Below are 56,425 nucleotides of genomic sequence, written 5' to 3'. Positions count from 1 at the left end.
TCGACCGGGACGCCGCGCTCGTCGAGCTGCTGCGCCGCTACCTCGCGAGCCGCGCGTACGCGACGGTCAAGGACGTCGCGCAGTGGTCGGGCTTCACGCTCACCGACGTGCGGCGCGCGCTCGACCTCCTCGACGGCGAGGTCGTGGCGGTGCCCGGGGCGGGGGCTCTCGAAGGGCTGACGCTCTGGCGGCTCGCCGACCCCGGGGAGCGCGTGCTCGACCCCGCGCCGTTCGTCGGTGCGCTCGCGCCCGACGGCGACCCGTCCCGACCGGTCGTCGACCTGCTGCAGAGCTACGACGAGCTGTTCGTGTCCTCCGGCGAGACGCGCGGGGTCGTCGTGGCCGACGGCGTCGACCTCGGCGACCGGCTCGGGTCCTTCATCCACGCCGTCGCGGTCGACGGCGTCGTCGTCGGGCGGTGGCGCTGGGTCGTCGGGACGCGCGACGTCGTCGTCGAGCCGCAGTGGCGCCGCGCGCCGTCGTCCGCGGAGGAGGCGGCGCTCGCCTTCCAGGCGGACGCGGTCCGCGTGCACTGGGGGCGAGGTGCTGCGGCGCCCAGGATCAGTGCCGGGGCACGCCCGGGCGCGTGACGAGGTGCACGAGCACGGCCGTCAGCACGATCACCCCGACGTAGACCGCCATCGCGACCGGTGACGTGACGGCGAGGAAGGTCAGGGCGGTGTTGCCGACGAGGTGCAGCACGACGGCCGCCGGGACCCCGCCGCGCAAGCGCTCGCTGACCAGCCAGTACGCGCTCGAGAGCGGGATCATCGCGAGCAGGAACAGCGCTGCCTCGACGCTCGCGAGCCCGAGCGACGACTGCCAGGTGCCCGTGAGCGCGAAGAGCGGCAGGTGCCACACCGCCCACACGGCGCCGAGCACGGCGGAGGTCGCGAGCGGCGAGAGCTGACGGCGCAGGCGCGGTTGCGCGTAGCCGCGCCACCCGAGCTCCTCCGACAGCGGCCCCGCGCACAGCGAGACGAGGCTGAACAGGAGCGGGCCGCCGGCCGCGACGACGGCCGCCGCACCGGCCGACAGGTCCGCCGTCGGGCCGCCGAGGGACGGGACGACGAGCGCGGCGACGACCGCGGGCGCGGCACCGAGCCCGACGGCGGCCGGGAACCAGCGCCCGGCGGCGCCCCAGCGTGCGGCGCGCGGGCTGCGGCGACCGGTCCCGGCGAGGACGATCGCCGCGAGCGTCGGCCCGAAGCCACCGAACGCGTAGAGCGCGAAGACGAGCGTTTCGGTCACGTCGCCACCGAGCAGCCACGCGGCGCCCCACGGGGCCCAGGACAGCCCGAACGTGAGCGCCCAGAACGCCGTGAGCCCGCCGCGCACGGGCTGCGCCGCGTCGTCGGGGGCGTCCCGGACCAGGACGGGGGACAGGTGCCGGGACCGCGCCGTCGCGGGCCGAGGTCGTGCGCTCGTCGTCATGCCTCGATCCCACCGTTCCGCCGGGCTCCGCGGACCCCGGCCCACCCCCGTCCCCGAAGGGGGACACCCCCCGGGTCACCCCCGGTCCTGGCCCTGCCGGGCACGGGATCGGCGACCGGACCGGCAGGGCCACCCCGTGCTCGACGGGGTGGGTGGGGGTGGAGCCGGGGTGGTCGGGCGAAGGGGTGGCAGGGTGGGGGCGTGACGAACACCGACGCTCCGCGTCTCGCCAACTGGGCCGGGAACCTCACCTACGCGTCCGCCGGGGTCGCGCACCCCGCGCACCCGGAGGAGCTCGCCGACGTCGTGCGGCGGTCGGCGCGGGTCAAGGCCCTGGGGTCGCGGCACTCGTTCGGGGACGTCGCGGACACGACGGGCACGCACGTCGTCCTCGACCGGTACGACGACGGCCGCGCCCCCGTGGAGATCGACCCGGCATCGGGCGTGGTGTCGGTCGCGGCGGGACTGCGGTACGGCGACGTGACGCGGCACGTCCAGGCGGCGGGCCGGGCGCTCGCGAACCTCGCGTCGCTCCCGCACATCTCGGTCGCGGGGTCGGTCGCGACGGCGACCCACGGCTCGGGCGACGCGGTCGGCTCGCTGGCGAGCGCCGTCGTCGGGCTGGAGCTCGTCACGGGCGACGGCGAGCGCCGGACGCTGCGGCGCGGTGACGCGGACCTTCCCGGCGCGGTCGTCGCGCTGGGGGCGCTGGGCGTCGTGACGCGCGTCGAGCTGGAGACGGTCCCGACGTTCGACGTCCGTCAGGACGTGCACGTCGGGCTGCCGTGGGACGCGGTGACGGCGCACTACGACGAGATCACCGCGTCGGCGTACTCGGTGAGCCTCTTCACGGACTGGGGGCCCGACGGCGTCCAGCAGGTCTGGCGCAAGTCCCGCCTCGCGCCGGGGGAGCGAGGCGTGACGCGGACGGACTTCTTCGGGGCGACGCCCGCGACGACGATGCTGCACCCCCTGCCCGGCATCGACCCCGTGCACTGCACGCCCCAGCTCGGGGAGCCCGGCCCCTGGAACGAGCGGCTGCCGCACTTCCGGCTCGACTTCACGCCGAGCAACGGCGCCGAGCTGCAGTCGGAGTACCTCGTGCCGCGCGGCCGGGCCCAGGAGGCGTTCGCCGCGATGCGCGACCTCGGCCCGCGCGTCACCCCGCTGCTCCAGGTGGGGGAGATCCGCACGGTCGCGCCCGACCCCGAGCCGCTGTGGCTCAGCCCGTTCGACGGCCCGGCCGTCGGCGTGCACCTCACGTGGAAGCCCCTGCCCGACGACGTCGCGCGCGTCCTGCCCGACGTCGAGGCCGCGCTCCTCCCGCTCGGCGCGCGCCCGCACTGGGGCAAGCTCTCGCACGCGCTCGTCCACGACCCGGGCTCGGTCGCGGTGCTCTACCCGCGCGCCGACGACTTCGGCGCGCTCGCGCAGCGGTACGACCCGGAGGGCCGCTTCCTCGGCGGGTACGTCGAGCGTCTGCTCGCGGGCTGAGCGCCGCGCCCCGGCTCGCACGGTGCCCGACCGCTCGTTACGGTCGTCCGAGCACCGAGAGGCTCGCCGCCGCGCCGACCCGCGCGGCGCCCGCGCGGGCACGGCACGACAGAGGTACCGAGGAGAACTGTGGCAGCGACCGGCACGGCGGGCGGGGAGCCCGCGACGCAGAAGCCGCGCGAGGAGTGGACCGGGCAGGTCGGCTTCATCATCGCGGCCATCGGCTCGGCGGTCGGGCTGGGGAACATCTGGCGGTTCCCCGGCGTGGCGTACGAGAACGGGGGCGGGGCGTTCCTCGTGCCGTACCTCGTCGCCCTGCTCACCGCGGGCATCCCCATCCTGTTCCTCGACTACGCGGTCGGGCACCGCTTCCGCGGCTCCGCCCCGACGGCGTTCCGGCGGATCGCGCGGTGGCTCGAGGGCCTGGGCTGGTTCCAGGTGATGATCTGCTTCGTCATCGCGCTCTACTACACCGCGGTCATCGCGTGGGCCGTGAGCTTCTTCGTGTTCTCGTTCGACCTGCGGTGGGGCGACGACCCGGCCGCGTTCTTCACGGGCGACTACCTGCGGCTCGCCGACCCGGGGGCCAGCCTCGAGTTCGTGCCGGCGGTGCTCGTGCCGCTGGTCGCGGTCTGGGTCGTGACGATCGTCGTCCTCGCGCTCGGCGTCGCGAAGGGCGTGCAGCGCGCGAACACGGTGTTCCTGCCGCTGCTCGTCGTGGCGTTCGCGGTGCTCGTGGTGCGCTCGCTGTTCCTCGAGGGCGCGGCGGACGGGCTGAACGCGCTGTTCACCCCGGACTGGGCGGCGCTCGGCGACCCCAACGTGTGGATCGCCGCGTACAGCCAGATCTTCTTCTCGCTGTCGATCGCGTTCGGGATCATGGTCACGTACGCGTCCTACCGTCGACGCCGGTCCAACCTCACGACCCCGGGGCTCGTCGTCGCGTTCTCCAACTCCTCGTTCGAGATCCTCGCCGGCATCGGCGTCTTCGCGACGCTCGGGTTCCTCGCGCACGAGCAGGGGGTCGGCGTGGGGGAGCTCGAGGGCATCAGCGGGCCGATCCTCTCGTTCGTCACGTTCCCCGCGATCGTGTCGCAGATGCCGGGCGGGCCGATCTTCGGCGCGCTGTTCTTCGGGTCCCTCGCCATGGCGGGGTTCACGTCGCTCCTGTCGATCCTCCAGGTCGTGTCCGCGGCGTTCCAGGAGAAGTTCGGCTGGACGCCGCGCCAGGCGTCCGTGCGCCTCGGCGTCGTGAGCGCGATCATCTCCGTGCTGCTCTTCTCGACCACGACCGGGCTCGTCGCCCTCGACACCGCCGACCAGTGGGCCAACAACGTCGGCATCGTGGGGTCGGCCGTGCTCATGTCCGTGCTCCTGCTGTGGGTGCTGCGGCGCGGGCCCGAGCTGCGCTACCACCTCAACGCCGTCTCGACGTTCCGCCTCGGTCCCTGGTGGCAGGTGCTCGTCGCGGTCCTGGCCCCGCTCGTACTGGGCTACATGCTCGTGTCGCGGATCGTCACGCTCGTCGTCGACGGCTACGAGGGGTACCCCGCCTGGTACCTCGCGCTCGTCGGGTGGGGCGCGATCGCGTTCATGGTGCTCGCCGCGCTGGTGCTCACCGCGCTGCGCTGGCGCCGCAGCCCCGACGACTTCGTCCCCTGGCCGCCGTACCCGCCGGGTGACGCCGTGGCGGGCCCGGGACGTGCGCCGTCGGGCCGCGGGACGACGGGCCGTGCGACGGCAGGCAGCAACCGCGCCGGCCGTACGACGACCACGACCGGTCCCGACGGGGAGGAGACCCGATGACCACCTCGGCCGTGATCCTGCTCGTGCTCGCCATCGTCGTCGTGTGGGGCGGGCTGCTCGTCGCGATCCTGCGGCTGCGCGCCCAGCCCGAGCGTGCGGACTACCCGCCGGGGGACGAGGACGACCACCGCGAGGACGAGGCGCCCGTCGAGCGCGACACGTAGCCGACGCCGGCCCGCGCCGTCGCGCGACCGCGCGCCGGGCGACGCGGCGGGCGGGTGCGGTTCGTCACGGTTCGGCGTCGATGTCCCCGCCGGTTTGGTGAGCGGGGCCGAACGGCCCCACACTCGTGCGCAGGTGCCGCGCACCGCCGGGTCCTCTGTTCCCCGTACGTTCCTCTGCCCTCACGGGCCGGGTGCTGACGTAACACGACGGAGACGATCGGTGTCTACGCTGCCCCTGCCCGGCCCCACACCGATCGGAGACACCATGCGTACGACCTCGCGGAAGCTCCCCCTCACCGGTCTCGTCGCGCTCGCCGCGACGAGCACCCTCCTGCTCGCCGCGTGCACCGACGCGTCCCAGACCGGGACGGACGGCAGCGCCTCGGGTTCCGGTGACGAGACGTCGGCGGCGCCGTCGTTCGACCCGTCGACGATCGAGGTCGACGACGCGGCCGCCGCGCTCCTGCCCGAGGACGTCGCCTCCGCGGGGACGCTCGTCGTCGGCTCGAACACCGAGTACGCGCCCGCCGAGTTCATCGACGCCGACGGCAAGACCCCGATCGGGTTCGACATCGACGTCATCAAGGCGGTCGGCGCGACGCTCGGGCTCGACGTCGAGGTCCAGTCGGCCGACTTCCCCGCGATCATCCCCGCGCTCGGCACCAAGTACGACGCGGGCATCTCCTCGTTCACCATCACCGAGGAGCGCATGCAGGAGGCGAACATGATCGCCTTCCTCAACGCGGGCTCCGCCTACGCGGTCGCGTCGGGCAACCCGGACGACATCGACCCCGAGAGCCTGTGCGGGGTGACCGTCGCCGTGCAGACGGGCACGGTCCAGGACGAGGACATCGCCGTCCAGAGCCAGGCTTGCACCGACGCCGGCGAGGAGAAGATCGACATCCTCCAGTACGACTCGCAGTCCGACGCCACGACGAACGTCGCGGGCGGCAAGGCGCAGGTCCTGTACGCCGACTCGCCGGTCATCGGCTACGCCGTCGAGCAGACGGGCGGCCAGCTCGAGCAGCTCGGCGACGTGTTCGACAGCGCGCCGCAGGGCGTCGTCGTCGCGAAGGACGACACCGAGCTCGCCGCCGCGATCCAGGCGGCGCTGCAGTCCCTCATGGACAGCGGCCAGCTCGAGGAGATCCTCGGGGCGTGGGGCAGCGGCGACGCGGCCCTGGAGACCGCCGAGCTCAACCCGTCCGTCGGCTGACGACCCTCTCGCCAGCCCCGTCCGTCCCGCCGTCCCGCGGGCGCCCACCCGGCGCCCGCGGCCGGCGGGCGGGAACGACCGCGCGGACGACGACGACCGTGCGGCCCGGCTCGCCCCCCGAGCCCCGACCCCCCGAGGTGCACCATGACGACCGGTAGCTCCCCCCGCGGCGCCGCCGCCGGACCGGGCGACGACCCGGTCCCCGACCGCATCCACGCCGTCCCCGTCCCCCGGCCCGGCCGATGGGTCTCCGCCGCCCTGCTGCTCGTGCTCGCCGCGATGGCGGCCAACGCCCTGCTGACGAACGAGAAGTTCCGGTGGGACGTCGTCTGGCTGTACTTCCGCGACGTGACGGTCGTGCGCGGCGTCGGCTGGACGCTCGTGCTGACCTTCGGCTCGATGCTCATCGCGATCGTCCTCGCCGTGCTCCTCGCGATCATGCGGCGCTCGGACAACCCCGTCATGCGGTCGGTGAGCTGGGGCTACATCTGGTTCTTCCGCGGCACCCCGATCTACACGCAGCTCGTGTTCTGGGGCCTCATCTCGGTGCTCTACCCGCGCCTGAGCCTCGGCATCCCGTTCGGGCCGGAGTTCTTCGAGTTCCGCACGGCGGACCTGTTCACCGCGTTCGTGTGCGCGCTCATCGGGCTCTCGCTCAACGAGGCGGCGTACCTCGCGGAGATCGTGCGCGCTGGCCTGGGGTCGGTCGACCCGGGCCAGACCGAGGCCGCGAAGGCGCTCGGCATGAAGGACGGCAAGATCCTCACGCGCATCGTGCTGCCGCAGGCCATGCGCGTCATCGTGCCGCCCACGGGGAACGAGACGATCTCCATGCTCAAGACGACGTCGCTCGTCCTCGCGGTGCCGTTCACGCTCGACCTGCAGTACTCGACGAACGCGATCGGCAACCGCCTGTTCCTGCCGATCCCGCTGCTCATGGTCGCCGCCATCTGGTACCTGCTCATCACGAGCGTCCTCATGGTCGGCCAGCACTACGTCGAGCGGTACTACGGCCGCGGGTTCGGCACCCAGACCCCGACCCGGCGCCGCGGGCGCGGCCCGGGCGGCCGCGGGCGGAAGCCGAGCCGGCAGGACCTCATCGCCGCGTCCGGCACGACCAAGGACGACCCCTTCCTGGAGGTGACCCCGTGAGCGGGACGCACGGCACGCCGTCGGGCACGACGACCACGGACGCCACGCCGATGGTGCAGGTCGAGGGCCTGCACAAGATGTTCGGCGACCTGCACGTCCTCAAGGGCGTGGACCTCGAGGTCCCGCGGGGCTCGGTGTGCGTCGTGCTCGGGCCGTCGGGATCGGGCAAGTCGACGCTGCTGCGCTGCGTCAACGAGCTCGAGGAGATCACGGGCGGCCGCGTCCGGGTCGACGGCGAGCTCATGGGCTACCGCGAGGTCACCAAGGACGGCCGCACGCGCCTGCACCGCCTGCACCCGAAGGTCGTGGCGCGGCAGCGTTCGCGCATCGGCATGGTGTTCCAGCGGTTCAACCTGTTCCCGCACATGACGGCGCTCGAGAACGTCGCGGAGGCGCCCGTCCAGGTGCGCGGGCTGAGCAAGGCGCAGGCGCGGGCGCGCGCGTCGGAGCTCCTGGACCGCGTGGGGCTCGCGGACCGCGCCGACCACTACCCGGCGCAGCTCTCCGGCGGCCAGCAGCAGCGCGTGGCCATCGCGCGGGCGCTCGCCATGGATCCCGAGCTCATGCTGTTCGACGAGCCGACGTCGGCCCTCGACCCCGAGCTCGTCGGCGAGGTGCTGGCCGTCATGCGCGACCTCGCGCGGTCCGGCATGACGATGATGGTCGTGACGCACGAGATCGGGTTCGCGCGCGAGGTCGCCGACACCGTCGTCTTCATGGACGAGGGCGTCATCGTCGAGCAGGGGACCCCGGAGCAGGTGCTCGGGGACCCGCAGCACGAGCGCACGCGGTCGTTCCTCGCCCACGTGCTGTAGGCGGCATCGTCCCGGCGCGGGACGCGAGATCGGCCCGGGCGTCCGAGGTCGGCCCTCCGTGGGTCGACCGGGGGCGGTCGGGTCGATCCGGCGCTCAGCCGGCGCGGCGGCGGCGCGGGAGCGCGGGAGCGCCGTGCGCCGGCGCGAGACGGGGCGAGAGCCCCGTGGGCCGGGCGACCGTGACCATCTCCCCGCTGAGCGCCCGGCCGAGGTGCACGAGCGGCAGCATGTTCTCGTGCTCGACCACGAGGGCGTCGTAGATCGGGGTCTCGCTGTCGGGGGTGGGGGAGGAAGATCGCGTCAGCACGCCTCCCACTGTCGGTGAGGGACGTGTGTTCCGCGACCGGAAGCGGTGACGTGTCCGTGAGGCGTTCGTGGAGACCGCCGGGTCACCAGCCCCAGCCGCCCCAGTCCCAGCCGCCCCCGCCGCCGTCCCCGTCGCCGCCGTCGTTCCCGTTCCCGCCGCCGTTCCCGGGACCGTTCCCGGGACCGTTTCCCGGACGGTCCTCCTGCTCGCGCTCGTCCTGCTCCTTCTGACGGTCGTCGAGCTCCTGCGAGCGCTTCGACGCGTCCTCCTCGGCCTTCGCCACGGCCTCCTCGCGCTCCGTGAGCTGGGCCGTCGCGGCGTCGAGCTCGGCGCGCTGCGACTCGAGGTCGGCCCGCTCGGACTCGAGCTGCTCGCGCTCCGCCGCGACCTCGCTCTGCACGCGCTGCGCCTCGGCCTGCTCGCGCTGCGCCTCGCCCTGCGCCGAGAGCGTGAGGCCGATGCCCACGAGCAGCCCGACCGCGACGCCCGCGAGACCGACCGCCGTCGGGACGACCCACCGCCGCCCCCGGTCCGGCGCGTGGTCGCCGTCGTCGTCGGCCGCGGGCAGGGCGAGCGGCCCCACGGGGACGACGCCGGAGCGCCCGGCCCGGGCGGCGACCGCCGGAGCCGCGGCTGCCGTGGCGACGGGCGTCGCGCGGCCGACCGGGACAGGCGTCGGGCGCGCGGCCGGGACAGGGCCGGACGACGTCGGACGCGCGGCCGGGCCGTCGAGCATCCCGCCGAGCGCGGGGAGGATCATCGTCGAGCTCGCCACGGGGTGGTCGTCCACGGCGCCCGGGACCGGCGGGCGTGCCGGGACGGCGGCCGCGACGCGCGTCGCGCCGGCGTCGGGGCCGACCACCGGGGTGGCGCCCGACGAGCGGGCGCGCAGCGACCGGCGGGTCGGCGTGCCGGCCCCGGCGGGCAGCGGCTCGGTGGTGCGCAGGACGGGCGCCTCCGGGGGCGGCACGGGCCCGGGGGCCGGGGCGGCGTCGTCCGCCCAGAACACCCACCCGGGCGGGGGCGGCGGCCAGGACGGGTCCGGGTGCCACTCGGTCGTCGGGGTGAAGCCCTCGGGCACGGGCCACCCCGGCGGCGGCACGAAGCGTACGGCCATGGGTCCTCCTTCGGTGGCGCCCGCCGCGCGGGGGCGGGACGCCGGGAGCCGCGGGGCTCCCGGTCCGGCGTGGACGTGCCGCGGCGACGTCCGACGACGACGTCCGGGCGGGACGTCCGACGGGAACAGTAGGGGAGCCCTGCCCGTCGGCACGAATCGCCCCATCCCGGGCACGGGCAGGCCCAGGGGCGGCGCGGACGCGTGGGTGGCCGCTGGTAGAACGGACGCAGACCGACGGACGGTCGGCGGCGACGGCCGTCGGCGGCCGTCCGAACCGGAGGTGTGCGTGTTCCTCGTCGACGAGCCGGTGCTGCGGGCCGCGACCGTGGCCGACCGGCCCGGTGCCCGCGTGGCCCCACCCCGCGAGCAGGCGCTCGTGCTGTCGGCGAGCGACCTCGTCGTGGCCGCCGACTGCGAGTACCGGCTCCTGGTCCGGCTCGACGAGCAGCTCGGGCGCGCACCCCGCCGCGACGCGGGCGAGGACGTGATGCTCGCCCGCACCGCCGAGCTCGGCGCCCGGCACGAGCGCGAGGTGCTCGCGGGCTACGAGGCCGAGCACGGCCCGTTCGACCCGACGACGGGCCGCGGCGTCGTGCACGTCGAGCCGCCGCGCGGCACGTCGTGGGACGAGCTCGTCGCCGCCCAGGCGCGCACGCTCGCCGCGGTCGAGGCGGGGGCGGACGTCGTGCACCAGGCCGCCTTCTTCGACGGCGCGTTCCACGGGCGGGCCGACTTCCTCGTGCGCACGGGCACGGACGACGCGGGCGCTGCGCGCTACGCCGTCGTGGACGCCAAGCTCGCGCGCCGCGCGAAGGTCCCCGCGCTGCTCCAGCTCGCCGCGTACGCCGACCAGCTCGTCGGCGCGGGCGTCCCGGTGGACCCGGAGGTCTCGCTCGTGCTCGGCACGCGCGAGCGCACGTCGCACCGCCTGGCCGACCTGCTGCCCGTCTACCGGGACCGGCGCGAGCGGCTCGTGCGGCTCACGGCCGAGCACGTCGCGCGCGAGGGCCGCGCCCCGTGGGACGACCCGGCGGTCCGCGCGTGCGGGCGCTGCGCCGACTGCCGTGCCCAGGTGGAGGCGCGCCGGGACGTGCTCCTCGTGGGCGGCGTGTACGAGTCGCAGCGCGCGGCCCTGCACGCGGCGGGGATCCTCACGATCGACGAGCTCGCCGCCGCGACCGACGAGACGCCGGTCCCGGCGGGGATGAGCCGGTCGAGCTTCGCGCGCGTGCGGCGGCAGGCCGCGCTCCAGCTCGGCACCGGCCCGTCCGACGGCACGGTCGTGTGGGCCGACGCGTCCGGGCCGCACGAGCTGTCGTGGCGCATCGACGACCCGGCGCCGGTGCTCGCCCTGCCGGAGCCGAGCCCCGGCGACCTCTTCTTCGACTTCGAGGGGGACCCGCTGTGGACGGACGCGGGCGGCACGAGCTGGGGGATCGACTACCTGTTCGGGTGGGTCGAGCGCCCGGCGACGCCCGAGGACCGGCCGCCGTTCCACGCCCTGTGGGCGCACGACCTCGCGGCGGAGCGTGACGCGCTCGTCGCGTTCGTCGACCACGTCAACGCGCGCCGCCGCGTCCACCCCGACCTGCACGTCTACCACTACGCCGACTACGAGCGCGCGCACCTGCTCGCGATCGCCGCGCGGCACGGCGTCTACGAGGAGGAGGTCGACGACCTCCTGCGCGACGGCGTCCTCGTCGACCTGTACGCCGTCGTGCGGCAGGCGCTGCACGTGTCCGACCGCTCGCGGTCCATCAAGAAGCTCGAGCCGCTCTACATGGGCGACGAGCTGCGCACCGGCGACGTGACCACGGGCGCCGCGTCCGTCGTCGCGTACGCCGAGTACACCGCCCTGCGCGACGCAGGCCGCAGCGAGGAGGCGGCCGAGCTCCTCCAGGGGATCGCGGACTACAACCGGTACGACTGCGTGTCGACGCTGCGCCTCGCCGCGTGGCTGCGCGAGGCGGCCGCGGCGGTGGCCGGGGCAGCGGAGCGAGACACCGGCTCCGCGGCCGCGACGACCGATACGGCGGCCGCGAGCGTCGCGGCTGCCACCACCGGCGCGGCTGCCGCGCCCGGCGCGGGCGAGCGGGAGCGGTCGTCCGCGGTGCTGCTGGAGGAGGAGATCCGGCAGGCCGTCGGCGAGGACCGCGCGCGGCGCACGGCGGACGAGCAGGCGCTCGCGATGTACGGGGCGGCGGCCGGCTACCACCGGCGCGAGGCCAAGCCGTTCTGGCACGAGCACTACTCTCGGCTCGCGCTCCCGCCGGACGAGTGGCTGGGGCGGCGGAACGCGTTCCTCGTCGAGCAGGCGGAGGTCGTCTCGGGGTGGGAGGTCGAGCCGGGCCGGCGCACGTGGTCCCGGCGCCTCGAGCTCGTCGGGCGGCTGCCCGAGGGCAGCGACCTGCGCGTGGGCGTCGCCCCGTTCGTGCTCTACGACCCTCCCTTGCCGCCGTGCGCCCGGACGACGGTCGACGGCGTGCGGGGCTGGCTCGGCGGCGGCGCGATCCTCGACGTCGGGCGCCGCGCGACGCCGGCGGGCGAGCGCGACGTGCTCGTCGTGCGCGAGCAGCTCCCGACGAGCGCGGAGCCGTTCGACGCGACCCCGGTCGCGCTCACCCCGTCGCCCGGGCCCGGCACGAAGCCGCTCGAGGCCGCGACCGAGGAGGCCGCGCGCCGCGCCCTCGCCACGTGGCGGGCCACGGGCTCGCTCCCGCAGGACGCCGCGACCGACGTGCTCCTGCGGCGCCCGCCCCGCCTCGTGCCGCCCGCCGCGGCCCACGCAGCCGACGGCGCCGCAGCCCGCGCAGCCGACGGCGTCGACGCCGACAGAGCGGCGGTCGGTGCGCTGCCTCCGGCCGAGGAGGACGTCGTCGACGCGGTGACGGCCGCCGTCGAGCGCCTCGACGGCTCGTACCTCGCGGTGCAGGGACCGCCCGGGACGGGCAAGACGTACGTCGGGGCGCGGGTCGTGGCACGGCTCGTCGCGCAGGGGTGGCGCGTCGGGGTCGTGGCGCAGTCCCACGCCGTGGTCGAGAACCTGCTGCGCGCGGTCGTGCTCGGCGCAGGCGTGCCGCGCGAGCTCGTCGCGAAGAAGCTCGCGGCGGACGGTCCGTCGTCGCGCGCCGTGTACGCCGAGCTCGACGGCGCCCACCTCGCCGCGTTCGCGACCGAGCCGGGTCCGCGCGTCGTCGGGGGCACCGCGTGGGACTTCTCCGCCGAACGGCTGCCCGCGGGCACGCTCGACCTGCTCGTCGTCGACGAGGCGGGCCAGTTCTCGCTCGCGAGCACGGTCGCGGTCGCGCGGTCGGCCCGCCGGCTGCTGCTGCTCGGCGACCCGCAGCAGCTCCCGCAGGTCAGCCAGGGCCGCCACCCCGAGCCGGTCGACCGCTCGGCCCTCGCCTGGCTCGCCGACGGCCACGGGGTCCTGCCGCCCGAGCGCGGCTACTTCCTCGCCACCACGTGGCGCATGCACCCGGACCTCGCCGCCGCGGTCTCGACGCTCTCCTACGAGGACCGGCTGCGGGCGCACCCGAGCGCCGCGGCCCGCCGCCTCGACGGCGTCGCCCCCGGCGTGCGGCAGGTGCTCGTGGAGCACGCGGGCAGCACCGTGCGCTCCACGGAAGAGGCCGCCGAGGTCGTGCGCCAGGTCGCGGACGTCCTCGGCCGGTCCTGGACCACGACGGTCGACGGCGTCGCGCACGAGCGTCCGCTGGGGCAGGGCGACGTGCTCGTCGTCGCCCCGTACAACGCGCAGGTGTGGGCGGTGCGCGACGCCCTCCGCGACGCGGGCTACCCGGACGTCGAGGTCGGGACGGTCGACCGGTTCCAGGGCAAGGAGGCGCCGGTCGTCATCCTCACGCTCGCGGCGTCGTCCGGGCACGAGGCGTCGCGCGGGCTCGGGTTCCTGCTCTCGCGGAACCGCCTCAACGTCGCGGTGTCGCGTGCGCAGTGGAGCGCGGTCGTCGTGCGCTCGCCCGGTCTCACCGAGGCGCTGCCCCGGTCGGCGCGCGGTCTGGAGGAGCTCGGCGCGTTCCTGGCCCTCACGTCCTGACAGGCGACGCCCCGGTGTCGGGGCCGCCGGGACCGCCCACCGGAACGACCGCCGGGACGACCGCCGGAACCGCGGGCCGGTGCGCGTCGTTGGTCGGGGAGTGAGCCGTACCCGGCCACGACCCCGGCGCGAGCGCACGGCGCAGCGCCCCCACTCCCGGAGGACGACCCATGGGATTCCTGGACCGGCTCCTCGGCCGCGAGCCGCGAGACCACGGCGGCGCGCCGCAGCACACGGGCCCCTACGGCGCCCAACCCTCGACGCAGCCCGCGAACCCCTACCCGACCCAGTACCCGGCCCAGCAGCCCGCGTACGGCAGCGCCCCGCAGGACGCCCGGCCGGCGGCCGGGCAGCGCACGCCGGACCAGGTCGCGATCGACCGGTACCGCTACCTGCTGCGCACCGCGCCGCCGGACGCCGTCGAGCAGGCGCACGCCGAGGCCTTCGCCCGGCTCACGCCCGAGCAGCGCCGACAGGTGCTCGCCGAGCTCGGCGAGCAGGTCCCGGCGGGGGAGCGGGCGACGTCGGACGCCCCGCAGGACCTCGCGCGCATGGCGACGCGGGCGGAGATGCGGCAGCCCGGGACGCTGGAGCGCACCTTCGCGGGCCGGGGCCAGGCGGGCCCCGGCTTCGGCGCGATGGTCGGCTCCAGCCTGCTCGGCACGATCGCGGGCGTCGTCATCGGGTCCGCGGTCGCGAACGCCCTCTTCGGGCCCGCGTTCGCGGACCCGAGCCAGCCCGTGGCCGAGGACACGGCAGCGGGCGCCGGCGAGGACCCGGGCGCCGCCGAGGGCGGCGCGGACGGCGGTGCCGTCGAGGCGTCGGGCGGGGACCCCGCGGGCGGTGCCGACGGCGGCGGGTTCGACGGCGGGGGCTTCGACGGCGGCGGGTTCGACGACTTCGGCGGCTTCGGCGAGTTCTGAGAGCGGCTCCGCGCCCGGTGGCGTCTGGCGCAGCGACCGACGCCGCCGCGGCTCCCCGAAACGCACGAGTGCCCCCGACCGGACGGTCGGGGGCACTCGGTGAACGATCGATCGGTGCGGCGAGCCGCTACCGAGGAGATCGGGTCAGACCGGGCGGATGTTCTCCGCCTGCGGGCCCTTCGGGCCCTGCGTCACGTCGAACTCGACGCGCTGGTTCTCCTCCAGCGTGCGGAAGCCCTGCGACTGGATCGCGGAGTAGTGCGCGAACACGTCGGCGGAGCCGTCCTCGGGGGCGATGAAGCCGTAGCCCTTCTCGCTGTTGAACCACTTCACGGTTCCGGTAGCCATTGTTACTCCTTCAAGAGTGTGGAAACACCCCCCGCGGGCGCAGGGGAGTACATCACGGTGTTCGTCGTCAACTCTTGGGTAACAAGGTCCGCCGGGCACCCGCCGGGTGGCGGTCACGTCGACGCGAGGACAAGCGAGGCACTGCAATCTCGGAGACAACCGTACATGGTAGGCCCCCTCTTGGCCATGGGTTGCCGAGAGCTGTCGTGCAGACGCTCGCGGCGGCCACGACGGCGGGCGCAGGGAGCGCGCCCGGAGGCGCCCGGACGTTCCCCGGGAGGCCCCCGCGAGGTGCGAGGAGAGCGCCGCCGAGGAGGGCGTCGAGGGCTCGGAACGGGACGTTCGTACCGTTCACGGAACGAAACGAGACCCTTGCGTTACGAGTCGGTAACAACTCCCTGCGTCTCACGAAACCCGATCCGCCTACGTTCACGTCACCCAGGAACGCGGAGGCGCCCCCTCCCGCGGATCCGTGGGTCCGGAGCCCTCCGAGATGCCGCGGAGGGCTCCGGACGGCGCGGCCGCGGGGAGGTTTCGTCCCCGGGTGACCTGTGTCACTATTCAGCACGCAATTCAGTGTTGAATTCAGCGATCGACCGCGGAGAGAGGCGGCTTGGCTGCCTCCGCGGGGATCAGGACCACGGAGGTTGGCATGCATCGCACAGCACGACGGGCGAGCGGGGGTGCCGCCCTGCTCCTCGCGGCCACCCTCGTCCTCACCGCCTGCGGTCCCCAGTCCCAGGGCGGCGGCGACGAGACGACCGGGACGTCGACCGAGACTGACGACGGCGGCGGCTCGGCCGACCTGAGCATCGTCCCGTCGGTCCAGATCGACATCGACGGTGCCGAGGTCGAGGCGACCGCGGCCGGCAACCCGGTGGACCCCGCCGGTGACGGCAGCGCCGAGTGCGCCGACGGCACCTCGATCGCGGTGGCCGGAGCCCTCACGGGCCCGAACGCCGCGCTCGGCCTCAACATCCAGTACGGCGCCCAGGTCGCGGTGGACGCGTTCAACGAGGCGAACCCGGGCTGCCAGGTCACGCTGAAGCCGTTCGACACCGAGGGCGACCCGCAGAAGGCGACCCAGGTCGCCCCGCAGATCGTCGGCGACGCGAGCGTGCTCGGCCTGCTCGGCCCGGCGTTCTCGGGCGAGACGGCCGCCACGGGCGACGTGTTCAACCAGGCCGGCCTGCTGTCGCTCACGGCGTCGGCGACCAACCCCGACCTCACGAAGAACGGCTGGACGAACTTCTTCCGCGGTCTCGCCAACGACGCCGTCCAGGGCCCGTCGGTCGCGAAGTACCTCGTCAACACGAAGGACTTCGGCAGCGTCTGCGTCGTCTCCGACAACTCGGACTACGGCATCGGCCTCGCCCAGCAGATCACCGAGGGCCTGGGCGACGCGGCGAACGAGGACTGCGCCGCCGAGGTCAAGACCGGCGACAAGGACTTCTCGGCCGCCGTGCAGATCATCTCCGGCGCCGACGCGGACGCCGTCTTCTACGCCGGCTACTACGCGGAGGCCGCGCCGTTCGTGCAGGGCCTGCGCGACGGCGGCGTCGACATCCCGTTCGTCTCGGCGGACGGCACGAACGACCCGCAGTTCGTCTCGCAGGCGGGCGCCGCGTCGAAGGGCGCGATCCTCTCCTGCCCGTGCGGCCCGGCCCCGGACGACTTCGCGGCCACCTACGAGGAGACGAACGGCCAGGCGCCGGGCGTGTACTCGGTCGAGGGCTACGACCTCGCGACGATCATGCTCACGGGCATCGCCTCCGGCGTGACCGACCGTGCGGGCCTGATCGACTACGTGGCGAACTACTCCGGTGAGGGCCTGGCCCGCGCCTACGAGTGGGACGACACGGGCGAGCTCGCCTCGGCGCTCATCTGGATCTACGAGGTCCAGTAGTCCGACGACGACGGGCGCCCCGCCCCGACGTCCCCGCCCCGCGCGGGGACCGGTCGGCGGGGCGCCCGTCGTGGACCACGACCTCGTACCCCAGAGAACGAACCAGGGAGCGTCATGCCCGCTCTTGCTGACGCGCTGATGCACAGCGCGACCGCCGGCCCCCTCGTCCACCAGTCCCTCATCGACTTCAACATCGCGGGCCTCGCCCGGAACTTCTGGGGCCTCACCATCGAGGGCCTCACCTACGGCGCGATCTACGCGCTCGTCGCCGTCGGCTACACGCTCGTCTACGGCGTGCTGCGGCTCATCAACTTCGCCCACTCCGAGGTCTTCATGCTCGGCATGTTCGGGCAGTACGCGACGCTCATGCTCCTCGGCTTCTACCCGAGCGGGAACGCGTACGACAAGGGCATCGCCCTGACGGTGCTCTACCTCGGCATCGCGATGCTCGGCGGGATGCTCGTCGCGGGCGGTGCCGCCGTCGGGCTGGAACGCGTGGCGTACCGGCCGCTGCGACGGCGCGGCGCACCGGCGCTCGTCTTCCTCATCACCGCGATCGGGATGTCGTTCATCATCCAGGAGTTCGTGCACTTCGTGCTGCCGAAGCTCACGGGCGGCACGCTCGGCGGCGTCAACGCGCAGCAGCCGATCCGGCTCGTCCAGCCCGAGGTGCAGTTCACGATCGGCGGCGCGCCGGTCACGAACATCACGCTCGTCATCATCCTGTCCGCGCTCGTCCTCGCGCTCGCGACCGACATGTTCATCAACCGGACCAAGTTCGGCCGCGGCATCCGCGCCGTCGCGCAGGACCCGGTGACCGCGACCCTCATGGGCGTCTCGCGCGAGCGCGTCATCATGCTGACGTTCCTCATCGGCGGCATCCTCGCCGGCGCGGCCGCGCTGCTCTACACGCTGCGCGTGCCGAACGGGATCATCTACTCCGGCGGCTTCATCCTTGGCATCAAGGCGTTCTGCGCCGCGGTGCTGGGTGGCATCGGCAACCTGCGCGGCGCGCTGCTCGGAGGTCTGCTGCTCGGCGTCATGGAGAACTACGGCCAGGTCGTGTTCGGCACGGAGTGGCGCGACGTGGTCGCGTTCGCGCTCCTCATCATCGTCCTGATGTTCCGCCCGACGGGCATCCTCGGGGAGTCGCTGGGGAGGGCCCGCGCATGAGCACCTCGACACCCGCACCTTCACCCGGCCCCGCGCCCGACGGCGGTCGCCCCACCGCGATGCCGCCCGCCGGCCGCGTCGCGACGAAGGACCGGCCGCACAGCGGCGTCGGCGACCGGCTGCGCCTGTGGTGGGACGCCCAGGCCCGGCCCACCCAGTGGGCGATCGGCGTGCCGTTCCTGCTCTTCCTCGCGCTCGTGCCGATCCTCAACATCCCGGTGCTCACCACGGTGGGCACCAACTTCGGCGGCGTCATGGCGCAGTTCGGCATGATCGCGCTCATCGCCATCGGCCTCAACGTGGTCGTCGGCCAGGCGGGCCTGCTCGACCTGGGCTACGTCGGCTTCTACGCCATCGGCGCGTACACGGTCGCGATACTCACGAGCCCCGACAGCCCGTGGAACCAGACCGACGAGTGGCTGTCGAAGGACTGGGCGTGGCTCGCGGCGCTGCCGATCGCGGTCGCGATCACGTCGTTGTCCGGGCTGATCCTCGGCTCGCCGACGCTGCGCCTGCGCGGCGACTACCTCGCCATCGTCACGCTCGGCTTCGGCGAGATCGTCCGCCTCCTCGCGGACAACCTCGACGAGCTGACGGGCGGCGGCCAGGGTCTGCGCGGCGTCGCCTACCCCCGGGTGGGCGTCACGGAGGAGCTGCCCAACGGCGTCTTCTCCGCGGGCAACGCCGCGGGCACGCTCAACTCGGGCGTGTGGTGGTACTGGCTGAGCCTCGTGTTCATCGTCATCTCGCTGCTGCTCGTGGGGAACCTGGAGCGCTCGCGCGTCGGGCGCGCCTGGGTCGCGATCCGCGAGGACGAGGACGCGGCCGAGATCATGGGCGTCCCGACGTTCCGCTTCAAGCTGTGGGCGTTCGTCATCGGGGCGTCGATCGGCGGCGTCGCGGGCGCGCTCTACGCCGGGCAGGTCCAGTTCGTCATCCCGACGAACTTCAACGTCATCAACTCCGTGCTCTTCCTGTGCGCCGTCGTGCTCGGCGGCCAGGGGAACAAGCTCGGGGTGATCCTCGGCGCGTTCATCATCGTGTACCTGCCGAACTTCTTCCTCGGCCGCACGGAGCTGTTCGGCATCCCGATCAACGGCAACGAGATCGCGAGCTACCGGTACCTGTTCTTCGGGATCGCGCTGGTCGTGCTCATGATCTTCCGCCCGCAGGGGCTCCTCCCCGTCCGGCAGAAGCTCCTCGCCTACGGGCGCGAGCTCTACGTCGCCGCGCGCCGCGCGGCGCAGGCCGTCACGCGCGGCGGGTCCGACGACGGCGCCCGGCCGGGCTCCCCGGCCGTCGCGACGGCGTCGGGCGGCTCCCGCGCGACGGGCACGACGACCGGGACCGGCGCAGACGGCACGACGACCGGGGAGGAGACCCGATGAGCACCCACGACCCCGGCGGCATCGGCGCGGGCGGCGAGCACGGCGACGAGCACCTCGCGTCGTCGGGCCGCGCCGACTCGTCGCGTGCCGACCTGTACATGCCCGGAGCCGTCCTCGAGGAGCCGGCGGTCGTCGACGTCGCGGACGTGCGCCCCGAGCTCGCGAACCCCGAGCTCGTCGACGCGATGGTCGCGCCGGACCGCACGGTCCACGCGCGCGTCGGCGAGCCGCTGCTCCAGATGCAGAACGTCACGGTCCAGTTCGGCGGCCTCGTGGCGCTCGACGACGTGACGTTCGACATCCGGCGCGGCGAGATCCTCGGGCTCATCGGCCCGAACGGCGCGGGCAAGACGACCGCGTTCAACGCGATGACGGGCGTCTACCGGCCCACCCAGGGGCAGGTCGTCTTCGACGGCTCCCCGGTGGGCAAGCTCAAGCGCTACCGGATCACGCAGCGCGGCATCGCCCGCACGTTCCAGAACATCCGCCTGTTCAACGAGATGACCGCGCTGGAGAACGTCGTCGTCGGGTCGGACGCGCGGCACCGCACGTCGGTCCCCGGGGCGCTGCTGCGCACACCGCGGCACCGGCGCGAGGAGCGGGACGCGATCGACCGTGCGCTCGCGCTGCTCGAGTTCGTCGGCGTCGGCGGGCGCGCGACGGAGAAGGCGCGCAACCTCTCGTACGGCGACCAGCGCCGGCTCGAGATCGCGCGGGCGCTGGCGACCGAGCCGAAGCTGCTGTGCCTCGACGAGCCGGCGGCGGGCTTCAACCCGGCGGAGAAGGAGTCCCTCATGGACCTCATCCGCCACATCCGCGACGACGGGTACACCGTCCTGCTCATCGAGCACGACATGCGCCTCGTGCGCGGGGTGACCGACCGGATCGTCGTGCTCGAGTTCGGGCGCGTCATCGCGGACGGCACGCCGGACGAGGTCACGAACGACCCCAAGGTCGTCGCGGCGTACCTCGGCGTCCCGGACGAGGAGCTGGCCGGCCCGGACGGCGTCGGGCCCGCGGCCCCCACCACCGAAGGAGGCAGCGGCCATGCCCCTGCTTGAGCTGCAGGACATGACGGTCGCCTACGGGCGGATCGAGGCCGTGCGCGGCATCTCGATCACCGTCGACGAGGGTGAGCTCGTCACCCTCATCGGGGCCAACGGCGCCGGGAAGACCACGACGATGCGCGCCATCTCGGGCATCCGCCCGGTGGCGCGCGGCAAGGTGCTCTTCGACGGCAAGGACATCACGAAGATGAAGGCGCACCTGCGCGTGCTCGAGGGCATCGTGCAGGCGCCCGAGGGTCGCGGCATCTTCCCGGGCATGACGGTCGTCGAGAACCTGGAGATGGGTGCGTACGCGCGCACGTTCGCGTCGAAGGCCGAGCACGACGAGACGGTCGAGCGCGTCTTCGACCTCTTCCCGCGGCTCGCGGAGCGCAAGGAGCAGGTGGGCGGCACCATGTCGGGCGGCGAGCAGCAGATGCTCGCGATCGGGCGCGCGCTCATGGCCCGGCCGCGCCTCCTGCTCCTCGACGAGCCGTCGATGGGCCTCGCGCCCATGGTCATCCAGCAGATCTTCCGCATCGTGTCGGAGATCAACGCGCAGGGGACGACGGTGCTGCTCGTCGAGCAGAACGCCCAGCAGGCGCTGTCCCGCTCGCACCGCGCGTACGTGCTCGAGACGGGCGAGGTCGTGCGCAGCGGCGGCGGCCGGGAGCTGCTCGCGGACTCGAGCATCAAGGAGGCGTACCTCGGGGTCGCGTGACGGGCGGACCCGCCCGTGCCAGGCGGGTCCGCCGCCCGACGGGCTGCCCTAGGCTGGCCGCGTGCCGCTCCGACGACGTGACGCCCGGGACCGACTGACCTTCGAGCTGGTCGAGTCCGAGGACGTCGACGGGGACGACGAGCTCGGCGCGGACGGCCCGGGCGCGGACCCGTCGGGCGCGTCGGGCGGTGCTCGGTCGATGCCGTCCGGTGCGCCGCGGGGCCCGATGTCGGGCACGACGCCGGTCGTCCGAGCGTCGTTCGAGGCCCCGGACGACCCGGCAGGGCCAGGCGGACCGTACGGGAGCGAGCCGGCCGGGAGCAGCCCGGCCGAGGAAGGCTCGCCCGAGGACGGATCGCCCGAGGACCGGCCCACCGAGGGCGGGCCGACCGAGCGTGGGGCGGCCCGCCGCGGCCGACGCACGATCGTCGTCGCCGCGGCCGGTGTCGCCCTCGTGCTCGGCGGGATGCTCGCGGTCGACGCGTGGCAGGGGCGGGCCGACGTGGAGCGGCTGCGGGCCGCGCCCGGCGGCCTGGAGCCGCTGCCGGACGCGCCCGTCGAGCGCTGGTCCGCCGACGTCGAGGTCACCGGCGGGCTCGCGTTCCTGCCCGGGGTGGTCGTCACGGTCGAGGACGGGACCGCCGTGGGGCGGTCGCTCGACGAGGGGGTGGAGCGCTGGCGCGCCGACGTCGGCGCCCACGCGTCGTGCGGCGGCCAGCTGCTGTGGTCGCTGCCCTTCGGTGAGCCCGCCTCGACGCTCGTGTGCGTGGCGCCGGTGCCGGACGCCGTCGGCCCCGGCGGCGTGACCGACCTGCCGCTCGACCCCGCGACCGGCCGCGTCCTCGCGTCGGGCTGGGCGGTCACGGTGCTCGCCGCCGACGGCGAGGTGCTCGGGCGTCGCGACACGACGTCCGCCGGCGGCGCGCCGATCCCCGGGACGGGCGGCGTGCTCCTCCGGGCCCAGCGCGTCGGCGAGGTCCCCGCGGGCGACGGCGCCGTCGTCGAGCAGGACGTGGCCACCGGGGAGGTCGCCGACCTCCCCCTGGGGCGCCCCGCCGTCGTCCGCGTCGAGGACGCGCTCACGGGGGACGCGCGGTGGGAGGCCGACGTGCCGTTCGTCGCGGGGGCCGGGCAGTGCATCGGCTGGACCGAGGTGGACGGGACGGAGACGATCCGGGCGGAGCTCGAGAACCTGTGGACCGCGATCGAGCCGCGCCTCGTGCGCGTCGAGGGCTGCGGCGTCACGGGATGGTTCACGCCGGACGGCGAGCGCCTCGACGACCCCGACAACCCCCTGGACTCGGTGGTGGCGCTCCCGGACGGGACGTACTACCGCGACCCGACGGGCTACGGCTCCACCTGGGGCACGTCGTCGGCCGCTCCGAGCGACGCGGCGCCCGCCGTCCTCGGGGCCGACGGCAGCGTGCGCTGGGAGCCGCCCGGCCCGGTCCTCGTGCCCCGCTCGACCGACGGCTCGGACGCGCCGCTCCTCGCCCGGTACGAGGGGGAGCTCGTCGCGCTCGACGGGGACGGCCGCGAGCGGTGGCGCTCGTCCGAGGTGGTGGCGCCCGAGACGGTGCTCGTCGCCACGCACGACACGGTGGTCGTGTCCGGGGGGTCCAGCACGGGCTGGATGACCGGGCTCGACGCGACGACGGGGCGGGTGCGCTGGTCCCTCGACCGCGAGACGGTCGAGGCCGCGGCCGGCGGGAGCGTCGGCTGGACGGAGACCGCCTACACGGACGGGCGGCGAGCGATCCTGCTCGCCTACCAGGACGACGGCAGGACGGACCTTCTCGCTCTCGACCTCGCCGACGGGCACGTCGCGTGGTCTGCCGAGGGCGGGTCGGACGACGGTTCCTGGCCCGTCCCTCTCCAGGGCCGGCTCCTGCGGGTCGGGCCGTCGGAGGTCGTCCGGCTCGGTTGACGACCGGCCTACGCTGAGGGAGTGCCGCTCCGACGGGGAGACGGCGGTGACGACCGCCGGACGTTCGAGCTCGTCGACACGGTCGGGGCCGACGACGACCTCGACCTCCTCGACGCGCCGCACCCGGTGCTGCTCGCCGGCCCGCACGCCGTGCCGCGCGGCACGACCCTCCCACCGCCCCCCGGAGCGCCGCCGCCCGAGGCGTCGGGTCCGGGGGCGCTCCCGGCCGGGGCTCCGCCCGGACGCTCAGGGGCGCCGCCGCGCGCGCCCGGCCGCCGCCGTCGGGTCGTGGCCGCCGCGGTCGCGACGGGCGTGGTCGTGCTCGTCGTCGGCGGGATGCTCGTCGTCGACGCCGTGGCCGGCCGGGACGCGCAGGAGCGGCTGGAGACGGCGCGCGGCGCGGTCCGCGCGCTCGACGTCGCCCCGACCGAGCGCTGGCGCGCTCCCGCCGCCGCGGACCGCGGGACGGCCTTCCTCCCCGGCCTCCTCGTCACGGTGGACGGCGACGAGGCGGTCGCGCTCGACCTCGACAGCGGCGCCGAGGCGTGGCGCGTGCCGGTCGGCGGCGACGAGGCCGTGTGCGGGTCGTGGAGCCCGTGGGAGCGGTCGGGGGTGCCGTCACGCACGGTGGTGTGCGTCGCCGGGTCGGGGGTCACGCCGTCCTGGGACGACGTCAGCCCCCCGCCCCGGCCGGGTGCGGGCACCGCGACCGTCACGGTGATCGACGGCCGCGGGCGGGTCGTGGGGCAGCGGCAGACGGAGATCGCGGGGGCGCTGCTCGTCCCCGGCCCGGACGGCGGCCTCGTGCGCGCCGAGCGCGTGGGCGAGCCGGGCGAGCCGCGCGGCGCGCCGGTCGCCGTCGACCCCGGCGCGGGCGAGTCCGTCGACGGCGTCGCCGGACGGGACGTCGTCGTGACGGTCGAGGACGCCGCGACGGGGACGGTGCGCTGGCGGCACGAGCTGCCGTTCCAGGACGTCCCGTGGTCGTGCACGTCGTGGGACGCCGAGACCGGGGGCGAGGAGGTCGACCCGGAGCGGCTGCTGCTCGTCGCGACGGAGACCCTGGTCGACGTGGGCGGCTGCGGCGTCGCGGCCTCGTTCCTGCCGGACGGCGAGCGCCTCGACGACCCGGACGTCCCGACCGACGGCGTCGTCCCGCTCGCGGGCGGGCGGTTCCTCCTGGACGCGGACCGGCAGGGGTCGGACGGCGCCCTGCGCGCCGACCGCGTGCTCGACCCGGACGGGACGCCGCTCCTCGACGTGCCCGGCGAGGTGCTCGACCCCCAGGCGACCGACGACCCCGCTCCGGGCGTGCTCCTCGTGCGCGACGGCATCGCCCTGCGCGCCTACGACGAGCACGGCGCGCGCCTGTGGACGTTCGACGGCGCGCGCGTGCCGGAGGCCGTGTACGTCGTCGCGGAGGGCACGGCCGTCGTCGGGACGGCCAGCACGGTCCTGGGGCTGGACGCGCTGTCGGGCGAGCAGACGTGGTCGCGGTTCGTGGACGATCTCGCGGGCGAGCGCGGCCACGGCGTCGTGGTGACGCAGGCGTTCACCGACGGGCGGTGCGCCTTCCTCGTGCTGGTCGACCCCGCGACGGGGGCGAGCTCGCGCGTCGTGGCGCTCGAGCTGTCGTCGGGCGCGGTCCTGTGGTCCGAGAACCTCGACGGCGGCTGGGGCGGGCTCCTCCCGGCGCAGGGCCGGCTCCTGCGCTGGGACGGGCGGTCGGTCGCCCTCCTCGGCTGACGCTCCCGGACGCCGGTGCGCTGGTGCCGCCGGGCCGCGGCACTACCCTGGCGAGATGCCCGACGACCGCACGCAGCCCGCCATGCCGTCCGCTCCCGAGCCCGAGGCGGCCGAGGCGCCGCAGGCGCCCGTCGCGCCCCGCCGCCCGTCGCCGCGGACGCACCACGGCGAGACGGTCGACGACGACTACGAGTGGCTGCGGGACAAGGAGTCGCCCGAGGTCGTCGCGCACCTCGAGGCCGAGAACGCGTACACCGAGGCGCGCCTCGCGCACCTCGAGCCGCTGCGCGAGCGCATCTTCGAGGAGATCCGGGCGCGCACGCTCGAGACGGACCTGTCCGTCCCGGTGCGCCAGGGCGCGTACTGGTACTACGCGCGCACGGTCGAGGGGTCGCAGTACCCGATCCGGGCCCGCGCGCCGATCGACGCGAGCCTCGGCAGCGACGCGCCGTCGGCCTGGGTGCCGCCCGTGCTGGAGCCGGGCGTGCCGGTGCCGGGCGAGCAGGTGCTCCTCGACGACAACGTCGAGGCCGAGGGCCACGAGTTCTTCTCGCTCGGTTCGTTCGACGTCTCGGTCGACGGGACGCGGCTCGCGTACGCGGTCGACGTCGTCGGCGACGAGCGGTTCACGCTGCGGATCCGCGACCTGGAGTCCGGCACCGACCTCGTGGACGAGGTCCCGGGCACGTTCCCGGGCGCCGTCTTCTCCCCGGACGGCCGGTACGTGTTCTACCCGACGGTCGACGACGCGTGGCGGCCCTGGCGCGTGTGGCGCCACGAGGTGGGCACGCCCGCGACGCAGGACGTCGTCGTCTTCGAGGAGCCGGACGAGCGGTTCTGGGTCGGGGTCGGCGTCTCGCGCTCGCAGCGGTTCGTGCAGATCGACGTGGGCTCGAAGATCACGTCCGAGACGTGGCTGATCGACGCCGACGACCCGACGGGCGAGGCGCGCGTGGTCTGGCCGCGCCGCGAGGGCGTCGAGTACACGGTCGAGCACGCCGTCCTCCCGAGCACGTGGTTCCCGACCGCCGACCCCGTGCTCGGCGGGGCGGGGGAGGGGCGGGACGTCCTGCTCGTCCTGCACAACGACGGTGCGGAGAACTTCGAGCTCGTCGTCACCGGCCTCCCCGGCGTCGCCGGCGTCGGTGTCTCGGCCGGGCCGGGCGACGCGACCGTCGTCGTGCCGCACGACCCTGCGACACGGCTCGAGGGCGTGGACGCGTTCGCCGGGCACCTCGTCGTCTCCTACCGGCGCGACGCGCTGTCGCGGGTCGGCGTGATCGACCTCGCGAGCCCCGAGCCGCCGCGGCCCGCGGGCCTGCCCACCCCGATCCGCACGGGCGACACCCCGGCGCCCACCGCCGACCTCTGGCACGTGCACGAGGTCGAGTTCGACGAGCCGCTGTACACCGCGGCGCTGGGCGCCAACCCGGAGTGGGACCAGCCGAACGTCCGGCTGGGGTACACGAGCTTCGTCACGCCGTCGACCGTGTACGACCTGCGGGTCGAGACCGACGAGCTCACGCTGCTCAAGCAGCAGCCCGTGCTCGGCGGGTACGACGCCGCGGACTACGTGCAGCGCCGCGAGTGGGCCACGGCCGAGGACGGCACCCAGGTGCCGGTGTCGCTCGTGTGGCGGCGGGACGCCGTCGGGCTCGACGCGACGGGCACGGGCGCCGAGCCGGCGCCGCTCCTGCTGTACGGCTACGGGTCGTACGAGATCAGCATCGACCCGGGGTTCTCGATCTCCCGCCTGTCGCTGCTCGACCGGGGGGTCGTGTTCGCCGTCGCGCACGTCCGCGGCGGCGGCGAGATGGGGCGCCGCTGGTACGACGAGGGCAAGACGCTCGCCAAGCGCACCACGTTCACGGACTTCGTCGCGGTCGCGCGGCACCTCGTCGACGCGGGCTGGACGAGCCCGGAGCGGCTCGTCGCGCAGGGCGGCTCGGCGGGCGGCCTGCTCATGGGCGCGGTGACGAACCTCGCGCCCGAGCTCTTCGCGGGCGTGCTCGCGCAGGTGCCGTTCGTCGACGCGCTCACCTCGATCCTCGACCCGTCGCTCCCGCTCACGGTCGTCGAGTGGGACGAGTGGGGCGACCCGCTGCACGACCCCGACGTCTACCGGTACATGCGCACGTACACGCCGTACGAGAACGTGCCCGACGACGCGTCGCACTACCCGCGGATCCTCGCCGTGACGTCGTTCCACGACACGCGCGTGCTCTACGTCGAGCCCGCGAAGTGGGTCGCGCGGCTGCGCGCCGCGGGGGCGCCCGCGCTGCTGAAGATCGAGATGCACGCCGGGCACGGCGGGGTCTCGGGCCGCTACGAGGGCTGGCGCGAGGTCGCGTACGAGGACGCGTGGGTGCTCGACGTGCTCGGGCTGGCCGACCGGTGACGTGCGCGCAGGCGTGAGGCCGCGGGCGGAGGGGGAGCGATGACCGACGAGACCGTGCCGCCCGACCCGCGGACGGCGCGCGACGCGACGCCGCCCGGGAGGGCCGCGCTGCTGCTGCGCCCGGTCGGGTACCTCGCCGTCGGGCTCGCGGGGACGGCGGTCTCGCTCGCCCTCCTGGGCCTGTACCTCGCGCCCGCGGCGTACGGCCTGCTCGCGCCGCCGCAGGACCAGGAGCCCTGGGCCGAGCTCGTCGCGTCGCCGGGTGCCGTGCTCGGGCGGCTCGCGGTCCTCGCGCCGGTCGCCGTGGCGCTCGCCGGCCCGGTCGCGTGGTACCTGTCGTGCGCCGTCTGGCCGCTCGCCGCGCTGTCGTTCGTGCACGCCGGGCGGGCGCTGCGACCGTCGTCCCGGGGCGACCGGCTGTCGTTCACGAGCCGGGTCGCGCCGGGCACGACCCTCGGGCCGCCCGTGCCCGGGCCGCTCCCCGTGCCCCTCCAGCCGCAGCGGCGCTCGCGGCTCACGGACCCGCTCGTGCGCCTCGCCGTCTGCGGCTGGCACCCCGACCGCCGCGAGGCCGGGGCCGCGGTCCCGGCCGGTGTCGCGTGGGTGCTCGCGAGCGCGGGGGCGTCGACGGCGCTGCCGCCCGGCTGGCGGGTCGCGCTGCTGGTGGCCGCGGTGCCGTTCGCCGCGTGGTCCGTGGTGGCCCTGCGGCGCCGGTGGGACTGGCGGTTCCACCGCGAGCGCGTGCGCGCGGCGCGGCGCGAGCGGTGGCTCGAGCGGCACGCCGACGGGTACGTGATGCGCGACGGCCCGCGCGTCGTCCGGTCGCGCCCGCAGTCGGCCGAGCACCGGGCGCGCGTCGAGGCGGAGCGCGCCGAGGCGCGCGCCGCGCAGGACCGCCTCACGAGCCTGACGAGCGACGCGATCGGCGAGCGCCGCGAGGCGGTGCTCCGCGCCCGCCGCCGGCGCGAGCAAGACCAGAACGACCCCCGACACGGAGACTGACCCCGTACCAGGCCGCGAGCATGGGGTGACTGCCCGTCCGAGGTCCCGGACGGGCGGTGGCCGCATGCTCGGCGGCTGGGGGTCAGACGGTCTGGGGGCTGCCGCACTCCGCGCAGAAGCGCGCGCCCGCGGCGTTCGAGGTGCCGCACTCGCGGCACGCGGTGACCTGCGCCAGGCGCTCGCCGCACTCGGGGCAGAACTTGCCGCCGTCGACCTTCGCGGCGCACGACGGGCACCGCGTCACGGCGGCCGTCCGGAGGTCCGCGCCGCCGACGAGGTCGGTCGTGCGGAGCTGCTCCTGGACCTGGTACCGGCGGGCCTCGGCCTGGAGCTGGGCGAGCTCCTCCACCTGCTTGGGCGAGCAGCGCACGCACTGCCCGACGACGTCGTTCCAGCAGACCTCGTGGCACATCCAGTCGCCGCACCCGTGGCACTGGCGGAACGCGTCGCGCACCTCGCCGACGGCGGCGTCGAGCGCCTTGTCCTTCGCCGGCGAGTTGGTCTGGCGGTCCGCGGCCCACGACCCCGCCGCGTAGGAGAGGTCGGCGACCTTGCCCCCGAAGAACCGGCCCGCCGCCTGGACGAGGCTGCTGCCCTTCGCGACGACGTCCGTCCGGTAGGCGGAGCGGTAGCCGTTGCCGCAGCGCTCGCACCGGAACTCGAACTGGTAGCCCCCGGCGTTCGACAGGTCGCGGACGTTGTCGGTGAAGGCGATGGGCGTGCTCATGGCGGGGACCTCGGTGGGCTCGTGGGGTCGGCGTCCCCGCAGGCCAGGCCCGCGGGAGGGGGGAGTCATGGGGATCCCGTGACCGCTGCGATGCTACCCATCGACCCTCGTGGTCCCGACGGATCACCCGGGTGAAATCGGTCAGGGGCGCACGAGGCGGAGCGGGGCGTCGGCGGTGCGGACGGTGACCGTCTGGCCCCACGAGGCGACGAGGCGGTCGTCCTCCACGCCGTCGCCGAACACGACGAGCCGGTCCGAGGCGACGGTGAGCGCGACGTCGGCCCCCTCCTCGACGACGCCCTCGGTGAGCGAGACACCCGTCGCGGGTGACGGCCACGCCTCGCGGACGAACCAGCCGAGCCGGTGCTCGGTGCGCCCCGGGGCACGCCGCCCGCCGCGGTCGTGCGCGAGCGACGCCCACCAGCCCGTCGCGCCCGTGCCCGTCGCGACGAGCACGCCCGACGACGACTGGCGCTCCTCGCCCGCCCCGCAGCGCAGCGTGTAGCGCGCGCTCTGGTGGCTGGGGTGCCCGACGAACACCTCGTTGAGCGCGGTGAGGTGCTGGCCGTCGTCGAGGTCGGCGCGGACCATGGTCAGGGCGTCGACGGGCAGCACCGCCACCCGGTCGGGCGCGCCGCCCGGCGCCTCGGCGTCGCTCCCGAGCCCGCGCAGGAGGGTCGTCGCCGCCGCGACCTGGTGCCGCACGAGCACGCCCACGTTCACGCCGGGCTCCGGGTCGACGCCGAGGACCGGCTGGCCGTGCAGGTACTTCGCGACGTTCGCGACGAGGCCGTCCTGCCCCACGACCACCACCACGTCCTCGGGCGCGACGAGGAACCGCGACAGGTCCGCGCGCTCGACGTCGGCGCGCGCCCAGCCCGCGGGCAGCGCGGCCACGACGGCGTCGCGCGCGGCGGTGAGGGCGTCGTGCCGCGCCTGCACCTCGGCCAGCGACCGGCCGCGCGACCGGAGGAAGAACTCCGCCTGGCCGCGCGTCCCGTGCCGGTCCAGCAGGTCGTCGAGCTCGGTGCGCCGGTGCACGACGACGGCACGTCGCCGGAGCATCGTCAGGCCGCCTTCCCGGGCGCCGCGGCGGGCGACCCGCCGTCGGGGCCGAGCCCGCGGGCCAGGGTCGACAGCACCCCGGTGAGCAGGTCGGGCGTGATGGTGAGGTTCTGCACGTCGGGCAACGACCCGGCCGCCTCGCGCAGCGCGAGCGCGAGGAGCGTGCCCTGCCCGGCGCTCGCGTACACGTCCATGCGAGCCTGCTCGGCGGCGGCCTCGGCCGCGCCGACGACGCGCACCTGCTCCGCCTTGGCGTCGGTCGCGAGCTGGGCGCGCTCGGCGGTCGCCCGGGCGTCGACGAGGGCCGCAGCCGCCTTCTCCTCGGCCTCGCGCCGCGCGTTCGCGCCCTCCTGGGCGACGAGGCGCTCGCGCCGGGTCGCGAGCTCGATCTTGCTCGCGAGCTCGTTCTCCGCGATCGCCCGCTCGCGCTCGACGGCGAGGGCCCGGCGCTCGTAGGTCGCGCGGTCGGCCTCGGCCTGCACGTGCTCGCGCGCGGGCGTCTGGAGCGCGCGCTCGACGTCCTTCTCCGGCCGCACGGCGAGCACCTGGACGCCGATGACGACGATGCCCGTCGTGGTGAGGCGCGGGTCGGTGGTCAGCGCCTCGGCGAGGACGTCGCGCACGCGCGGCACGCCGCTCGTCAGGGCGTCGGCGAGGGGCATCGCGGCGAGCGCGTCGGTGGCCCGGCTCTGCGCGAGGCGCCCGACGATGCTCGTCACCTGGTCGCGCCCGGCGGTGCTCGTCTCGCCGCTGCCCGGGTCGACCGCGAAGTCGAGGCGCTGCGAGACGGTCACCGGGTCGGCGAACCGGTACGTCACGCCGGCCTGCACCGTGACGTCCTGGTGGTCGGCGGTCACGGCGTGGAAGAAGACGGGGAGCTCCTGGTCGTCGACGGGGACCTCGGAGAGGACCGACGTCGTGGGCCGGAACCAGAACGCCTGGCCGACGCCCTCGTGGGCGACGCGCCCACGGCGCAGGTGTACGACGTGCCCGGTGGGGCTCCCGAGGAAGTGCCGCGTCCACGGGTAGGTGCGGATGGTGGCCATGGTCGTCTCCGATCTGTTTTCGTCAACCTGACGATAACGAGCGTAGGTCCGCGGACGGGTTCTCGTCAACCTGACGCGAATGTGCGACGATGGGCCCATGAGCGCACCCGCCGCACCGGCCCCCGACGTCCCGCCCGGCGCGGCCCTGCTGCCCGTCACGGTCGACGTCGTCGCGCTCACGGTGCGCGATGACGCGCTGCGCGTGCTCCTCGTCGAGCGCGGTGTCGAGCCCTTCCGCGGCGCGCTCGCACTCCCGGGCGGGTTCGTGCTGCCGGGCGAGCGGCTCTCCCGGGCGGCGCGCCGCGAGCTCGCGGAGGAGACGGGCGTCCGTCCGCCCGGGCACCTGGAGCAGCTCCGCACGTACGGCCCGCTCGACCGCGACCCGCGCGGCCCGGTCCTCTCGGTCGCGTACCTCCTGCTCGCGCCCGAGTTCGGCGTCGTGCACGCCGGGTCCGACGCCGGGGGAGCCGCCTGGCACCCCGTCGAGCCCCTGCTCGAGGACGGGCCGGGGCCCGGCCTCGCGTTCGACCACGCGCGGATCCTCGCCGACGGCGTCGAGCGGGCTCGCGCCAAGCTCGAGTACTCCGCGCTCGCGACGGCGTTCTGCCCGCCCGAGTTCACCGTCGCCGACCTGCGGCGCGTCTACGAGGCCGTCTGGGGCGTGCGGCTCGACCCCCGGAACTTCTCCCGCAAGGCCACGACGACCGCGGGGTTCCTCGAGGACACGGGCCGCACGACGTCGGGCGGGACCGGGCGACCCGCGGCGCTCTACCGGGCGGCGCGCCCGGCGCCGGGCCCGCTCCCGGGCACCGCGCCCGACCTGGGCGCGCCCGACCCGGACGACGCCCCCGCGAGCGTGCCCGCGGTGCTCGACCCGCCCCTCATGCGCCCGCGTCGCTGACGGCGCGGCTGCGCCCCGCGCCATCGGCCCACCCCGGTGCCCCGCACCGACGGGCCCACGCCGGGGGAGTTCTCCCCCTCGACAGCGCCGACCCGCTGAGTACGCTCGCGCGCATGTCGACGTACAGCTCCTGGCGCAGCGACCAGGGCAACATGCGAGCCCTGTCCGACGAGCTTGCCGCCCAGGCCGCGATGGCGCGGTCCCGCGAGGCGTCGCTCCACCGGCGCCTGCGGTCGCTCGAGGGCGACCTGTCGAGCCGCGTCGAGGTGCTGACGCGCCTCGTCAACGCGCTCATCGAGCTCGGCGAGGTCCGCGAGGAGCTCGCGCTCTTCACGCCCGCGCGCCGCGCCCGCGACGCGGCGCGCGCCCTGACGAGCGCCGTCGTCACGGGGGAGGGCGACGTGTCGCACCTGCGGCGCTCCCCGGACCTCGTCGACGTGCCCGGCTACTGGCTCGTGCCCGCCGCGCTCGCGGTCGCCGAGCTCCCCGCCGGGCGGCTCGACCGCGAGGCGGCCGAGGAGGCCCTGCTGCGCGACCGCCGTCGTGCCGCGACGTACCTCGTCGCGGTGTGCGCGCTCGCCGGGCAGCCGGGGCTCGCGCGCGAGTGGACGGCGTGGGTGCTCGACGCGCCCGCCCTGCCGGCCGCGGGCTGGGGCAGCGCCGACGGCGCCCCCGAGCCGTCGCCCGGCGCGGGCGAGGCGCCGGACGAGGTGGGCGTCACCGGGGCCGAGCGTGCGCTGTGGGTCGCGGCCGCGGGCGGCCACCTCGGCGGCGACGGGGTGGAGGTCGTGCGCCGCGCCCTCGCGGAGCGGGTCGCGCTGCTCGACGACGACGCGCGCGGCCGCTGGCGCGCCCGGCTCCTGGAGGAGGCGCCGTCCCTGCCCGCGCGGCCCTCCGAGGGCGAGGCCTGGGGCAGTCCCGAGGCCGCGGGCGGGACGGCCGGCACACGCCGTCGGGCCGCCGCTCCTGACGCGCTCCCGCTCCTGCGGTCGTGGACGGCGTGGTCGCGCGCGCTCGTGGCGGGGGAGGTCGCGGTGCCCGCGCCGACCCCCAGGCCCCTCCCGCCCGGGACCCCCGAGGCGCCCGGCGCGGCGCTGCTCCGCGTCGTCGCGTCGCTCGTGGACGAGGGAGCGCCCGTGGAGCGCGGGCTCCTGGACCGGGCGGCGCTGCTCGACGAGCGCGTCGGCCGCGCGCCCCGCGAGGACGGGCCGGGGTGGGACGCCCCGGCGGGGACGCTCGTCGACCTGCTCGTCGACGACGCCCGCGGGACCGACCCCGGGCGCGCGGCGCTCGCGGGCCCTCTCGTCGCCGAGGAGCTGCGGGCCGCGACCCACGCGCGGGCCGCGGAGCTCGCGGCGGCTCCCGTGCCGTCGCGCGACCTGCGCCTCGGGGGCCGCACCGTGACGGTCACGCCGACCGAGGACGGCGCGGCACCCGCCGCGACGGCCCGTGCGGAGCTCCTCGCGCGACCCGTGGACGGGGTCTCCTGGGGCGTCGTCGGCGGGACGGGCGCGGTCGCCCTGCTCGGGGTCGTGCTCGGGATCGCCGCCTCGCCGGCGTGGTTCACGGTGGCCGTCGTCGCGGCCGGTCTTGCCGCCTGGCAGTGGTTCGCCGGGGAGCGCCGCGCGCGCGACCAGCGTGCCGACGCGCAGTCCCGCGCGCAGCGGTTCGACGCCGACCTCGCCGAGGCGCGCACCGCCGTGGCCGCGTCCGCGGAGCGCGCGCGGACGCAGCGCGAGGCCGTCGCGACCGTCGTCGAGGACCTCGACGACACCCTCGCCGAGCTCGCCGCCCGCACCCCCGTCTGACGCGGTCGGACGGCCGCGCCGCACCCGTCCGCCGTGACCGCGCCAGGGTCCGTCCGCCCCTCGCTCCCGGGCCGTCCGCCCCGGGCGCCGGCGGGCCTCTCCGGCGTTCGAACGAGGGCTTCGAACGCCGGATGAACTGTCGGTGAACAGTGGCGGAAGAATCCACAGGATGGTCGAGCGCGCGGCGGTCGTGACCGCACCATGGACGACGTGACCGAGACGCTCCTGCTGGTGCTCGTCGTCGTGACCGCACTGGCCTTCGACTTCACCAACGGCTTCCACGACACGGGCAACGCGATGGCCACGTCCATCGCCACCAAGGCCCTCAAGCCCAAGACCGCCGTCGCCCTCTCCGCCGTCCTCAACATGGTCGGGGCGTTCCTCTCCCTGGCCGTCGCGGCGACCATCGCGAAGGGTCTGGTCGACGCGAACGTCATCACCCTCGAGGTCGTCCTCGCGGGGCTGGTGGGCGGCATCACCTGGAACCTCCTGACCTGGTTGCTCGGCATCCCGTCGAGCTCGTCGCACGCGCTCATCGGCGGCGTCGTGGGCTCCGTGCTCGCGGCCGTCGGCACGCAGGGCGTCATCTGGAGCGGCGTCGCCGCGAAGGTGCTCATCCCCGCGCTGCTCGCCCCGCTCATCGCGGTCGGCGTCGCGAGCGTCGGCACGTGGGCCGTGGCCCGCCTCACGCGCGACGTCCCCGAGGACGTCTCCACGCGGGCGTTCCGCTGGGGCCAGGTCGGCTCCGCGTCGCTCGTCTCGCTCGCGCACGGCACCAACGACGCGCAGAAGTCGATGGGCATCATCCTGCTCGCGCTCATCGCGGCGGGCGCCGTCCCGGCCGACTCGAGCGTGCCGTTCTGGGTCATCCTGTCGTGCGCGTTCTTCATGGCCCTCGGCACCTACCTGGGCGGCTGGCGGATCATCCGCACGCTCGGCAAGGGCCTCGTCGAGATCGACACCCGCCAGGGCATGGCGGCCGAGACGTCGTCCGCCGCGGTCATCCTCATGTCGGGCCTCTTCGGCTACTCGCTCTCGACGACGCACGTCGCCACCGGCTCGATCCTCGGCTCGGGCGTCGGGATGCCCGGCGCGAAGGTCCGCTGGGGCGTCGCGGGCCGCATGCTCGCCGCCTGGGGCCTCACGCTCCCGGCCGCCGGTCTCGTCGGCGCGGCGTGCTACGGCATCCAGCACGGCATCGGGGGCGCGGCCGGGACGGTCGTCGTGTTCGCGATCCTCGTCGGCTCGTCGCTGGCCATCTGGATCGCCTCGCGCCGCAAGCCCGTCGACCACACGAACGTCAACGACGCCTGGGAGGAGGGCGCGGTGGACGCCGGCCTCGAGTCCGAGGTCGTCGAGGCGCGCGAGGCCGCGCTCGAGCGTCGCCTCGACGTCGCCGACCCGTTCACCGACGCCGCGCCCGCCCCGGCGCCCGTCACCCCGACCACGCCCGCCTCGCGCCAGCGCGCGGGCGTCTGACCGGCAGCCCGGAGGAGAGAACCGTGTTCGTCGAGATCGACTCGCTGCTCAAGGTCGTCGTCGCCGGCCTCGTCGTCGGCGCGGGCCTGCCCGCCCTGTTCGCCCTGGGGGTCCGGCTCGCCGCCGGGCGCGCCGTGCCCGTCGAGGTCGGCACCCCGGACGGCCGCTTCACGTCCGACGGCCGGACCGTGCGCGTCGAGCGCGCGACCCGTCCCCGCCAGGTCGGCGCGATCGTGTGCTTCGCCGTCGTGGTCGCCGCGATCGCCGTCGGGATCGCGTTCGTCGCGGGCGGGGGCCACTGACCCGGGACGCCGCCCCCAGCTGAGTGCGTGAGAGAGTCGCGGTCGGGACGTCCGGCCGCGACTCTTTCCTGCACTCAGCGGGAGGGGGTCAGGCGGAGTCGCGGACCACGAGGTGCGGCTCGAACAGGACCGAGCGCGCCTCGGCCTCCGGGTCGTCGATCGCGGCGAGCAGGAGACGCGCCATCTCCGCCGCCATCTCCTCGACCGGCTGCCGGACCGTCGTGAGCGGCGGGTGCGCCTGGCGCGCGACCGTCGAGTCGTCGAACCCGACCACGGCCACGTCCTGCGGGACGCGGCGGCCCGCCTCCTGCAGGACGAGCGACGCGCCGTCGGCCATGAGGTCGCTCGCGCCGAACACGCCGTCGACGTCCGGGCGCGCAGCGAGCAGCGCGCGCGCCGCGGCCTCCCCGCCCGCGCGGGTGAAGTCGCCCTCCACGACGACGGGCTCCGCGAGCCCGGCGGCCCGCACGGCCGCGAGGAACCCGTCGCGGCGTCCTCGCGCGAACGGCACGTCCGACGGCCCGGCGACGGTCGCGAGGCGCGTGCGGCCGTCCGCGATCAGACGCTCGGCGGCGATCCGGCCGCCGGCGGCCTGGTCGAGGTCGACCCAGCTCACGCCGGCCGCCTCGTCGACCCCGTCGAGGTGCGTCGACAGCACGACCGGGACCGTGAGCGCCGCGAACCGGGCCGGCAGAGGGTCGCTCGCGCTCGACGTGATGAGCAGGACGCCGTCCACGTGCCCCTGCCGCACGTAGCGCACGACCTGGTCGTGCGCGGGCGGGTCCGCGGGCAGGATCGCGAGGTGGATGTCGCGCGGGCGCAGCACCTGCTGCGCCCCCGCCGTCACGCGCCCGATGTACGGGTCGGTGAAGAGCCGCTCGAGGAACGGGCTGGGGGAGCGCTGCTCCGACGGCTCGGACACGACGAGCGCGACCGACCCCGTGCGGCGCGTGACGAGCGTCCGGGCGGCGAGGTTGGGGACGTAGCCCGTCTCGTCGATCGCCTTCTCGACGACCGCCACGATCGCCGGGTCCACCGTCGGCACGCCGTTGATCACGCGCGACACCGTGGCGCGGGAGACGCCCGCGACGGCCGCGACGGCCTCGAGCGTCGGGCGGGGAGCGGGGCGACGGGCAGCCATGCGGTCAGTTATACCGCTCAGCGCAGCGGCTCCTTCGCCGCGAGCACGCGCAGCACGGCCGCGTCGACCTGGGCGGCGAACGCGTCGTCGCTCGACGCCCGCTCGACGACGGCCGCCACCATCGGCTCGACGACGCTCGGGTCCGCGGACGCGAGCACCATGTCGCCGCCCGCGGCGATCGTCAGGACGGCACGGTCGGCGGGGGACCAGGCCTGCACCTGCTGTGCCGCGGACACGTCGTCGGTGACGACGACGCCCTCGAACCCGAGGTCGCCCCGCAGCATCCCGTCCACGACGACGGGCGAGAAGGCCGCGGGGAGCGTCCCGTCGATCTGCGGGTAGACGGCCGTCGAGGTCATGACGAACGCCGCGCCCGCCTCGATGCCCGACGCGAAGACGGCGACCGACGCGTCGTCGCGCGTCGTCACGTCGTCGGTGACCCCGGCGTCGGTGTCGGTGTTCTCGGTGACGCGGCCGAGCCCGGGGAAGTGCTTGATCGCCACGTCCACGCCGGACGCCTCCATCCCGGCGCTGAACGCGTTCGCGTGGGAGGTCACCGTCTCGGGCGTCGAGCCGTAGTTGCGCTGGAACGACCCGATCGGCGGGTTCTGCGCGGCCGTCCCCTCGGGCACGAGGTCCATCACGGGCGCCAGGTTGAGGTTCACACCCGCCGCGGCGAGCTCGGCGCCCCACGTGGTCGCGTCCGCCTGGAGCGTCGCCGGGTCGAGGCGGGCCTGGTCGGTCGCCGCCGGGACCTGCGAGAACCCGGGCCCGCGCAGCACCTGGACCTTCCCGCCCTCCTGGTCGGTCGCGACGAACAGCGGGGTGCCGTTCGTCGTCTCCGGGGAGACGAGCGCCGTGAAGCCCGCGACGAGGTCCGCCGTCGGGCCGGTGCCCGCCTGCGAGCGGCCCGCGAGGAACACGTTGCCCACGTGCAGGCGCGAGACCGCGTCGTAGCTCACCTGCTGCGGGTCCCTCACGTCGACCCCGACCATGAAGAGCTGCCCCACCTTCTGCTCGAGCGTCCACCCGGCGAGGGGGTCCGCGGGCGGGGTGGACGGCGTCGGCGACGTGCCCGACGGCGACGGGTCGGCCGGGGTGGACGGCGAGCCCGTCGGCGAGGTCTGCGGCGCAGGGGCAGGCCGCGTGAGGTACCACGCGACGGCCGCCACGGCGGCGAGCGCGGTCACGACGGCCACGACGATCCAGGTGGTCCGGGCACGAGCGGTCACAGGCGACACCTCCGACGCCACGGTAGCCCGGCGGCGGTGAAGGGGGCGTCGTCCGGGGCGCCCCGGCGGCCCCCGGAGGGGTATGACCGGCTGACGAACACCGCGTCGTCGGCCGGCGGCCTCGCGATCACGGGCGGGGACGTCGTCGCCGTCGCACCGCCTGACGCGCGGGGCGTCGTCGGGCCGGTGCCGGACGGCCCACGGGCCGGTCACCTCCTCGCGGGGGGTGACCGGCCCGTCGTCGTGCGGGGCGGGACGCGTCAGTCGTGGCCCGCGAGCGTCGCGAGCGCCTTCGTCCACAGGGCGTGCGCGCGCTCCGCGCGCTCGGCCGTCTCGATGTTGCGCTCGACGACGCGCACGAGCGTCCCGGAGTCGTCGGGCTCGAGCGTGATCGCGATGTCGTGGTAGCTCTCCGGCACGTCGGGCAGGCCCATGGTGGGCGAGAAGTGCGTGAAGTGCAGCAGGCGCGGGCGCTCGACGGCCACGACGGTGCCCCAGTCGGCGAACTCGCGGCCCATGTAGTGGCCCTCGAACGTCACGGGGCTCCCGGGCCGGAAGTCGGTCTCGATGTTCATGCCGAGCATCCAGCGGGCGCTCGGGTGCATGAGCTCGGCCCAGACGACCTGCGGGGGGCGGGCGACGTGGGTCTCGACGGTCGTGCTGTGCTCGGTCAGGGTGTGGTCGTTCACGGGGGTCTCCGGGGGCTGGGGGCTGGCTCCTGGGCCCGACGGTAGACCCTCCGGGGGGCACCGGCAGCCGGTAGGTTCGGCGCGTGACCCGACTCGTGCTCGTCCACGGCCGCGACAACCAGGGGCTCGACGCCGAGCAGCTCGACCGCGCGTGGACCGAGGTCCTGGACGCGGGTCTCGCGGCGGCGGGCTCGGGCGTCGTCGTGCGCGACGCGGACACGGCGTTCGTCTACTACGGCGACACGCTCGCCGCGCTCGTCGGCGGTGCCGCGACGCCGCCGCCGGTCACCGTGCACGCGGTCGGTGAGCCGCGCGGCGGGGACGCCCTTCTGTCCGCGGCCGAGGCCGCGGAGGAGGCCGCGTTCGTGGCGGCCGTCGCCGAGGAGGTGCTGCGCGCCGCGGGCGCGACGGTGCCGGCGCGCCCGGAGGGCGCCGGGCCGGGCGCCGTCGGGGGAGACGTCGGCGCGTGGCTGAACCTGCTGCTGTCCGCGCTCGACCGGTCCGTGCCGGGCCTGAGCGGCGCCGTCGTCGTGCTGCTCGCGCGCGACGTCTGGGCGTACCTGCACGACGACGCCGTCCGCACGACGATCGACGACGCGCTCGCCGCCGCGATCCCCACGGACGGGCCCGCCGTCGTCGTCGCGCACTCGCTCGGGTCGGTCCTCGCCTACGCCGTGCTGCGCGAGCATCCCGACGCCGAGCGCTGGGACGTGCCGCTCCTGCTCACGCTCGGGTCGCCGCTCGCCGTCCGCGCGATCCGGGACGTCCTGGCCGCGCGCGCCCCGCTGCGCGTGCCGGCCCCGGTGCGGCGGTGGGTCGCGGTGCGCGACCCCCGGGACGCGCTCGCGCTGCACGGCCTCGGGCCCGCGGCGTTCCCGCTCGACCCGGTGTCGCCGGGGATCGAGGAGCTCGTCGTCGCGAACGCCGCGCCGGGTCACCACGCGGCGGCCGTCCTGCTCGACGGCGGCCGGCCCGCCGGGTACCTGGCCGTCCCGGAGGTCGCGCGCACCGTCGCGGACGCGCTCGACGCCTGAAGGCGTCGTCCCCGCGGGCGGGGGCCCGGGTGCCCGACGCCGGGCAGGTCCCGTCAGGCGACGCCGGTCAGGAGACGCCGTGCAGGCGCGCGTGCAGCGCGCGGACCTCCACCTCGAGCTCGTACGCGGGACCGCGCACCGCGATCCCCGGCGCCACGTCGCCGATCGCGAGCGGACGCACCGGTCCCGGTGCGACGCCCCACTCCTCCAGCCACCCCACGAGCTGCGTCGTGCTCGCGGCGTAGACGACCGGGCCGAGGCCGACCCACGCGTGCGCCGCGCTGCACATCGCGCAGTGCTCGCCGGACGTGTAGACGACCGCGTCGCGCCGCTCCTCGGGGGTGAGGTGCGCGGCGGCCCAGCGGGCGATCTCGAGCTCGGGGTGCCGGGTCGCGTCGCCGTCCTTGACGCGGTTGCGGTCCTCGAACCGCACGACCCCGTCCCGGTCGACGAGGAGGGAGCCGAACGGCTCGTCGCCGTCGTCCAGCGCCTCGCGGGCCAGCTCGACGCAGCGGCGCAGGTGCACGAGGTCGTCGGCTGTCGGCTGGGGCAGGCTCTGGTCGCTCATGGCGTCATCCTCGCCCGGTCACGACGCGACCGCGAGGGCGGCCCGCACGTCCGCGACGAACCCGTCCACGTCGCCCGGGGTCGTGTCCCACGCGCACATCCACCGCACCTCGACGCGGTCGGGCGTCTCGCCCGGCCCCCAGTCGTAGAACCGGTGCCGCTCGCGCAGGCGCGCGACCGCCGTGCGCGGGAGCGTCGCGAACACCGCGTTGACGAGCGTGGGCTGGGTGAAGGCGAGTCCCGACGCCGGGCCCGGGGCGGCGCCGTCGGGCCCGACGGCGACCGGCACGACGGCGTCCGCGAGCCCCGCGCGCAGCCGCGCGGCCATCGCGTTCGCGTGCCGGGCGTTGCGCAGCCACAGCTCGTCGGCGTCGGCGACCTCGTCGACCTCGGCGACGACGTCGCCGACGGGCTCGAAGAGCGCGAGGAGCTGCGCGGAGACGTAGCGCATCTTCGACGCGAGCTGCATCGTCGACTTGCGCACGAACTCGACGCCGTCGACCGCGGACGGGTCGAGCACGACGACCGCCTCGCCGAGCGCGAGCCCGTTCTTGGTGCCGCCGAACGACAGCACGTCCACGCCCGCGTCGGTCGTCAGGGCGCGCAGCGGGACGCCGAGCGCCGCGGCGGCGTTCGCGAGGCGCGACCCGTCGAGGTGCACCCGCATGCCGCGCGCGTGCGCGGCGTCGGCCACGGCGCGGATCTCGTCCGCCGTGTAGAGCGTGCCGAGCTCGGTGGACTGCGTGAGCGACACGACGAGCGGCTGCGCGCGGTGCGGGTCGCCGAGGTCGCCCGCGAACCGCTCGACGGCGGCGGGCGTGAGCTTCCCGTCGGGCGCCGGCACCGTGAGCACCTTGACCCCGCCCACCCGCTCGGGAGCACCGTTCTCGTCCGTGTTGAGGTGCGCGTGCTCCGACGCCACGACGGCGCCCCAGCGGGGGAGCGTCGCCATGAGCGCGACGACGTTCGCGCCCGTCCCCGTGAGCACGGGGTACGCGGTGGCGTCGGGCCCGAACCGCGCGCGCACCGCGTCCTGGAGGCGCGCGGTCCACGGGTCCTCGCCGTACGAGATCTCGTGCCCGGCGCTCGCGGCGGCGAGCGCGGCGAGGACGTCGGGGTGGGCGGGGGAGTAGTTGTCCGAGGCGAACGAGGTCACGTGCCCAGCGTAGGTCGGCGGGGCGGCCCGGCCGCGCGCGAGCGGGCCGGGGCGCGCCTAGCGTCGAGGAGGGACGCGGTGCGCGTCCTCAGGACCGCGCGCAGCGCGTGAAGCACGGAGGTGCAGCGATGACCACGAACCCCGACCAGCCCGGCACGGGTCCGGGCTCCCCGGCGGAGCCGACGGTGGAGCCGCCCAAGTCGCCCGGGCCGCCCCCGGACCCCTCGGCGCCGCCGCACGACCCGAGCCACGCCGACCCGGTCCCCGGCGGGCCGGCCGACCCGTCGCCCGACGTCCCCGACCGGCCGTCGTCCCCGGGTCGGCCCGTCGGTCCCGACGAGCCGACCCACGGCTGACGACCTGGGCCGACACCCGGCCGGCAGCCGACCGACCGGCCCCGCGCACGCCCCGGCCGCGCCGGCTCAGAGGAGCCGGCGCGACCCGGGCGGCGTGACGCGCAGCCAGCGGAACCCGTAGCCGTCGAGGCGCACCTCGGCGCTGCCGTCGGGTGCGGGCTCGACGTCGTCCGCGTCGAGGACGTCGACGAGCCGCGCCTCGTCGGGAAGGCCCCCCAGCGGCACCCGTACGACGACCGGGTCCGGCGACAGGTTGTGCAGCGTCACCATCGAGGCGTCCTGCCAGGTGGTGCGCAGCGCCAGCACGGACGGCTCGGGCGAGTCGAGCACCTCCGTGTCGCCCCAGCCCAGCTCGGGGCACTCGCGGTAGCGGTGCGCGAGCATCCGCACGAACGTGAGCAGCGACTCCGGGTCCCGGCGCTGGTCGGCGACGTTGACGTGCTCGGGCGCGTAGCCGTCGCCCGGCAGCGGTGCCGCGAGCCGGCGCGCGGGGGCGCGGGAGAACCCGCCGTTCGGCCCGGAGGTCCACTGCATGGGCGTCCGCACGGCGAGGCGCCCCGGCACGTCGAGGTTCTCGCCCATGCCGATCTCCTCGCCGTAGAACAGCACCGGCGTGCCCGGCAGCGAGAAGAGCAGCGAGTACACCATCCGCAGCCGGCGCGGGTCGCCACCCAGCATCGGGGGCAGCCGCCGTCGCAGGCCGCGCCCGTAGAGCTGCATGTCCTCCTCGGGCCCGAACGCCGCGAACACCTCGGCGCGCTCGTCGTCCGTGAGCTTGTCGAGCGTGAGCTCGTCGTGGTTGCGCACGAACGTGGCCCACTGGGTGTCGCGGGGGATGGGCGGGCGCGCGGCGAGCGACCCGGCGAGCGGGGTCGCGTCGTGGCGGGCGAGCGACAGGTACAGCGCCTGCATCGCGTTGAAGTCGAACTGCAGCGTCAGCTCGTTGCTCGTCACCCCGCCGGGGTCGCCGTCGGTCGGGTCGCCGTCCCCGAAGTACCTCGCCTGCTCCTCGTAGGGCAGGTTGACCTCGCCCATGAGGATCGCGTCGCCCGACCGCCGCCCGACGAACGCGCGCAGCACGCGCAGCAGGTCGTGGGGGTCGTCGATCTCGTCGCCCGGGGTCGCGGCCGCGTCGGTCAGCGCGTACGGGACGGCGTCGACGCGGAAGCCCGAGATGCCGAGCTCCAGCCAGAACCCGATCGTCTTGGCGATCGCGTCCCGCACGTGCGGGTTCGCGGTGTTGAGGTCGGGCTGGTGCCGGTAGAAGCGGTGCCGGTACCACTCGCCCGAGGCCTCGTCGAGCGTCCAGATGCCGTCCTCCTGGTCGGGGAACACGACCTGGTCCTTGGTCGACGGCGGCTCGTCGGACCGCCACACGTAGTAGTCCCGGAACGGGGACGACGTCGACCGCCGCGCCGAGCGGAACCACGGGTGGCGGTCGGACGTGTGGTTGACGACGAGGTCCACGATCACGCGGATGCCCCGGTCGCGCGCGGTCCGCACGAGCTCGACGACGTCGCCCAGGTCGCCCAGGCGCGGGTCGACGCCGAGGAAGTCGGTGATGTCGTAGCCGTCGTCGCGGTCGGCCGTCGGGTAGAACGGCATGAGCCACAGGCACGTCACCCCGAGGTCGGCGAGGTGGTCGATCCGCTGGACCAGGCCGGGGAAGTCGCCGATCCCGTCGTCGTCCCAGTCCATGAAGGTCTCGACGTCGAGGCAGTAGACGACCGCGTTCTTCCACCACAGGTCGCCGGTGTCGCGGATCCTCATGCCGCACCGCCGTCCGTCGTGGCGGCGGCGCACGCCTCGCGCAGCCGGGGCAGGAGGGTCTCGCCCGCGGCGTCGAGGAACGCGTCCTGCTGCTGTCCCACGTGGTGCAGGTACACCTCGTCGAACCCGCACGCGACCATCTCGGCGACGCGGTCCGCGAGCCGCTGGGGGTCGTGCTCGACGAGCACCGTGCCGCGCACCTCCTCCGGGCGCACGAGCTCCGCGACCGCGTCGTACTGCTCGGGAGTCTCGAGGTGCCAGCTGACGCTGGGCGGCAGGAGGTTCGAGCGCCACTGGTCGTGCGCGACGGCGAACGCCGCCTCGTCGTCGGTGCCCCACGCGACGTGCACCTGCAGCGCGAGCGGCCCGCGGCCTCCCGCGTCGCGGTACTCGCCGACGACCTGGCGCAGCGACTCGACGGGCTGGTTCACGGTGACGAGGCCGTCGGCCCAGTCGGCGTGGCGGCGCGCCGTGGCGGGGGTGACGGCCGGACCGACGAGCCGCGGCGCGACGTCGGGCAGCGACCACACGCGTGCCCGGTCCACCGTGACGTGCCCGTGGTGCGTGACCTCCTCGCCCGCGAGGAGGGCCCGGATGACGTCGACGCACTCGCGCAGCCGGGCGTCGCGCTCGGCCTTCGTGGGCCAGCGGTCGCCCGTGACGTGCTCGTTCATCGCCTCGCCCGAGCCGAGCGCGGCCCAGAACCGGCCCGGGAACATCGCGCCGAGCGTCGCGATCGCCTGCGCCACGATCGCCGGGTGGTAGCGCTGGCCGGGGGCGGTGACGACGCCGAACGGCAGGGAGGTCGTCGCGAGCGCTGCGCCGAGCCACGACCACGCGAACCCGGACTCGCCCTGGCGCACGCTCCAGGGGGCCAGGTGGTCGGAGCACATGGCGGCGTCGAAGCCGACCTGCTCGGCGCGGCGGGCCGCGGCGAGGAGGGGGCCGGGCGGGATCTGCTCGTGGGAGGCGTGGAAGCCGACGGTGACCATGGCGCCCAGTGAACCGACCCTCGCCGTCCCACGCTCGGCGAGGAGGGGGAACGGTGGAGGCTCCGTGGCCGCGCCGCGGGGCCCGGCGCGTCCGGGACCCGCGCCCGTACGCTGACGGGATGCGCCTGCTGACCTGGACGTTCGCCGCCTATCTCGCCGCCGTCCTGGTCGTGACGCTCTGGCCGTCGCCGCAGTCGACCGACGCGCCCGGCTGGGCGACGTCCACCCTCGGCTTCCTCCAGGGTCTCGGGATCCCGATCACGCTGCCGGTGCTCGAGGCGCTCGCCAACGTCGTGATGTTCGGGCCGTTCGGCGTGCTCGGCGTGCCCCTCCTGCGGGGCGCGGCAGCCCGCCGGGGCCGCGCCGTCCCGGGCGTGTGGCGCGCCGTCGGGCTCGTGACGCTCGCGGGCTGCGCCCTCTCGGTCGCGATCGAGCTCACCCAGAACCTCCTGCCCGGCCGTGTCCCGACGGTCCAGGACGTCGTCCTGAACACGGCCGGCGCGCTCCTGGGTGCCGTGCTCGTGGCCGCGGTGGTGCGCGGGATGGCGCGCCGTCGGCCCGCCCGTGCCCCGAGGTCGGCCCGCTGACGGCACGGAGCCGGGCAACGGGCCCGGGCAAGGGACCGGACGGGCCGCCCCGCCGCGGCCGGGGGACGAGCGCGGCGGAGCGACCCGCCCGGGGTCGCGGGAGCGGGGTCAGCGCGTGAGCGCCGTGTCCCCGCACAGGTGGACGGGCATGCCGAGCGCGGCGAAGAACGCGGCCTTCGCCTCGAGCGCGCGGTCGGCCGTCGCGGCGTCGGGCGCGTACGCGACGTTGAGGTGGTTCGCCTTGTGGCGGGCCATGAACTGGTCACGGCTCACGCCGTGCAGCACGGCGTGCATGATCGGCCACTCGGGGTTCGTCGCCTCCTTGCGGCGGCGGGTCTCCTCCGCGGGCAGGGAGACCGCCGAGGCCCGGCCGAGATCGACCTGCAGCACGCCGTCGGCGATGTAGACGCGCGACCAGACGATCTCGCCCGCCTTGGACACGCCGTTGATCGTCGACCCGCCGGCCGGGAAGAACACCGGGTCCTGGCGCCACCCCTCGGCACCCGCGTACCCGCCCTCCAGGTGCGAGGCGGGCACGGAGCCCGAGATCTCGAAGACCCACACGAAGCGGCCGTCGTGCTCCTCGCCCCAGCGCACGTCGTGCAGGGTCGTCGCCGGGTCCAGACCCATCGCGGTCCACACGCGGTTCGTCACGAGCGCGTCGACGGCGACGCCCTCGTCCGCCTCGTTGAAGTGCGGGAACGCCTGGCCGTCCCACAGCACCCGACGGCCGTCGCGCGAGCGGACCGGCGGGCGCTGGACGTTGTTGAGCAGGCCCTCGGCGAGGTCCGACGCCGGGCAGATGTCCTTGAGCCCCTGCTGGTACTGGATGCCGACGGCGTCGAGCCCGAAGTCGTCGGCGATCCGCAGCGCGGCGATGTACATCTTGTGCTGCCAGCGCAGCTGGCCGGGGGTGAGCTCCGTCGCCTCGTCGGTGCCGAGCCGGAACGTCATGCCCGCGTCCTCGAGCCAACGCTGGACCGCGTCCGCCTCGTCGTCGCCGACCCGCTGCATCTCGGCCCAGAGCGCCGACTGCGACAGCCGCTCCTTGTAGATGCCGAGGCCGTTGAGCAGCTCGTCGTCGAAGATCGCGTTGTACATGCCCATGCAGCCCTCGTCGAAGACGCCGATGATCGCCTTCTCCCGCAGGAGCTGGGCGGCGAGCGCCTCGCCGAGCTGCTTCTCGGCGCTGTCGGGGAGCTCCGGGAGCGCGTGGACGTGCGAGTCGTCGTGCTCGATCGTGCCCGTCGTGACCCACGACCGGATCGCGTCCTGGAACCAGGCGTCGCTCCCGTCGACCGTCCACACGGTCGAGTAGGGGCGGCCCATCTTCGTCAGGCCCGCGTTGAGGCCGAGCAGCCCGACGAGCCCCGGCCAGTCGCCCGCGAAGTTGGCGGCCGTGAGCACGGGGCCGCGGTGCGTGCGCAGCCCGGCCAGCACGTGGTGGCTGTACTGCCACACGGCCTCCGCGACGACGAGCGGCGCGTCGGGCGGGATCGTCGCGAACACCTCGAGCCCCATGCGCTGGGAGCTGATGAACCCGTGCCCGGTCTCGGGGTCCACGTCGTTGGCGCGCACGACCTTCCAGCCGTTCGCGGCGAACGCGTCGGTGAGGACGCGCTCGAGCTCCACCTGCGTGGGCCAGCCCGCGACGTTCGCGGACTCGCGCAGGTCGCCCGACGCGACGAGGTAGACCGTGCGCTCGGGGGCCTGGGGCTCCGGCGCGAGCGTGGGGACGGCGTAGGTGCTGCTGGTCATGCGGGTGCTCCTTCGAGGGCGGTGCGGTCGGGGGCGGTCGGCGCGGTCCGGCGGGCGAGCGCGTGCACGACGTCGCGCGTCGCCGGGTAGAGGTCGCGGTACAGGCCGTAGAGCTCGTCGTAGACGCCGCGCACCGCGGGGTCCGGCCGCACGACCCGCGCGGGCGGGTTCCACGCCGCGACGTCCAGGAGGTGCCCCTGCTCGTGCACCAGCCCGGCGGCGAGCATCGCGGCGCCGTAGCTCGCGCCGATGGTGCTCGTGGGGACGACCTGGGGCAGCCCGGTCACGTCGGAGACGACCTGCGTCCAGAGGTCGCCCTGGGTGCCGCCGCCGACGGCGACCACGCGGGAGACGTCGGCGCCCGCCGCGCGCAGGGTCTCGACGTTGTGCCGCACGCCGAACGCGGTGGCTTCGAGCGCCGCGCGGTAGAGGTCGCCGCGCGTGTGCGAGAGCGTGAGGCCGGCGAGGACGCCGCGCGCGTCGGGGTCCTGGAGGGGGGTGCGCTCGCCGGCGAGGTAGGGGAGCAGGAGGAGCCCGTGGGCGCCGGGCCCGCTGGCCGCGGCCTCGGCGAGCAGCTCGGGGTAGTCCGCGCCGGTCAGGTCCCGCAGCCACGACGTGACGGCGCCCGACGTCGCCATGCCGCCGGCGAGGTTGTGGGTGCCGGGGTAGGCGCCGACGGTGCCCCACATCGTCTCGCTGCGCAGCGGCTCGGCGACCGTGGCGACGAGGAACATCGTCGTGCCGTACATGAGCATGAGGTCGCCGACGTGCGTCGCGTCGACGCTCACGGCCTCCGACCAGGCGTCGATGGTGCCGGTGACGACGGGCGTGCCGGCGGCCACCCCGGCGAGGCGCTCGCGGGTGACCCCCGCCGCCTCGCCGGGCCACCGCAGCGCGGGCAGCTCGAGGCCGGGTGCGACGAGCGCGGCCCACTCGCCGATCCAGTCGTGGTCGCGCGGGTCGTACAGGGGCGTCGACTGCGACGCCGAGTGGTGGTCGAGCACGTACGCGCCGGTGAGGCGGAACGCGAGGTACGACGCCGGCATGAACAGGCGACGGGCGTGCGCCCAGGCCTCGGGCTCGTGCGCGCGCACCCAGGCGATCTTGGGTCCGGCGGCCTGCGACGACAGCGCCGAGCCGCACCGGTCGAGGACGGTCGTGCGCCCGAGGGCGTCGTCGAGCTCGGCGATCTGCTGCGTCGCCCGGGTGTCGACGCCGTAGAGGATCGCCGGGCGGACCGGGGTCCCTCGCTCGTCGGTCAGCAGCACGCACGGGCCCATGCCGGAGAGCCCGACGGCGGCGACCTCGAGGTCGGCCGGGACGTCGGGGCCGCGGACGGCACCGGGGGCGAGGTCGGCCGTGAGCTCGGTGACGACGTCGACGAGCTCGTCCCACCAGACCCGGGCGTCCATCTCGACGTGGCCGGGCCGCGGCCGGTCGACGGCGTGCGTGCGCGTGGTCGAGCGCAGGATCGCGCCGTCCGGACCGACGAGCACGCCCTTGGTGCTCGACGTCCCGACGTCGACGCCGACGAGGCCGGGGGTGGTGGGAGAGGGCATGCCGACCAGCATGACAGAAATCGATTACAGACACAACGGCCGCCACGACCTGCGGCGTTACCGCGGTCCGTCTCAACAGGCGAGACGATTCGGAGCGTCACGGAACTGTGACCTCCGGCCCGACGGGGCGGCGCGGAGCGGCCCGACGGCACGCCCGGGTCCCGGACAGCCGAGCCGGGACGCGTTGTCAGGGCAGGTCGGTCGGCTCGCCCCACGGGCCGCTGCCGCGAGACCGCGCGGCGGGGCCCGGACCGCGTGTCGGACAACGGACATCCCGCTGTCGGCTCGGTGCCGTGGCGCGCTGTCGGCGTCCGCCGGACCGGGTCGCGGCGACGGGACAGGACACGGACGACACGGGGCGCCGTCGACCCCCGCACCCCGGCGCGACCCGTTGACGGTCCCCGCGGGGAGACGTTCGATGAGGCCCTCGCATCCAACGACGGAGAGAGGACGGACGCGATGAAGCTTCCCCGAACTGCGCGGCGCGGCATCCAGGCCGGCGTCGCGCTCACGATCGTCACGTCGCTCGCGGCGTGCGCCGGCAGCGCCGACCCCGAGCAGTCGGGCCAGGGGGGCGAGGGCGGGACGACGGTGACGTTCCGCTCCTGGAGCCCGATCGAGCAGACCACGCGCCAGATGATCGACGCCTTCACCACCGCGAACCCCGACGTCACGATCGACTCGACGATCTTCAACTACCCCGAGTACGTCGTGGACCTGCAGACCCGCGCGAGCTCGGGCACCATGCCCGACATCGTCGGCCTGCAGCCCGGCGCGCTGACCCAGCAGTACCGGGAGAACCTCATGCCGCTCGAGGAGTGCGCGGCCGACACGTGGGGTGACGACTGGGAGTCGAAGTTCTTCCCGATCGGCCTCGAGCAGGCGCGGATGGGCAACCCCGAGGGGGACGACAGCTACTACGCGCTGCCGCTCCTCGTGCAGACCGTGAACCTCTGGGCCAACTCCGAGCTCCTCGACGAGGCGGGCGTCGAGCCCCCGGCCACGTGGGCAGACCTCGAGAGCGCCGTCGACGCGCTCGACGGCGGCTCGGCCGCGCCCTTCCTGCTGCCCGCGAAGGACTCGTGGCTGCGCAACGTCGCCTTCCTCCAGATCGCCAACAACGTCGAGCCGGGTCTCGTCTACCAGGCGGAGTCGGGCGAGGCGTCGTGGACCGACCCGGGGATCGTCGAGGCGTTCACGTACTGGCAGAAGCTGTTCACCGACGGGATCGCCCAGCAGGGCGCCCTCGCGCTCGACGCCTACCCGAACGGCGTCAACCAGTTCGAGGCGGGCAACGCCGCGATGATCCCCCTCGGGGCGTGGTGGATCCAGCAGTCCGACCCCTCGCGCGCCGACATCCCGCCCCTCTCGCAGGGCATGGAGGGCTACGAGCCGTTCCTGTTCCCGACGATCCCCGGCGGGGCGCCCGAGCCGCAGCTCGTCGGCGGCATCGACGTCGCGCTCGGCATCTCGAAGGACGCGAAGAACCCCGATCTCGCGTGCCAGGTCCTCACCGACTGGATCGCCGGGGACGGCGCCCAGGTGCTCATCAACACGTTCAACGACCTGCCCGCCGTGCAGGGCCTCGACCCCGAGGAGTTCACGAGCGACAAGCAGCAGGAGATGTGGACGACGTTCACCGAGGACTGGATGCCCGAGGTGCAGTACTCGCGCTACTTCGAGTCGCCGGACATCGACACGGCCGTCGCGGACGCGCTGTCCGCGGTGGCCGCCGGACAGTCGACCCCCGAGGAGGCCGCGGCGAAGGTCCAGGCGGTCCAGGACGGGCTGGGCTGACGATGGCAGCCCTCGTCTCCGGGCGACCCGCGGCGGCGACGCCGCGGGTCGCCGGGCCGCGCACGACGACGTCGACGGGACGCAGCACGCGTCGCCGCCAGCAGCTCGTCGCGCTCGGCTTCATCGCGCCCGCGCTCCTGCTCTTCGCGGTGTTCGTCGTCTACCCGATCGTGTTCAACGTCCAGGCGAGCACGCTCGACTGGGACGGCGTCAACGCCGGGACGCCGGTCGGCGTCCAGAACTACGCGGCCCTCGCCCAGGACCCGGTCTTCCACATCACGCTGCGCAACTCGCTGCTGTGGATCCTCCTGACGATCGTGCCGCAGGCGGTCATCGGCTTCACGCTCGCCTGGCTGCTCAACACCCGGCTGCGGGGACGCACGGTGTACCGCGCGATCTTCTTCCTGCCCGCCGTCCTGTCGCCCGTCGTCGTGGGCATCGTCTGGCAGCGCCTGCTCGACCCGTTCAACGGCGTGCTCGCCCAGCTCGGCCGGGCGACCGGCCTCGAGGTCCTCACGCGCCCCTACCTGTCCGACCCGTCGACGGCGATCGTCACGGTGATCGTCGTCAACGTGTGGATGTGGTCGGGCTTCTCGATGCTGTTCTACCTCGCCGGCCTCCAGCTCCTCGACCACTCGGTCCTCGAGGCGGCTCGCATCGACGGGGCGAGCGGCTGGGCGCTCGTGCGGCGCATCGTGCTGCCGCTCCTCAAGCCGACCCACCTCTCGCTCGTCCTGCTCGGGATCATCGGCTCGCTCAAGACCTTCGAGCTCGTGTGGGTGCTCACCGAGGGCGGCCCCAACCACGCGTCGGAGCTCATGCCCACGTACATGTTCAAGGAAGCGTTCCAGCTCCAGTCGTTCGGCTACGGCGCGACGATCTCGGTCGTCCTGCTCGTCCTCGCGATCGGCTCGTCCGTCGCGATGCTGCGCACGTTCGGGGCGGGGTTCATCACGGGGGAGAAGTCATGACGGCGCTCAGCTCCGGCACCGACCGCGCGCGGCGTGCGGTCGACGGCACCACGACGCCGCCCGCCGCTCCCGTCCGCCGTCGGCGCGGACACGGCCGCAGCAAGGACGTCGAAGCGCCGCCACGGTGGTCGCACTGGGTGCTCGGCCCCCTCGCGGCGCTGTGGATGGTCCCCGTGGTGATGGTGGTCGGCATCTCGCTGCTGCCCACGTCGAACCCGTCGACGACGGCGCTCGGCCTGCTCCCCGAGGAGCCGACGCTGCGCAACTACGTGACGATCTTCGAGACCAACCCGATCCTCCAGCACCTGCTCAACAGCCTGCTCGTGTCGGTCCCGTCGATCCTCCTCGTCGTCCTCCTCGGCTCGATGACGGCGTTCGCCCTCGCCCGCCTGCGCGTGCCGTTCCGAGGCGTCGTGTTCGTCGGGCTGCTGCTCGCGCTCGTGCTGCCCATGGCGAGCATCGTCGTGGCGGTCTTCAAGATCCTCCAGGCGATCGGCCTCTACGACTCGCTGCTCGGGCTCGTCCTCGCCTACACGGCGCTCGGCCTGCCGTTCGCCGTGATCATGATCCGCACCACCTACCTCGCGATCCCCGACGAGACGTACGAGGCCGCGCTCGTCGACGGCGCGTCCGCGTGGACGATCTTCTGGCGCATCTACTTCCCGCTCGGCAAGGCGGCCGCCGCGGTCGTCGTCATCTGGCAGCTGATGATGACGTGGAACGACTTCCTCCTGCCGCTCGTCGCGATCAGCGACAACGACCTCAAGCCCCTGACGCTCGTCCCCCTCGCGTACCGCGGGATCTACCTGAGCCAGCCCGGCGCGCTGTTCGCCGTGCTCGTGCTCATCTCCGTGCCCATCGTCGTCGTCTACCTGTTCATCCAGCGGTACCTGGTGAACGGTCTCGCGGGGTCGGTCAAGTGAGCTACCTCGGCATCGACCTCGGGACCACGGGGACGCGCGTCGGCGTGTACGACGAGGGAGGCAACGAGCTCGTCGCGCGCTCGCGCCGCACGACGGTGGTGCGCCCCGCGCCGGGCCGCGCGCACGTCGACGCGGAGGCCGTGCTCGACGGCGTCGAGGCGCTCGTGCGCGACGTCGTCGCCGAGCCCGCGGTGGCCGCGGACCCGGTGGAGGCCGTGTCCTTCTCGACGCTCGGGGAGGCCGTCGTGCCCGTGGACCGCGCGGGCCGCGCGCTCGGTCCCGCACCCCTGAGCATGGACGGTCGCGGCGCGGGGTCGGCGGACCGGCTCCGCGAGCTGCTCGGCGGCGAGGCCGTCCAGGAGATCACGGGCCAGCCGCTGCACCCGATGTTCTCCGTCCACAAGGTGCGCGGGCTCCTGCCCGACGGCGGGCTGCCCGCCGCGGTGCGCACCATGGACGACTTCGTCGCGACGCGGCTCGGCGCGGCGCCGGCCGTGGACCTGACGATGGCGTCCCGCACGGGGGCGTTCGACGTCCGGACCCGCACCTGGTCCGACGAGGTGCTCGGCGCGCTCGACGTGCCCGCCGCGCTCCTGTCCCCGGTGGTCGCCGCGGGCGACGTGATCGGCGCGGTCTCCGCGGACGCCGCCGCCCGGACAGGGCTGCGCGCCGGGACGCCCGTCGTCGCGGGCGTGCACGACCAGGCCGCGGCCTTCCTCGGCGGGGGCGGACGGCCCGGCCAGCGGGCCGTGTTCTCGTTCGGGTCGAGCGACTGCCTCACCGTGGGCACGCGCGCCCGGCCGGAGCGGCTCGGCGGGACCGGGCTCGCGACCTACCCCGTGGGGGCGGACCTGTGGGTCACGCTCGCGGGCACGGCGGCGGGCGGCTTCGCGCTCGACTGGTTCTCGTCGATCGTCCACCACGACCGGATCGACCCGTGGGCGTCGCTCTACGAGGTCGGTGCCGTCGACCCGCCCCCGCTCCTGGTCGCGCCCTACCTCGCCGGGTCGGGCACGCTCGACAACGACCCCGCCGCGCGGGGCGCGCTCCTCGGCCTGACCCTCGAGACGACGACGGCACAGATCGCGCGCGCGCTCGTCGAGGCGTCGGGGTTCGAGCTCGCGAAGATCCGGGCGGCGCTCGCGGAGCGCGGGGTGGAGCCGGTGGACGTGCACGCCGTCGGCGGCGGGTCGGCCAACCTCGGTGCCCTCCAGGCCCGGTCCGACGCGGCCGGGGTCCCGCTGCGCGCCGTCGTGCGCGAGGCGGCGGGACGAGGTGCCGCGCTCCTCGCCGCGCTCGGTGCCGGCACCTTCGCGAGCGTGCTCGACCTGCCCGCCCCCGCCGTCGTGCACGAGGCGAGCCCCGACCCGCGGCACGCCGCGTGGTACGCGCGGCAGCGCGCGACGTTCGACTCGCTGCACCAGCTCCTCACCCCCGTCAGCACGTCCCTCGCCGTCGAGACCGTCGACGGCACCGCACTCAAGGAGATCGCATGACCACGCTGGACACGTTCGACCTGCAGGCCGCGCGCGAGGACGTCCTCGCGTACTGCCTGGAGTCCGTGAAGCTCGGGCTCAACTTCAACACGCAGGGCAACATCAGCCTGCGCATCCCGGGCACGTCGACGTTCCTCATCACCCCGACCGACCTCGAGTACGACCGCATGACGCCGGACGACCTCGTGGTCGTGGACGAGGACGCGAACGTCGTCGAGGGGCGGCTCCAGCCGTCGTCGGAGGTGACGGTGCACCTCGCCGTCTACGCCGCGCGCCCCGACGTCCAGGCGATCGTCCACACCGAGCCCACGTACGCGAACGTGTTCGGCGTGCTGGGCGAGCCGATCCGCGGCGCGCTCGTCAACATGGTCATCTACACCAAGGGCGACGTGCCCGTCATGCCGTTCGCGCTGAGCAACTCGACCGAGTTCGGCCGGGACATGGCGCGCTACCTCGAGGACCGCAACGCCGTCGTCTGGGCCAACCACGGCCTGCTCACGGTCGGCCCGAACCTGCGCGACGCGTTCAAGACGAGCGTCGCGGTGGAGAGCGCGGCGAAGGTGCTCTCCGCGGCGCGCGCCGTGACGGACGACCCGATCGTCCTCGACTACGCCTCGCTGGGCATCACGCACACGCTGTGACCGCACCTGGCGCGCAGCGACCCGGTCCGGTCGGGCGCACCGCCCGGCCGGGCCGCCTAGCCGAGGACGTTGCGCGCCGGGTCGATCGGCACGCACCCGCAGGTCGTGCCGTAGGCGATGTCGTAGTCCATGTCGAGCAGGCGCGGCGGCAGCGACGGGTTGTTCATGCGCTCCGTGAGGAGCTGGACCGTCCGGGCGGCGAGCGTCGCCGCGGGGGCGACGGCGTTCGTGGGCACGAGGCCCGTCGTCCCGACGCCGGGCACGTTGTCGAACGTCGTCAGCACGACGTCGGACGGCACCTTGAGGCCGAGGCGCTGCGCCGCGGTGAGCACGCCCCAGAACATGAGGCTGTTGGTCGCCAGCACGCCGAACGGCGGCTCGAGCGTCCGGAAGAGCGAGTACGCGGCGGTCGCCGCCTCCTCCGACGTCGTGAGGCCCGCAAGGACGTGGTTCTCCGTCCCCGTCCGGCTGACGACGCGCTGGAACGCGGTGTGCCGGTTGCGCAGCGTCGAGACCGCGAGGTCGCCCGCGACCAGGCACACGCGCTGCACGCGGTGCTGCTCGATCATGTGCAGCGTGAGCTGCTCGGCCGCGTGCCGCGCGTCCGGCAGCACGTGGTCGACGAGGCCGCGCACGGACGGCACCGTGCGGTCGACGACGACGGTCGGCACCGACTGCGCGAACTCCACGAGGCCCGGGGCGCCGGTCGGGAAGATCACCATGCCGTCGACGTCGAGCCGACGGAACGCGGTGAGGATCGCCTCCTCCGTGTGCAGGTCGTCGTCCGAGTCCGCCGACAGCAGCGTGGGGCTCACGTTGGCGAGCCGCTCCTGGAGCGCGCGGCTGACGGCTGCGAAGTAGTCGTTGCGCACGTCCGGGAAGACCAGCCCCACCACGCCCGTGCGCCGCTTGCGGCCGCGCGGGCGGGACTCGCCCTCCAGCCCGAGCTCGGCGATCGCGTCCTCCACGAGGCGCCGCGTAGCAGCCGCGACGTGCGGCTCGTCGTTGACGACGCGCGACACCGTCTTGATGGACACCCCCGCGCGCGCAGCGATGTCGGCGAGCCGCACGGACCGGCCACCCGCTCCCGCGGTCCGGTCGTCGTCCTGCGTCACGTCGCCTCCGCCCGTCGCTCGCCCGCACCCGCCGCCGTCCGCCCGGGCGGCACGCTCCCGACGACACGACAGGAAGGTCAGCCATGACCCTCGTCACGAACCGTACCCTGCTCGACGCCGCCGCCCGGGGCGGCTACGGCGTCGGCGCCTTCAACGTCGCGGACCTCGCGATGGCGACGGCGGTGCTCGACGCCGCGCGCGCCACGGAGAGCCCCGTCATCGTCGAGACGCTGGCCGGGTCCCACCCGTACGCCTCGGACGCGCTGTGGTGGTCCGCCCTGCGCACGGCGATCTCGGCGTACCCCGACGTCCCGGTCGCGCTGCACCTCGACCACGGACCCGACGAGGCGACGTGCGCGCGCGCCGTGGCGGCGGGGTTCACGAGCGTCATGATCGACGGCTCGCTCGGGCCCGACGGCCGCCCTGCCGCGTTCGAGCACAACGTCGCGGTCACCCGGCGCGTCGTCGAGCACGCGCACGCGCACGGCGTGTCCGTGGAGGGCGAGCTGGGGACGATCGGCGGCTCGAAGGACGGGCGCAGCCACGCGGAGATCGTCCTCGCCGACCCGGAGCAGGCCGAGGAGTTCGTGCGCCGCACCGGGGTGGACGCGCTCGCCGTGGCGATCGGGACCTCGCACGGCGCCTACAAGTTCACGAGCCCGCCCGACGGCTCGGTGCTCCACATGGACCTCGTCGAGCGCATCGCGCGGCGCGTGCCGGGGACGCACCTCGTGATGCACGGCTCGTCGGGGCTCCCGGCCGACCTCCGGGCGACGATCAACGCGCACGGCGGCGACCTGCCGGAGTCGTGGGGCGTCCCCGACGCCGAGAAGGCCCGGGCGGCGAGCCTCGGCGTGCGCAAGATCAACCAGGGCATGGACCACTACATGGCGTTCACGGCGGGCGTCCGCGTCGCGCTCGCCGCGTCGCCCGGCGACGTGGACCCGGCGGGCTACCTCGCGCTCGGTCGGGAGTGGGCGCAGCGGCTCGTCGAGGAGCGCATGGTGCTGTTCGGTCAGGCCGGCCGCGCGTCCGACGTGCTGCCCGCCGCCGCGGGCGCCCCGGCGGCGGGCTGAGACCGGCTCACGGCCCGGCGGGCGTGCCCTGGACGACGTGGCGCGCCGGGTCGTCGGCACCGGACAGCCGGTCGAGCAGGATCCGCGCGGCCGTCGT

Annotated in this window: 49 protein-coding genes (2 of these 49 cut by a window edge); 31 read left to right on the top strand and 18 right to left on the bottom strand. The window is 75.1% G+C overall.

Annotation, left to right across the window (positions count from 1 at the left end; translation table 11 throughout):
• Positions 1 to 590, top strand: partial view of a DNA glycosylase AlkZ-like family protein gene (locus ACZ4MO_RS13195; protein ID WP_175009725.1) — the end only. It extends 598 nt beyond the left edge of the window; 590 of the gene's 1,188 nt are visible here — the last part of the coding sequence; its start codon lies beyond the left edge, outside the window; it ends in the stop codon at positions 588 to 590.
• On the opposite strand, the gene ACZ4MO_RS13190 is transcribed toward ACZ4MO_RS13195, so the two are convergent.
• Positions 562 to 1,434 (bottom strand): CPBP family glutamic-type intramembrane protease, encoded by an 873-nt coding sequence (locus ACZ4MO_RS13190; RefSeq protein WP_175009724.1) that lies wholly within the window; start codon positions 1,432 to 1,434, stop codon positions 562 to 564. The genes ACZ4MO_RS13195 and ACZ4MO_RS13190 overlap by 29 nt on opposite strands.
• A gap of 201 nt (positions 1,435 to 1,635) precedes the next feature.
• On the opposite strand from ACZ4MO_RS13190, the gene ACZ4MO_RS13185 reads away from it, so the two are divergent.
• The 6 genes from ACZ4MO_RS13185 to ACZ4MO_RS13160 all read left to right on the top strand — a co-directional run bounded on the left by ACZ4MO_RS13185 (position 1,636) and on the right by ACZ4MO_RS13160 (position 8,081).
• Positions 1,636 to 2,928, top strand: coding sequence for an FAD-binding protein (locus ACZ4MO_RS13185; protein WP_175009723.1), 1,293 nt, complete (start codon positions 1,636 to 1,638; stop codon positions 2,926 to 2,928).
• 129 nt (positions 2,929 to 3,057) lie between these two features.
• On the top strand, positions 3,058 to 4,734 hold the full coding sequence (locus ACZ4MO_RS13180; protein WP_175009722.1) for a sodium-dependent transporter: 1,677 nt from the start codon (positions 3,058 to 3,060) through the stop codon (positions 4,732 to 4,734).
• A complete protein-coding gene (locus tag ACZ4MO_RS13175) occupies positions 4,731 to 4,898 on the top strand; it encodes a methionine/alanine import family NSS transporter small subunit (RefSeq protein ID WP_081600093.1) in 168 nt (55 codons plus the stop codon). The genes ACZ4MO_RS13180 and ACZ4MO_RS13175 overlap by 4 nt, the downstream gene beginning before the upstream one ends.
• Positions 4,899 to 5,163: 265 nt before the next feature.
• The gene (locus ACZ4MO_RS13170) at positions 5,164 to 6,114 is read left to right on the top strand and encodes a transporter substrate-binding domain-containing protein (protein WP_175009721.1); all 951 of its coding nucleotides are present in this window, start codon (positions 5,164 to 5,166) and stop codon (positions 6,112 to 6,114) included.
• Positions 6,115 to 6,258: 144 nt separating this feature from the next.
• Positions 6,259 to 7,266, top strand: a complete 1,008-nt coding sequence (locus tag ACZ4MO_RS13165; RefSeq protein WP_175009720.1) for an ABC transporter permease subunit — start codon at positions 6,259 to 6,261, stop codon at positions 7,264 to 7,266.
• Between the two features lie 50 nt (positions 7,267 to 7,316).
• Positions 7,317 to 8,081, top strand: coding sequence for an amino acid ABC transporter ATP-binding protein (locus tag ACZ4MO_RS13160; protein WP_074804284.1), 765 nt, complete (start codon positions 7,317 to 7,319; stop codon positions 8,079 to 8,081).
• Between the two features lie 94 nt (positions 8,082 to 8,175).
• Here the strand turns inward: ACZ4MO_RS13160 and ACZ4MO_RS13155 are convergent, their stop codons facing one another.
• Both ACZ4MO_RS13155 and ACZ4MO_RS13150 read right to left on the bottom strand, forming a co-directional pair.
• Positions 8,176 to 8,388, bottom strand: a complete 213-nt coding sequence (locus tag ACZ4MO_RS13155) for a hypothetical protein (protein ID WP_128082896.1) — start codon at positions 8,386 to 8,388, stop codon at positions 8,176 to 8,178.
• 82 nt (positions 8,389 to 8,470) lie between these two features.
• Positions 8,471 to 9,505: a hypothetical protein gene (locus tag ACZ4MO_RS13150; protein WP_499279052.1), complete on the bottom strand. Its 1,035-nt coding sequence runs from the start codon at positions 9,503 to 9,505 to the stop codon at positions 8,471 to 8,473.
• 286 nt (positions 9,506 to 9,791) lie between these two features.
• Here ACZ4MO_RS13150 and ACZ4MO_RS13145 point away from each other — a divergent pair, with 286 nt between their 5' ends.
• Both ACZ4MO_RS13145 and ACZ4MO_RS13140 read left to right on the top strand, forming a co-directional pair.
• Positions 9,792 to 13,562, top strand: coding sequence for a TM0106 family RecB-like putative nuclease (locus ACZ4MO_RS13145; RefSeq protein WP_499279050.1), 3,771 nt, complete (start codon positions 9,792 to 9,794; stop codon positions 13,560 to 13,562).
• A gap of 170 nt (positions 13,563 to 13,732) precedes the next feature.
• The gene (locus ACZ4MO_RS13140; protein ID WP_175009718.1) at positions 13,733 to 14,485 is read left to right on the top strand and encodes a hypothetical protein; all 753 of its coding nucleotides are present in this window, start codon (positions 13,733 to 13,735) and stop codon (positions 14,483 to 14,485) included.
• Positions 14,486 to 14,629: 144 nt separating this feature from the next.
• Here the strand turns inward: ACZ4MO_RS13140 and cspE are convergent, their stop codons facing one another.
• Complete coding sequence (cspE, locus tag ACZ4MO_RS13135) at positions 14,630 to 14,833, bottom strand: transcription antiterminator/RNA stability regulator CspE (protein WP_009861351.1); 204 nt, start codon at positions 14,831 to 14,833, stop codon at positions 14,630 to 14,632.
• A 652-nt stretch (positions 14,834 to 15,485) separates the two neighbouring features.
• Between cspE and ACZ4MO_RS13130 the strand changes: the two genes are divergently transcribed.
• From ACZ4MO_RS13130 to ACZ4MO_RS13090, 9 genes are all read left to right on the top strand, one after another.
• A complete protein-coding gene (locus tag ACZ4MO_RS13130; RefSeq protein WP_108051345.1) occupies positions 15,486 to 16,739 on the top strand; it encodes a branched-chain amino acid ABC transporter substrate-binding protein in 1,254 nt (417 codons plus the stop codon).
• A 114-nt stretch (positions 16,740 to 16,853) separates the two neighbouring features.
• Entirely contained in the window at positions 16,854 to 17,912 is a 1,059-nt protein-coding gene (locus ACZ4MO_RS13125) for a branched-chain amino acid ABC transporter permease (RefSeq protein ID WP_043657230.1), read from the top strand.
• Positions 17,909 to 19,300, top strand: coding sequence for a branched-chain amino acid ABC transporter permease (locus ACZ4MO_RS13120; RefSeq protein ID WP_209829002.1), 1,392 nt, complete (start codon positions 17,909 to 17,911; stop codon positions 19,298 to 19,300). The genes ACZ4MO_RS13125 and ACZ4MO_RS13120 overlap by 4 nt, the downstream gene beginning before the upstream one ends.
• The gene (locus ACZ4MO_RS13115; RefSeq protein WP_021483128.1) at positions 19,297 to 20,361 is read left to right on the top strand and encodes an ABC transporter ATP-binding protein; all 1,065 of its coding nucleotides are present in this window, start codon (positions 19,297 to 19,299) and stop codon (positions 20,359 to 20,361) included. The genes ACZ4MO_RS13120 and ACZ4MO_RS13115 overlap by 4 nt, the downstream gene beginning before the upstream one ends.
• The gene (locus ACZ4MO_RS13110) at positions 20,348 to 21,067 is read left to right on the top strand and encodes an ABC transporter ATP-binding protein (RefSeq protein WP_074803624.1); all 720 of its coding nucleotides are present in this window, start codon (positions 20,348 to 20,350) and stop codon (positions 21,065 to 21,067) included. Before ACZ4MO_RS13115 ends, ACZ4MO_RS13110 begins: the two co-directional genes overlap by 14 nt.
• A 61-nt stretch (positions 21,068 to 21,128) precedes the next feature.
• Entirely contained in the window at positions 21,129 to 22,994 is a 1,866-nt protein-coding gene (locus ACZ4MO_RS13105) for an outer membrane protein assembly factor BamB family protein (protein ID WP_175009717.1), read from the top strand.
• A 21-nt stretch (positions 22,995 to 23,015) separates the two neighbouring features.
• A complete protein-coding gene (locus ACZ4MO_RS13100; RefSeq protein WP_175009716.1) occupies positions 23,016 to 24,740 on the top strand; it encodes an outer membrane protein assembly factor BamB family protein in 1,725 nt (574 codons plus the stop codon).
• A 55-nt stretch (positions 24,741 to 24,795) separates the two neighbouring features.
• Positions 24,796 to 27,138: a S9 family peptidase gene (locus tag ACZ4MO_RS13095; RefSeq protein WP_499279047.1), complete on the top strand. Its 2,343-nt coding sequence runs from the start codon at positions 24,796 to 24,798 to the stop codon at positions 27,136 to 27,138.
• A 39-nt stretch (positions 27,139 to 27,177) separates the two neighbouring features.
• Positions 27,178 to 28,140 (top strand): hypothetical protein, encoded by a 963-nt coding sequence (locus tag ACZ4MO_RS13090; RefSeq protein WP_175009715.1) that lies wholly within the window; start codon positions 27,178 to 27,180, stop codon positions 28,138 to 28,140.
• An 82-nt stretch (positions 28,141 to 28,222) separates the two neighbouring features.
• Here ACZ4MO_RS13090 and ACZ4MO_RS13085 read toward each other — a convergent pair whose 3' ends face one another.
• From ACZ4MO_RS13085 to ACZ4MO_RS13075, 3 genes are all read right to left on the bottom strand, one after another.
• The gene (locus tag ACZ4MO_RS13085; RefSeq protein ID WP_222592419.1) at positions 28,223 to 28,867 is read right to left on the bottom strand and encodes a zinc ribbon domain-containing protein; all 645 of its coding nucleotides are present in this window, start codon (positions 28,865 to 28,867) and stop codon (positions 28,223 to 28,225) included.
• Between the two features lie 141 nt (positions 28,868 to 29,008).
• Positions 29,009 to 29,932 carry a diacylglycerol kinase catalytic domain-containing protein gene (locus ACZ4MO_RS13080; RefSeq protein ID WP_175009714.1) on the bottom strand — a complete coding sequence of 308 codons (924 nt, stop codon included), beginning with the start codon at positions 29,930 to 29,932 and terminating at the stop codon, positions 29,009 to 29,011.
• A gap of 2 nt (positions 29,933 to 29,934) precedes the next feature.
• The gene (locus ACZ4MO_RS13075) at positions 29,935 to 30,978 is read right to left on the bottom strand and encodes an SPFH domain-containing protein (RefSeq protein WP_175009713.1); all 1,044 of its coding nucleotides are present in this window, start codon (positions 30,976 to 30,978) and stop codon (positions 29,935 to 29,937) included.
• 97 nt (positions 30,979 to 31,075) lie between these two features.
• Here ACZ4MO_RS13075 and ACZ4MO_RS13070 point away from each other — a divergent pair, with 97 nt between their 5' ends.
• From ACZ4MO_RS13070 to ACZ4MO_RS13055, 4 genes are all read left to right on the top strand, one after another.
• Entirely contained in the window at positions 31,076 to 31,879 is an 804-nt protein-coding gene (locus tag ACZ4MO_RS13070) for an NUDIX domain-containing protein (protein WP_175009712.1), read from the top strand.
• 113 nt (positions 31,880 to 31,992) lie between these two features.
• The gene (locus ACZ4MO_RS13065) at positions 31,993 to 33,687 is read left to right on the top strand and encodes a hypothetical protein (protein WP_175009711.1); all 1,695 of its coding nucleotides are present in this window, start codon (positions 31,993 to 31,995) and stop codon (positions 33,685 to 33,687) included.
• Positions 33,688 to 33,897: 210 nt separating this feature from the next.
• The gene (locus ACZ4MO_RS13060; RefSeq protein WP_255437346.1) at positions 33,898 to 35,166 is read left to right on the top strand and encodes an inorganic phosphate transporter; all 1,269 of its coding nucleotides are present in this window, start codon (positions 33,898 to 33,900) and stop codon (positions 35,164 to 35,166) included.
• Between the two features lie 23 nt (positions 35,167 to 35,189).
• Entirely contained in the window at positions 35,190 to 35,468 is a 279-nt protein-coding gene (locus ACZ4MO_RS13055) for a hypothetical protein (RefSeq protein WP_209828987.1), read from the top strand.
• Between the two features lie 88 nt (positions 35,469 to 35,556).
• Here the strand turns inward: ACZ4MO_RS13055 and ACZ4MO_RS13050 are convergent, their stop codons facing one another.
• The 3 genes from ACZ4MO_RS13050 to ACZ4MO_RS13040 all read right to left on the bottom strand — a co-directional run bounded on the left by ACZ4MO_RS13050 (position 35,557) and on the right by ACZ4MO_RS13040 (position 38,530).
• Positions 35,557 to 36,609, bottom strand: coding sequence for a substrate-binding domain-containing protein (locus tag ACZ4MO_RS13050; RefSeq protein ID WP_175009709.1), 1,053 nt, complete (start codon positions 36,607 to 36,609; stop codon positions 35,557 to 35,559).
• A gap of 17 nt (positions 36,610 to 36,626) precedes the next feature.
• Positions 36,627 to 37,841 (bottom strand): glycoside hydrolase family 3 N-terminal domain-containing protein, encoded by a 1,215-nt coding sequence (locus ACZ4MO_RS13045; protein ID WP_342779606.1) that lies wholly within the window; start codon positions 37,839 to 37,841, stop codon positions 36,627 to 36,629.
• A gap of 260 nt (positions 37,842 to 38,101) precedes the next feature.
• Entirely contained in the window at positions 38,102 to 38,530 is a 429-nt protein-coding gene (locus tag ACZ4MO_RS13040) for an SRPBCC family protein (RefSeq protein WP_255437345.1), read from the bottom strand.
• Between the two features lie 83 nt (positions 38,531 to 38,613).
• On the opposite strand from ACZ4MO_RS13040, the gene ACZ4MO_RS13035 reads away from it, so the two are divergent.
• A complete protein-coding gene (locus ACZ4MO_RS13035; protein WP_175009707.1) occupies positions 38,614 to 39,564 on the top strand; it encodes a hypothetical protein in 951 nt (316 codons plus the stop codon).
• A 67-nt stretch (positions 39,565 to 39,631) separates the two neighbouring features.
• Here ACZ4MO_RS13035 and ACZ4MO_RS13030 read toward each other — a convergent pair whose 3' ends face one another.
• On the bottom strand, positions 39,632 to 40,132 hold the full coding sequence (locus tag ACZ4MO_RS13030) for a nucleoside deaminase (protein ID WP_108047213.1): 501 nt from the start codon (positions 40,130 to 40,132) through the stop codon (positions 39,632 to 39,634).
• Positions 40,133 to 40,150: 18 nt separating this feature from the next.
• A complete protein-coding gene (locus tag ACZ4MO_RS13025; protein ID WP_074803593.1) occupies positions 40,151 to 41,287 on the bottom strand; it encodes a threonine aldolase family protein in 1,137 nt (378 codons plus the stop codon).
• 128 nt (positions 41,288 to 41,415) lie between these two features.
• Here ACZ4MO_RS13025 and ACZ4MO_RS13020 point away from each other — a divergent pair, with 128 nt between their 5' ends.
• Positions 41,416 to 41,643: a hypothetical protein gene (locus tag ACZ4MO_RS13020; RefSeq protein WP_175009706.1), complete on the top strand. Its 228-nt coding sequence runs from the start codon at positions 41,416 to 41,418 to the stop codon at positions 41,641 to 41,643.
• A gap of 66 nt (positions 41,644 to 41,709) precedes the next feature.
• On the opposite strand, the gene ACZ4MO_RS13015 is transcribed toward ACZ4MO_RS13020, so the two are convergent.
• Both ACZ4MO_RS13015 and ACZ4MO_RS13010 read right to left on the bottom strand, forming a co-directional pair.
• A complete protein-coding gene (locus ACZ4MO_RS13015; RefSeq protein WP_175009705.1) occupies positions 41,710 to 43,413 on the bottom strand; it encodes an alpha-amylase family glycosyl hydrolase in 1,704 nt (567 codons plus the stop codon).
• Positions 43,410 to 44,405 (bottom strand): TIGR03885 family FMN-dependent LLM class oxidoreductase, encoded by a 996-nt coding sequence (locus ACZ4MO_RS13010; RefSeq protein ID WP_175009704.1) that lies wholly within the window; start codon positions 44,403 to 44,405, stop codon positions 43,410 to 43,412. The genes ACZ4MO_RS13015 and ACZ4MO_RS13010 overlap by 4 nt, the downstream gene beginning before the upstream one ends.
• Before the next feature lie 119 nt (positions 44,406 to 44,524).
• Between ACZ4MO_RS13010 and ACZ4MO_RS13005 the strand changes: the two genes are divergently transcribed.
• The gene (locus tag ACZ4MO_RS13005) at positions 44,525 to 44,992 is read left to right on the top strand and encodes a VanZ family protein (RefSeq protein WP_175009703.1); all 468 of its coding nucleotides are present in this window, start codon (positions 44,525 to 44,527) and stop codon (positions 44,990 to 44,992) included.
• Positions 44,993 to 45,100: 108 nt separating this feature from the next.
• Here ACZ4MO_RS13005 and ACZ4MO_RS13000 read toward each other — a convergent pair whose 3' ends face one another.
• On the bottom strand, positions 45,101 to 46,750 hold the full coding sequence (locus ACZ4MO_RS13000; protein ID WP_175009702.1) for a fucose isomerase: 1,650 nt from the start codon (positions 46,748 to 46,750) through the stop codon (positions 45,101 to 45,103).
• On the bottom strand, positions 46,747 to 48,309 hold the full coding sequence (locus ACZ4MO_RS12995) for an FGGY-family carbohydrate kinase (RefSeq protein ID WP_175009701.1): 1,563 nt from the start codon (positions 48,307 to 48,309) through the stop codon (positions 46,747 to 46,749). Before ACZ4MO_RS12995 ends, ACZ4MO_RS13000 begins: the two co-directional genes overlap by 4 nt.
• A gap of 459 nt (positions 48,310 to 48,768) precedes the next feature.
• On the opposite strand from ACZ4MO_RS12995, the gene ACZ4MO_RS12990 reads away from it, so the two are divergent.
• From ACZ4MO_RS12990 to ACZ4MO_RS12970, 5 genes are read left to right on the top strand one after another with little or no spacing between them, the layout of a single operon-like run.
• Positions 48,769 to 50,106: an extracellular solute-binding protein gene (locus ACZ4MO_RS12990; protein ID WP_175009700.1), complete on the top strand. Its 1,338-nt coding sequence runs from the start codon at positions 48,769 to 48,771 to the stop codon at positions 50,104 to 50,106.
• A gap of 2 nt (positions 50,107 to 50,108) precedes the next feature.
• Positions 50,109 to 51,077, top strand: coding sequence for an ABC transporter permease subunit (locus ACZ4MO_RS12985; protein WP_175009699.1), 969 nt, complete (start codon positions 50,109 to 50,111; stop codon positions 51,075 to 51,077).
• Positions 51,074 to 52,000 carry an ABC transporter permease subunit gene (locus ACZ4MO_RS12980; RefSeq protein WP_175009698.1) on the top strand — a complete coding sequence of 309 codons (927 nt, stop codon included), beginning with the start codon at positions 51,074 to 51,076 and terminating at the stop codon, positions 51,998 to 52,000. The genes ACZ4MO_RS12985 and ACZ4MO_RS12980 overlap by 4 nt, the downstream gene beginning before the upstream one ends.
• A complete protein-coding gene (locus tag ACZ4MO_RS12975) occupies positions 51,997 to 53,496 on the top strand; it encodes an FGGY family carbohydrate kinase (protein ID WP_175009697.1) in 1,500 nt (499 codons plus the stop codon). The genes ACZ4MO_RS12980 and ACZ4MO_RS12975 overlap by 4 nt, the downstream gene beginning before the upstream one ends.
• Positions 53,493 to 54,137, top strand: a complete 645-nt coding sequence (locus ACZ4MO_RS12970) for a class II aldolase/adducin family protein (RefSeq protein WP_021483183.1) — start codon at positions 53,493 to 53,495, stop codon at positions 54,135 to 54,137. The genes ACZ4MO_RS12975 and ACZ4MO_RS12970 overlap by 4 nt, the downstream gene beginning before the upstream one ends.
• Before the next feature lie 56 nt (positions 54,138 to 54,193).
• Here ACZ4MO_RS12970 and ACZ4MO_RS12965 read toward each other — a convergent pair whose 3' ends face one another.
• Positions 54,194 to 55,252 (bottom strand): LacI family DNA-binding transcriptional regulator, encoded by a 1,059-nt coding sequence (locus ACZ4MO_RS12965; protein WP_076404334.1) that lies wholly within the window; start codon positions 55,250 to 55,252, stop codon positions 54,194 to 54,196.
• A gap of 83 nt (positions 55,253 to 55,335) precedes the next feature.
• On the opposite strand from ACZ4MO_RS12965, the gene ACZ4MO_RS12960 reads away from it, so the two are divergent.
• Positions 55,336 to 56,328, top strand: coding sequence for a ketose-bisphosphate aldolase (locus ACZ4MO_RS12960; RefSeq protein WP_175009696.1), 993 nt, complete (start codon positions 55,336 to 55,338; stop codon positions 56,326 to 56,328).
• A 7-nt stretch (positions 56,329 to 56,335) separates the two neighbouring features.
• On the opposite strand, the gene ACZ4MO_RS12955 is transcribed toward ACZ4MO_RS12960, so the two are convergent.
• On the bottom strand, positions 56,336 to 56,425 hold the end of the coding sequence (locus ACZ4MO_RS12955; protein ID WP_175009695.1) for a substrate-binding domain-containing protein. Its footprint extends 918 nt past the window's final position; the window shows 90 of its 1,008 coding nt (coding positions 919–1,008); its start codon lies beyond the right edge, outside the window — the gene reads right to left on this strand; the stop codon is at positions 56,336 to 56,338.

It is taken from the genome of Sphaerisporangium cinnabarinum (genome assembly GCF_055567015.1).
This window is presented reverse-complemented; position numbering and strand designations above follow the sequence as displayed.

Bases quoted from the DNA above. Each gene is read 5' to 3' on its own strand.
- ACZ4MO_RS13190 (WP_175009724.1), bottom strand. From the start codon at position 1,434: ATGACGACGAGCGCACGACCTCGGCCCGCGACGGCGCGGTCCCGGCAC.
- ACZ4MO_RS13175 (WP_081600093.1), top strand. From the start codon at position 4,731: ATGACCACCTCGGCCGTGATCCTGCTCGTGCTCGCCATCGTCGTCGTG.
- ACZ4MO_RS13170 (WP_175009721.1), top strand. From the start codon at position 5,164: ATGCGTACGACCTCGCGGAAGCTCCCCCTCACCGGTCTCGTCGCGCTC.
- ACZ4MO_RS13165 (WP_175009720.1), top strand. From the start codon at position 6,259: ATGACGACCGGTAGCTCCCCCCGCGGCGCCGCCGCCGGACCGGGCGAC.
- ACZ4MO_RS13160 (WP_074804284.1), top strand. From the start codon at position 7,317: ATGGTGCAGGTCGAGGGCCTGCACAAGATGTTCGGCGACCTGCACGTC.
- ACZ4MO_RS13150 (WP_499279052.1), bottom strand. From the start codon at position 9,505: ATGGCCGTACGCTTCGTGCCGCCGCCGGGGTGGCCCGTGCCCGAGGGC.
- ACZ4MO_RS13140 (WP_175009718.1), top strand. From the start codon at position 13,733: ATGGGATTCCTGGACCGGCTCCTCGGCCGCGAGCCGCGAGACCACGGC.
- cspE (WP_009861351.1), bottom strand. From the start codon at position 14,833: ATGGCTACCGGAACCGTGAAGTGGTTCAACAGCGAGAAGGGCTACGGC.
- ACZ4MO_RS13130 (WP_108051345.1), top strand. From the start codon at position 15,486: ATGCATCGCACAGCACGACGGGCGAGCGGGGGTGCCGCCCTGCTCCTC.
- ACZ4MO_RS13125 (WP_043657230.1), top strand. From the start codon at position 16,854: ATGCCCGCTCTTGCTGACGCGCTGATGCACAGCGCGACCGCCGGCCCC.
- ACZ4MO_RS13120 (WP_209829002.1), top strand. From the start codon at position 17,909: ATGAGCACCTCGACACCCGCACCTTCACCCGGCCCCGCGCCCGACGGC.
- ACZ4MO_RS13115 (WP_021483128.1), top strand. From the start codon at position 19,297: ATGAGCACCCACGACCCCGGCGGCATCGGCGCGGGCGGCGAGCACGGC.
- ACZ4MO_RS13110 (WP_074803624.1), top strand. From the start codon at position 20,348: ATGCCCCTGCTTGAGCTGCAGGACATGACGGTCGCCTACGGGCGGATC.
- ACZ4MO_RS13095 (WP_499279047.1), top strand. From the start codon at position 24,796: ATGCCCGACGACCGCACGCAGCCCGCCATGCCGTCCGCTCCCGAGCCC.
- ACZ4MO_RS13090 (WP_175009715.1), top strand. From the start codon at position 27,178: ATGACCGACGAGACCGTGCCGCCCGACCCGCGGACGGCGCGCGACGCG.
- ACZ4MO_RS13085 (WP_222592419.1), bottom strand. From the start codon at position 28,867: ATGAGCACGCCCATCGCCTTCACCGACAACGTCCGCGACCTGTCGAAC.
- ACZ4MO_RS13080 (WP_175009714.1), bottom strand. From the start codon at position 29,932: ATGCTCCGGCGACGTGCCGTCGTCGTGCACCGGCGCACCGAGCTCGAC.
- ACZ4MO_RS13075 (WP_175009713.1), bottom strand. From the start codon at position 30,978: ATGGCCACCATCCGCACCTACCCGTGGACGCGGCACTTCCTCGGGAGC.
- ACZ4MO_RS13070 (WP_175009712.1), top strand. From the start codon at position 31,076: ATGAGCGCACCCGCCGCACCGGCCCCCGACGTCCCGCCCGGCGCGGCC.
- ACZ4MO_RS13065 (WP_175009711.1), top strand. From the start codon at position 31,993: ATGTCGACGTACAGCTCCTGGCGCAGCGACCAGGGCAACATGCGAGCC.
- ACZ4MO_RS13050 (WP_175009709.1), bottom strand. From the start codon at position 36,609: ATGGCTGCCCGTCGCCCCGCTCCCCGCCCGACGCTCGAGGCCGTCGCG.
- ACZ4MO_RS13030 (WP_108047213.1), bottom strand. From the start codon at position 40,132: ATGAGCGACCAGAGCCTGCCCCAGCCGACAGCCGACGACCTCGTGCAC.
- ACZ4MO_RS13020 (WP_175009706.1), top strand. From the start codon at position 41,416: ATGACCACGAACCCCGACCAGCCCGGCACGGGTCCGGGCTCCCCGGCG.
- ACZ4MO_RS13015 (WP_175009705.1), bottom strand. From the start codon at position 43,413: ATGAGGATCCGCGACACCGGCGACCTGTGGTGGAAGAACGCGGTCGTC.
- ACZ4MO_RS13010 (WP_175009704.1), bottom strand. From the start codon at position 44,405: ATGGTCACCGTCGGCTTCCACGCCTCCCACGAGCAGATCCCGCCCGGC.
- ACZ4MO_RS13005 (WP_175009703.1), top strand. From the start codon at position 44,525: ATGCGCCTGCTGACCTGGACGTTCGCCGCCTATCTCGCCGCCGTCCTG.
- ACZ4MO_RS13000 (WP_175009702.1), bottom strand. From the start codon at position 46,750: ATGACCAGCAGCACCTACGCCGTCCCCACGCTCGCGCCGGAGCCCCAG.
- ACZ4MO_RS12995 (WP_175009701.1), bottom strand. From the start codon at position 48,309: ATGCCCTCTCCCACCACCCCCGGCCTCGTCGGCGTCGACGTCGGGACG.
- ACZ4MO_RS12990 (WP_175009700.1), top strand. From the start codon at position 48,769: ATGAAGCTTCCCCGAACTGCGCGGCGCGGCATCCAGGCCGGCGTCGCG.
- ACZ4MO_RS12985 (WP_175009699.1), top strand. From the start codon at position 50,109: ATGGCAGCCCTCGTCTCCGGGCGACCCGCGGCGGCGACGCCGCGGGTC.
- ACZ4MO_RS12980 (WP_175009698.1), top strand. From the start codon at position 51,074: ATGACGGCGCTCAGCTCCGGCACCGACCGCGCGCGGCGTGCGGTCGAC.
- ACZ4MO_RS12970 (WP_021483183.1), top strand. From the start codon at position 53,493: ATGACCACGCTGGACACGTTCGACCTGCAGGCCGCGCGCGAGGACGTC.
- ACZ4MO_RS12960 (WP_175009696.1), top strand. From the start codon at position 55,336: ATGACCCTCGTCACGAACCGTACCCTGCTCGACGCCGCCGCCCGGGGC.